The 57,671-nt window shown below is 49.6% G+C and carries 35 protein-coding genes and 2 pseudogenes (2 of these 37 running past the window's edge); 23 read left to right on the top strand and 14 right to left on the bottom strand.

Annotated elements, in window-relative coordinates; genetic code table 11:
• Nucleotides 1-950, bottom strand: the 5' portion of a protein-coding gene (locus tag BQ2633_RS08005; RefSeq protein ID WP_075566319.1) for a DUF2027 domain-containing protein. 241 nt of this gene lie to the left of the window's left edge; the window shows 950 of its 1,191 coding nt (coding positions 1-950); the start codon lies at nt 948-950; the stop codon falls past the left edge of the window.
• Between the two features lie 244 nt (nt 951-1,194).
• Here BQ2633_RS08005 and BQ2633_RS08000 point away from each other — a divergent pair, with 244 nt between their 5' ends.
• A complete protein-coding gene (locus BQ2633_RS08000) occupies nt 1,195-2,838 on the top strand; it encodes a fumarate hydratase (protein WP_075566316.1) in 1,644 nt (547 codons plus the stop codon).
• Nucleotides 2,839-3,771: 933 nt separating this feature from the next.
• On the opposite strand, the gene BQ2633_RS07995 is transcribed toward BQ2633_RS08000, so the two are convergent.
• A complete protein-coding gene (locus BQ2633_RS07995; RefSeq protein ID WP_075566314.1) occupies nt 3,772-5,382 on the bottom strand; it encodes a RagB/SusD family nutrient uptake outer membrane protein in 1,611 nt (536 codons plus the stop codon).
• Between the two features lie 19 nt (nt 5,383-5,401).
• Complete coding sequence (locus BQ2633_RS07990; RefSeq protein ID WP_428829842.1) at nt 5,402-8,536, bottom strand: SusC/RagA family TonB-linked outer membrane protein; 3,135 nt, start codon at nt 8,534-8,536, stop codon at nt 5,402-5,404.
• 1,308 nt (nt 8,537-9,844) lie between these two features.
• On the opposite strand from BQ2633_RS07990, the gene BQ2633_RS07980 reads away from it, so the two are divergent.
• From BQ2633_RS07980 to BQ2633_RS07950, 6 genes are all read left to right on the top strand, one after another.
• Nucleotides 9,845-13,216 carry a SusC/RagA family TonB-linked outer membrane protein gene (locus BQ2633_RS07980; RefSeq protein WP_075566309.1) on the top strand — a complete coding sequence of 1,124 codons (3,372 nt, stop codon included), beginning with the start codon at nt 9,845-9,847 and terminating at the stop codon, nt 13,214-13,216.
• A gap of 81 nt (nt 13,217-13,297) precedes the next feature.
• Nucleotides 13,298-14,926, top strand: a complete 1,629-nt coding sequence (locus BQ2633_RS07975) for a RagB/SusD family nutrient uptake outer membrane protein (RefSeq protein WP_075566308.1) — start codon at nt 13,298-13,300, stop codon at nt 14,924-14,926.
• 104 nt (nt 14,927-15,030) lie between these two features.
• On the top strand, nt 15,031-16,116 hold the full coding sequence (locus BQ2633_RS07970; RefSeq protein ID WP_075566307.1) for a hypothetical protein: 1,086 nt from the start codon (nt 15,031-15,033) through the stop codon (nt 16,114-16,116).
• A gap of 64 nt (nt 16,117-16,180) precedes the next feature.
• Complete coding sequence (locus tag BQ2633_RS07965; RefSeq protein ID WP_141700166.1) at nt 16,181-17,191, top strand: FISUMP domain-containing protein; 1,011 nt, start codon at nt 16,181-16,183, stop codon at nt 17,189-17,191.
• 259 nt (nt 17,192-17,450) lie between these two features.
• Nucleotides 17,451-18,926 carry a thioredoxin family protein gene (locus tag BQ2633_RS11195; protein ID WP_083234001.1) on the top strand — a complete coding sequence of 492 codons (1,476 nt, stop codon included), beginning with the start codon at nt 17,451-17,453 and terminating at the stop codon, nt 18,924-18,926.
• A gap of 25 nt (nt 18,927-18,951) precedes the next feature.
• Nucleotides 18,952-20,106 carry a retropepsin-like aspartic protease family protein gene (locus tag BQ2633_RS07950; RefSeq protein ID WP_083234000.1) on the top strand — a complete coding sequence of 385 codons (1,155 nt, stop codon included), beginning with the start codon at nt 18,952-18,954 and terminating at the stop codon, nt 20,104-20,106.
• A gap of 219 nt (nt 20,107-20,325) precedes the next feature.
• On the opposite strand, the gene BQ2633_RS07945 is transcribed toward BQ2633_RS07950, so the two are convergent.
• Both BQ2633_RS07945 and BQ2633_RS07940 read right to left on the bottom strand, forming a co-directional pair.
• On the bottom strand, nt 20,326-22,467 hold the full coding sequence (locus BQ2633_RS07945) for a GDSL-type esterase/lipase family protein (protein WP_075566301.1): 2,142 nt from the start codon (nt 22,465-22,467) through the stop codon (nt 20,326-20,328).
• A 72-nt stretch (nt 22,468-22,539) separates the two neighbouring features.
• Complete coding sequence (locus BQ2633_RS07940) at nt 22,540-23,043, bottom strand: hypothetical protein (protein WP_141700165.1); 504 nt, start codon at nt 23,041-23,043, stop codon at nt 22,540-22,542.
• A gap of 441 nt (nt 23,044-23,484) precedes the next feature.
• On the opposite strand from BQ2633_RS07940, the gene udk reads away from it, so the two are divergent.
• The 7 genes from udk to thiL all read left to right on the top strand — a co-directional run bounded on the left by udk (nt 23,485) and on the right by thiL (nt 31,933).
• Nucleotides 23,485-24,123: a uridine kinase gene (gene udk / locus BQ2633_RS07930; RefSeq protein ID WP_075567308.1), complete on the top strand. Its 639-nt coding sequence runs from the start codon at nt 23,485-23,487 to the stop codon at nt 24,121-24,123.
• A gap of 254 nt (nt 24,124-24,377) precedes the next feature.
• The gene (gene dxs / locus BQ2633_RS07925; RefSeq protein WP_075567306.1) at nt 24,378-26,291 is read left to right on the top strand and encodes a 1-deoxy-D-xylulose-5-phosphate synthase; all 1,914 of its coding nucleotides are present in this window, start codon (nt 24,378-24,380) and stop codon (nt 26,289-26,291) included.
• A gap of 153 nt (nt 26,292-26,444) precedes the next feature.
• The gene (gene trkA, locus BQ2633_RS07920) at nt 26,445-27,791 is read left to right on the top strand and encodes a Trk system potassium transporter TrkA (RefSeq protein ID WP_075566295.1); all 1,347 of its coding nucleotides are present in this window, start codon (nt 26,445-26,447) and stop codon (nt 27,789-27,791) included.
• Between the two features lie 9 nt (nt 27,792-27,800).
• Nucleotides 27,801-29,258 (top strand): TrkH family potassium uptake protein, encoded by a 1,458-nt coding sequence (locus BQ2633_RS07915; RefSeq protein WP_075566293.1) that lies wholly within the window; start codon nt 27,801-27,803, stop codon nt 29,256-29,258.
• 216 nt (nt 29,259-29,474) lie between these two features.
• Nucleotides 29,475-30,026, top strand: coding sequence for an NAD(P)H-dependent oxidoreductase (locus tag BQ2633_RS07910; protein WP_075566292.1), 552 nt, complete (start codon nt 29,475-29,477; stop codon nt 30,024-30,026).
• 41 nt (nt 30,027-30,067) lie between these two features.
• Entirely contained in the window at nt 30,068-30,550 is a 483-nt protein-coding gene (locus BQ2633_RS07905) for an outer membrane beta-barrel protein (protein ID WP_075566290.1), read from the top strand.
• 321 nt (nt 30,551-30,871) lie between these two features.
• Nucleotides 30,872-31,933: a thiamine-phosphate kinase gene (gene thiL, locus BQ2633_RS07900; RefSeq protein ID WP_075566289.1), complete on the top strand. Its 1,062-nt coding sequence runs from the start codon at nt 30,872-30,874 to the stop codon at nt 31,931-31,933.
• A 182-nt stretch (nt 31,934-32,115) separates the two neighbouring features.
• On the opposite strand, the gene BQ2633_RS07895 is transcribed toward thiL, so the two are convergent.
• Nucleotides 32,116-33,456, bottom strand: coding sequence for a hypothetical protein (locus tag BQ2633_RS07895; protein WP_075566287.1), 1,341 nt, complete (start codon nt 33,454-33,456; stop codon nt 32,116-32,118).
• Nucleotides 33,457-34,836: 1,380 nt separating this feature from the next.
• On the opposite strand from BQ2633_RS07895, the gene BQ2633_RS07885 reads away from it, so the two are divergent.
• From BQ2633_RS07885 to BQ2633_RS07870, 4 genes are read left to right on the top strand one after another with little or no spacing between them, the layout of a single operon-like run.
• Nucleotides 34,837-37,998 (top strand): type I restriction endonuclease subunit R, encoded by a 3,162-nt coding sequence (locus BQ2633_RS07885; protein ID WP_075566284.1) that lies wholly within the window; start codon nt 34,837-34,839, stop codon nt 37,996-37,998.
• Between the two features lie 3 nt (nt 37,999-38,001).
• The gene (locus BQ2633_RS07880) at nt 38,002-39,657 is read left to right on the top strand and encodes an HsdM family class I SAM-dependent methyltransferase (RefSeq protein ID WP_075566283.1); all 1,656 of its coding nucleotides are present in this window, start codon (nt 38,002-38,004) and stop codon (nt 39,655-39,657) included.
• Nucleotides 39,650-40,675, top strand: coding sequence for a virulence RhuM family protein (locus BQ2633_RS07875; RefSeq protein WP_075566282.1), 1,026 nt, complete (start codon nt 39,650-39,652; stop codon nt 40,673-40,675). Before BQ2633_RS07880 ends, BQ2633_RS07875 begins: the two co-directional genes overlap by 8 nt.
• Nucleotides 40,662-41,267: a restriction endonuclease subunit S gene (locus BQ2633_RS07870; protein ID WP_075566281.1), complete on the top strand. Its 606-nt coding sequence runs from the start codon at nt 40,662-40,664 to the stop codon at nt 41,265-41,267. The genes BQ2633_RS07875 and BQ2633_RS07870 overlap by 14 nt, the downstream gene beginning before the upstream one ends.
• On the opposite strand, the gene BQ2633_RS07865 is transcribed toward BQ2633_RS07870, so the two are convergent.
• The 7 genes and pseudogenes from BQ2633_RS07865 to BQ2633_RS07835 form a co-directional block, all read right to left on the bottom strand.
• Complete coding sequence (locus tag BQ2633_RS07865) at nt 41,170-42,429, bottom strand: restriction endonuclease subunit S (protein WP_075566279.1); 1,260 nt, start codon at nt 42,427-42,429, stop codon at nt 41,170-41,172. The two genes, BQ2633_RS07870 and BQ2633_RS07865, sit on opposite strands and share 98 nt — an antisense overlap.
• A 72-nt stretch (nt 42,430-42,501) precedes the next feature.
• On the bottom strand, nt 42,502-43,482 hold the full coding sequence (xerA, locus tag BQ2633_RS11485; protein WP_428829836.1) for a site-specific tyrosine recombinase/integron integrase: 981 nt from the start codon (nt 43,480-43,482) through the stop codon (nt 42,502-42,504).
• Nucleotides 43,483-43,716: 234 nt separating this feature from the next.
• A pseudogene (locus tag BQ2633_RS11480) lies at nt 43,717-44,076 on the bottom strand (restriction endonuclease subunit S); the annotation flags it as partial.
• Between the two features lie 278 nt (nt 44,077-44,354).
• Nucleotides 44,355-48,281 carry a glycoside hydrolase family 2 TIM barrel-domain containing protein gene (locus BQ2633_RS07850; protein WP_075566274.1) on the bottom strand — a complete coding sequence of 1,309 codons (3,927 nt, stop codon included), beginning with the start codon at nt 48,279-48,281 and terminating at the stop codon, nt 44,355-44,357.
• 114 nt (nt 48,282-48,395) lie between these two features.
• Nucleotides 48,396-49,109 carry a type IX secretion/gliding motility protein PorT/SprT gene (porT, locus tag BQ2633_RS07845; RefSeq protein ID WP_075566272.1) on the bottom strand — a complete coding sequence of 238 codons (714 nt, stop codon included), beginning with the start codon at nt 49,107-49,109 and terminating at the stop codon, nt 48,396-48,398.
• A gap of 172 nt (nt 49,110-49,281) precedes the next feature.
• A complete protein-coding gene (locus tag BQ2633_RS07840; RefSeq protein ID WP_075566271.1) occupies nt 49,282-49,797 on the bottom strand; it encodes a gliding motility lipoprotein GldH in 516 nt (171 codons plus the stop codon).
• 3 nt (nt 49,798-49,800) lie between these two features.
• Entirely contained in the window at nt 49,801-51,099 is a 1,299-nt protein-coding gene (locus tag BQ2633_RS07835) for a PSP1 domain-containing protein (protein ID WP_075567304.1), read from the bottom strand.
• Between the two features lie 677 nt (nt 51,100-51,776).
• Between BQ2633_RS07835 and recA the strand changes: the two genes are divergently transcribed.
• The 3 genes from recA to asnA all read left to right on the top strand — a co-directional run bounded on the left by recA (nt 51,777) and on the right by asnA (nt 54,820).
• Entirely contained in the window at nt 51,777-52,862 is a 1,086-nt protein-coding gene (gene recA, locus BQ2633_RS07830; RefSeq protein ID WP_075566269.1) for a recombinase RecA, read from the top strand.
• 253 nt (nt 52,863-53,115) lie between these two features.
• Nucleotides 53,116-53,571 carry a Fur family transcriptional regulator gene (locus BQ2633_RS07825; RefSeq protein WP_075566267.1) on the top strand — a complete coding sequence of 152 codons (456 nt, stop codon included), beginning with the start codon at nt 53,116-53,118 and terminating at the stop codon, nt 53,569-53,571.
• 211 nt (nt 53,572-53,782) lie between these two features.
• Nucleotides 53,783-54,820: an aspartate--ammonia ligase gene (asnA, locus tag BQ2633_RS07820; RefSeq protein ID WP_075566265.1), complete on the top strand. Its 1,038-nt coding sequence runs from the start codon at nt 53,783-53,785 to the stop codon at nt 54,818-54,820.
• A gap of 185 nt (nt 54,821-55,005) precedes the next feature.
• On the opposite strand, the gene epsC is transcribed toward asnA, so the two are convergent.
• Nucleotides 55,006-55,866 (bottom strand): serine O-acetyltransferase EpsC, encoded by an 861-nt coding sequence (gene epsC, locus BQ2633_RS07815; RefSeq protein ID WP_075566263.1) that lies wholly within the window; start codon nt 55,864-55,866, stop codon nt 55,006-55,008.
• 175 nt (nt 55,867-56,041) lie between these two features.
• Here epsC and cysK point away from each other — a divergent pair, with 175 nt between their 5' ends.
• A complete protein-coding gene (cysK, locus tag BQ2633_RS07810; protein WP_075566261.1) occupies nt 56,042-56,974 on the top strand; it encodes a cysteine synthase A in 933 nt (310 codons plus the stop codon).
• A 399-nt stretch (nt 56,975-57,373) separates the two neighbouring features.
• Nucleotides 57,374-57,671: pseudogene (locus BQ2633_RS11600) on the top strand (N-acetylmuramoyl-L-alanine amidase family protein); its annotated part runs 455 nt beyond the window's last position; the annotation flags it as partial.

The raw sequence follows: 57,671 nt of genomic DNA, 5'->3' as shown, positions 1-57,671 counted from the left end.
TCGAGCAAAGCAGTGGCGTGGAGATCCACCTCCACAATGGCATTCTTATCCATCACCGCCGAACGATCTGTTTGGCGGGCAGGTTGTTGTTTCGGACGTTCTACAGCCTGGCGCACCACTTCGGGAGTAATCAAAGCTTCCTCCACTGTTTCAGCAGCGATGCTCACCGACTGTGCAGGACGATCTTCCGACACGAGCGGACGAACTAAGGCAGGGTCGTTGAAGAAATCGGAGGGCGCAAAACTGTGTAACTTATAGAATTTCGTACCATCCACGCGCAACGTAATGTTCATCGGAGATTTCAGCGCGAAAGGTTTGTCCGTCTTGTAAGCCAACAGTTGGAAAGTGAGGCGCTCCCATTGGGGCAGGTCGCTATGTCCAATGGTGTCGAGCAAAAGTTTTTGATTGGGCAACACCAACCCCTCGTGACGCAGCGAATACTGCTCTCCCTCTTGCGTGAGCAGGAGGAAACGCACATAAAGGTTGGAATCATTGATAAGATACACCTCAAACTCGGTCTGACTTAGCGAACGACTGTCCACAGGAAGAAAACCGATGTAGAAATTCACTTGATCGGCACCACGGCGTTCCAAAGGACGAGGTTGGAAAGTGATGTCTTTGTCAGCAGGTTCAGAGTCGTCCCCCACCGAATCCTCGGTAGAAAATCCACTATCCGCAGTGTTGGCAGCCGCAGCATGAGCAGCAAGTGCCGCTTTGATGCTCGTTTGGCTCAGTCCATCGCTCTCACTGGTGCTGGCACGCTCTTTGGAAGGCACAGGTTTGCGCACCAAATTATAGTTATCCGTCTCAATCACCACGATTTCCGAACGGAGGGTCGGGATTTCAAATCCATCATCATCACACACCAGCACCAAGTCTTTGCCTTGGAAACCAGCAATTCTTCCGCCTCCCGTGGTGTTGAGGAAGCGCACTTTATCGCCTATATTCATATATCTGTCCGTTTGGTTTGGAGCAAAGATACAAAAAAGCCTCTAGACCTCAGACTTTAGACCTCAGAATTTTACCCCAAAATGGAAATAATTTACGAGAAATATCCCTATGTTTCTCCTTAAATGCTTACCTTTGTAAAATCAAATTGCACACACTTACCAAGTTGTGCACGACACACCTCCTTGCGACAAGGAGCCCCATAGACGATTATAACATTATACAAACGACATAACAATTTAATTCATGGCACAAACCCCTGAATTTCGCTACGCACCGATGTTTCAACTCGGTGCTGACAACACGGAGTATTATCTCCTCACCAAAGACCACGTTTCAGTGAGTGAATTTGAGGGACACCCCATTCTCAAAGTGGAAGCCGAAGGCATCACCAAGATGGTGAACCAAGCCTTCCGCGATGTGTCTTTCCTCCTCCGTCGCTCGCACAATGAGCAAGTGGCTAAAATCCTTCGCGACCCTGAGGCTTCCGACAACGACCGCTACGTGGCTCTCACTTTCCTCCGCAATGCAGAAGTAGCTGTGCGCGGCCAACTTCCCATCTGCCAAGACACCGGTACTGCCATCATTCACGCTGAGAAGGGTCAACAAGTGTGGACTGGTTTTTGCGACGAAGAAGCGATTGCCAAAGGTGTCTACAAAACTTACACTGAGGAAAACTTGCGCTATTCGCAAAACGCACCTCTCAACATGTACGACGAGGTGAACACACGTTGCAACCTCCCTGCGCAAATCGACATCGAAGCCACTCACGGCGACGAATATCACTTCCTCTGCGTCACCAAGGGTGGTGGTTCTGCCAACAAGAGTTATCTCTATCAAGAAACCAAGGCTATCCTCAACCCCGACACCCTCGTGCCTTTCCTCGTGGCTAAGATGAAGACCCTCGGCACCGCGGCTTGTCCTCCTTATCACATTGCTATCGTCATCGGCGGAACGAGCGCAGAAAAGACCATGCTCACCGTGAAATTGGCTTCTACTCACTTCTACGATTCTCTCCCCACTACAGGCGATGAAACCGGACGTGCTTTCCGCGATGTAGAACTCGAGAAACGCCTGCTCGAAGAAACTCACAAAATTGGTCTTGGTGCTCAGTTTGGTGGTAAATACTTTGCCCACGACATCCGCGTGGTTCGCCTTCCTCGCCACGGTGCTTCTTGCCCCGTAGGTCTCGGTGTGAGCTGCTCTGCCGACCGCAACATCAAGTGCAAAATCAACAAAGATGGTATTTGGATTGAAAAACTCGACGACAATCCCGGTAGCCTCATCCCCGAAGAATATCGCCAAGCTGGTGAGGGTGAAGCGGTGAAGATTGACCTCAATCGCCCCATGCCTGAAATTCTCGCAGAGCTCGACAAGTATCCCGTGTCTACGCGCCTTTCGCTCAACGGCACCATCATCGTGGGTCGCGACATTGCGCACGCTAAGATTAAGGAACGCCTGGATGCTGGTCAGCCTATGCCCGAATATCTAAAGAATCACCCCATCTACTACGCAGGACCTGCCAAGACCCCTGCCGGCATGGCTTGCGGTTCTATGGGACCCACCACTGCCGGACGTATGGACTCCTATGTGGATCTCTTCCAAAGCCAAGGTGGCGGTATGATTATGCTTGCTAAGGGTAACCGTTCACAACAAGTCACCGATGCTTGTCAGAAGTATGGTGGTTTCTACCTCGGTTCTATCGGTGGTCCTGCTGCAATCCTCGCGCAAAACAACATCAAGTCCATCGAGTGCGTGGAATATCCCGAACTCGGCATGGAGGCTATCTGGAAAATCGAAGTGGAAGACTTCCCTGCCTTCATCTTGGTAGACAACAAAGGCAATGATTTCTTCAAACAATTGCCTAACGCCACTGGTTGCGCGCACTAATACCGCTGCGCGCCTATAAGTTGGCACTTCGTTCTATGGCGTAAGCCCAACCTCCTCCCTCCCCATTGCAACTTTGCGTTGCGATGGGGATTTTTTTGTGACTTTCTCCTTTCCATCCTATCTCAGCAAATATTACGATTCCCTATGATGACTGCCACATCATAGAGCATGTCGAAAAAACGTCGGAGATTTTCCAAAAAATGTCGGAGAAAAAAGAAAAAACGTCGGACTTTTTCCGTAAAACGTTGGAGATTTTCTGAAAAACGTCGGAGATTTTTTTCACGCCCCCCTTCACTCCTTCCTCTCCCCTTGGAAATCATCCACCAACCCTCCAAGGATGTAGGCTAAATCTCATACCGCTTTATTAACATTTCAGCACTCTCACGCGCGCGCGTATGCGCGCACATCAGCGATTTTGTACTTTTTGCTTTCACAACCTTCACACTTTTCATCGTAATCTCCTATAAGAGTGATAGATACACTGATTTTTACGCACTTCTTGTGTCATTTTTCAGAAAGTCCTCGCAGGAACGCAACCGAGAATACGTTAAAAAATGTCCGAAAGACCACAATAACTCGCTATGCAACAATCCGTTACAAAGATTTCTGTGAAGGTTGTGAAAGCAAAAAGCACAAAACTCCTGTTACGCGCGCGAGGGAGAGGAAAAACAGCTGCGCTTAAGATATGTTCACACAGAAGTCTATAACGCCCTTGCAAGGGCGAGACGGCAACAAAAGGAAAGAGCTGCTGAGTCTCAGAAAAAGAGCAACAGACTATAGCTTCTGCCAACGCTAATCGCACCCTCACCTATCGTGCAACAAGAGACTCCAACGCGAAAACCACTTGCCACAGCTCTACAACTCAAAAGTAGACGAAAAGAAAGTCCCCTCTTCTCAGAGGGGACTTGGAGAAAATGAAACAGGGAGATGGATTTAGTATCCTGCGTTTTGCTTGAGTTTGGGGTTACGGTCTATTGCACTTTGTGGAATAGGCCAGTAGCGATATTCGGGCTTGAAGGCGCGGTCTTCAATCACATCGCGTTCGTCAGCGATAGTGGCACGAGTTTCGGGGTTAGTACCCTTCATGTCCACCGTACCAGTGATACGAGTGAGATTGCCGTTCAACACGGTTTCAGCTACCATCTTACCAGAAGCATCCTTCCAACGCACGATGTCGGCACGGCGGAAGCCTTCGCCAGCAAGTTCTACGGAGCGTTCACGACGAATCACCTCACGAAGTGCCTCCTTGGTGGAAGCTTTTGCGCGATCCACCGCAGGCATTCCTGCGCGTGTGCGGAGCTGATCAATCAAAGCGTAGACTTCTTCAGAAGGTCCACTGAGCTCGTTGAGTGCTTCAGCACGAGAGAGCAACACTTCTGCATAGCGGAAGATAACGATGGAAGCAGCAGTTGTCCACATGTCGTTATATTGGCTCTTGGGATAGAGATATTTCGCCCAAGTGAGCGCAGTCTTAGAAGAGTTGGCAGCCTTAGTGGGATAGTCTGGATTGTCTTTACCATCGAGTTGCTTGTCGAGGGTATTGTACACGCCTTTCCAATAGTCGCAACCAGGATAGAGAATAGTCTTTGCCATGCGTGGGTCACGGTTAGCAAAGGGGTGTTTCTTATCGTAGAGGGGAGACTCTTCTTTGGTCATACCATCCTTCATAAGATAGAGATCCACGAGGTTTTGTGTAGGCACGATAGATGACCAACCGCCATCACCATTGTTGTAGAGTTGACCAAAGATGCCCATATCGTTTTGCACCTCATCGTGCTCTTCAGCAACGATGATTTCTTTAGAACCATTGCCAGCGATGGTGAAGGGAGCAGCATAGTCCTTATCGAGAGCATAGAGATTCAAGTCCATGATAGACTTGGCTGCATCAGCCGCTTGTTGCCAGTTGCCACGATAGAGTGCGTAGCGCATCTTGATGGCAAGTGCACCACCTTTGGCGATTCTACCACTTTCAGTCGGAGCGTTAGGAAGGAGCGAGATGGCACGATCGATATCCTTGTCGAAGTGTTCCCAAACTTCCGCTTCGGTATTGCGAGGCACCTTTGCAGCTTCAGAGTTAGGGAAGAAATCATCCAAGATGGGCACACCACCATACCAGAAGTTCATGCGAGCATAAGCATAAGCACGGATGGCAAGGGCTTGTCCGAGGAGATTGTTGTAGACATCCTTGTCAGCAATTTTGGCACGGTCGATATTGTTGACCACGTTGTTGCAGCGGGAAATCAAGCTAAAGCCATAGAAAGATGCTCCAGTGCTACTGGCAGTCCATGTGCCATTACCAATGGGGCGCCATCCTTCCCAGGGGAAGTTGTTGTAGGCGATATCGGAAGCCGCATCGAGGTAGAAAATGGAGTAAGAATCAGCCCAGCCAGCATAAGTTCCTGTGAGAAACTTATTGACATCTTCAGCGCTCTTCCACGTAGTCGAAGGACTAATGGCATCGTGGGGCGTGGTGTCTAGGAAGTCAGAACATGAAGTGGCGAAGAGCGCAGCGAGCGCAACAACGGCATATTTAATACGTTTCATGATAGTGTCTATTTTGAGGTTAGAAGGTCACGGAGATACCCAAAGAGTTGGTCATCATGAGAGGATAGTTAGATCCACGTTCTACATAGGTTTCGGGATCGGTATTCACCTTCATGCCGTCGATAGTCAAGAGATTTTCGACAGAGTAGTAGCAACGCATCTTGGAGATGCCCAACACTCGAGTGACACTTTGAGGAAGCGTGTAGCCCAATTGGATATTCTTGAGACGGAGGTGGCTAGTGTTGTTGAGCCAGAAGGAGCTCATGACACGACGCCAGTGACTCATAGACTGTTCGCCTTCTACGACGCGAGGCATCTTAGGATTGCTCTTGTTGTAAGTCCAAGAGTCGCGCCAGATAGTAGAGGGGTGAGAGTTGTCACCTTGGAAGTCACCATAGATTTCAGAACCGAGCACACGTTGTGCTCCAGCATAACCTGCAAGGATAGCTTGGAAGTCGAAGTTGCGCCAACCGAGGTTGAGCACCAAACCGAAGTTCCACTTGGGTTGTGCAGTGCCGTGATAAGTGCGGTCGTCTTCAGTGATTTTGCCATCACCATTGGTGTCCTTATAAATCAAGTCACCAGCATGGAATTTATTACTACCGAAAGGATAGCCAGGTTTGCCACTATACTTCTTCATCCATTCCTGTGCAGCTTCTTCACTTGGGAAGAATCCATCAGCTTCATACATGTAGTAAGTGCCGAGAGCATGGCCTACAGCCTTGCGTTGGTTGCCATCGGGCAGATAGTCTACACCACCAAGGTTGAGGATTTCGTTCTTGTTGTAAGACACGTTGGCTTGTGCGCCAAATGACCATTCACCCCATTTCTTTTGGTAGCCAAGGGTCAATTCCACACCCGTGTTGCGCATAGCACCCACATTGTCCATGTAGTCACCGAGCATGAATTCGTAAGGCACGGGCACTTTCATGATAATACCTGTGGTCTTGCGGTCATAAACATCGAGGCTACCAGTGAGTTCATTCCACAATTGGAAGTCTACACCCACACCCCATGTGCGAGCTTCTTCCCAAGAGATGGTGGTTTGCTTGTAGCTACCTTGATAGTAACCCGTGTTGGGTTTGCCATTGAAGTTGCTGACTCCACCAATGTTATAAGTATTGACTGCTGGATAGTAGTCATTGAGTGCGTCTTGGTTACCGAGAAGACCCCAAGAACCACGAATTTTGAGATAGTTGAGCCAATCCTTCGTGTTTTCCATGAAGGATTCTTCAGAGATGCGCCATGCAGCAGAGAAAGAGGGGAAGTAGCCCCAACGATGTCCCTTGGCAAAACGTGAAGAAGCGTCTGCACGCAAGTTGGCTTCAAAGAGATAGCGACCCATCAAGTCGTAGTTGATACGACCGAAATAGCTCAGCATGTTCAAGTCGCGAGAATAACCGCCATTGGTTGCAGTGGCAGCTTCGCCCGCATTCATGTCGGTGAGTTCATTGCCTGGGAAGTTCTTTCTATAGGCAGAAAGTCCGTGATAGTGATAGCGTTCGGCATGATAACCTCCTAAGAATTTGAGGCCATGAACGCCAAACTGCTTGTCGTAATTGAGCGTAAGATCGAGGGTGGTGCGAGTGTCGTCGCCAAAACCTTCAGTTAAGTTGTTGGGAGACGTCTCCTTGTTAGGGTTGTAGCGGAAATACTTCAAGAAAGATTGTTCATAAGCATTACTTGCTACGTGGCCGAGTTTCGCACTCAGCATAAGGTTATTGAGAAGCTGATAATCCAAACCCAAATTAGCCGTGATGGTACGGTCTTCGTTCTTGACGGGTTGGTTAGCTTCAAGCCATGCTATTGGGTTACCATCACTAATAGTGCCATAAGTACCATTCTTAAAGTGTGCTGGAATCCAAGGAGCGATGATATTAAGTTGTCGGATGATTTGGTCAGAACCGCGACCTACATAATTATTATTAGGGTCGTTGTGGTTATCCTGAATGAAATTTAAGCCAACGTGTCCTGTAAGTTTGGGCGAGAAATTGAAGTCCAGGTTCGTGCGCATGGTGAAACGCTCACGACTGGATGATTGGAGGATACCTTCTTGGTTCATGTATCCTGCAGAAGCCATGTATTTCACCAAATCTGTACCACCAGACACATTGAGGTTGTGTGAGTGTTGCACACCTGTTTTATAAGCAAGTCCGTACCAATCAGTATTGGGGTGTCCATCGGGATCGGAACCGTCGGCAAATTTCTTGAGATCCTCATCAGACCAACGTGCCTTCTTGCCATTAGCCGCAAGAGCATCGTTATACATCTTGGCATATTCATAAGAACTCAAGCGTTCTACTAAGCGAGTCGCATTGAGAAAACCTACGTTACCATTGTAACTTACGACTGGCTTACCGGTCTTACCGCGTTTGGTGGTCACCAGGATGACACCATTGGAAGCCTTAGAACCATAGATGGCGGCAGAAGCTGCGTCTTTCAACACAGAGATGCTTTCAATGTCATTAGGGTCAAGGGAGTTGAGTGTACCCGCTTCGATACCATCAATGAGGATGTAGGGAGCTGCATTATTGAGAGTACCAATACCACGCACGCGGATAGTAGAACCATCGGCGCCAGGACGTCCTTGTCCTGCGGTAACGGTGACACCAGGCATCAAGCCTTGGAGAGCAGAAGAAACGTTTTGCACGGGACGACTCTGCAATTCTTCACTCTTGATTTGAGCAACAGATCCAGTGAGGTTTGCCTTGGTTTGGCGGCCATAACCCACTACTACAACTTCGGAAAGGTTGCTATTGCTTTCTTTCAAAGAGATGTTGAGGGGACTACCATCTCCCACTGCTACGTCTACTTTGTCGTAACCAATGTAACTAATATTGATGTGTCCGCTACGCACTCCGTTGAGGGTGAAAGCACCACGCTCATTGGTCAAAGTGCTGATGCGAGGATTTTGGGCATCACGCACAAGAGCACCGACAAGAACTTCGCCTTTTGCATCACGCACCACACCAGTGACACGTTTTGTATTGGCAGCTTTTTGATCCATCACGGCTGCACGATGGGTTGTAGCTTGCGCAGCCAGAGCTTGCGCAGGAGAAAAAGGCAGTGCGCCCAAAGCACACATCAAGCCGATAAAGGCCGACATCCGCGCAGCACCTCGGCTTGCGGAGGGTCTACGATTAGCATTGCTCATCATAGGGTTTGTTTTTAGGTAAAAGACAATGGAGAATCTACGAAGGATTCTAAGACGAACGAAGGGAGTTGGTCACAAGGAGAGGGACAATGACCCAAGGGGGAAAAGCACCCCTCAAACATGAGGTATTTTCGTTCGTGATTTCGGTTATAGAAGATTGGCGTATGTATCTCGCTTATTGTGCGAGTACGGTCAATTTGTTGTTTTCGTCTTGGTCTTAGGAAGCAGGTTCCTCGCGGCACTTCCATGGTATTGTTGGGTTTATGCCGAAAGCGGTGAATGAAATGTGAGAAAATCCAAAGTAAAAGTACTCAAAAAGGGTGCTCACAACCGCTATTTTGCAAACTACACTTGCTGTTTTCAATTGTTTTCAAGGGCGAATTTGAGATTTTATTTCGACTTCTCCAAATTTTTTCTGCATTTTTTCTCATTGCGCACTCTTTTTTCGAGAAAAACTCACCTAGCCTTTCCCTTAAAACTAAATTCTCCTCGAAAAATTGCGAGTATTCTCTACTTTTTTACTACACAAATATTCCCCTCCTGCACAAGTTACTCGCGGTTCCTCAGAAAACTACTTCACCCAACAAGCCGCACTCCTCATTTCTCTCTTTTTTAAGTAAAGAGAAGCCCCAAGGCTACTCGCACAGCGTGGAGTTTTTCTACGATCTCTCCTAGCGAGGATCCCTCTCTGCCCTATCTCATACTGACAGTTCCAAGCACCGTTCAGCATTCTGGCATTCTGCTGCAAACTATTGCACAACTCTCTCAAAACTATCCCATTCCCTTACAGTTCAGACTTGGCGCTTCCAGTTTTTCTCCTACCACCTTCATTTTTCATGCACTATAAAAGAAAATCACCCGTCACCCGAGATTAGCATTTTCCTACAATTTGTGCATCTTTTCTTTTTTCCTAGCCATCTTTTCGGCACACCACAAGAAACAGAAAACACGTTTTTCTCGAGAATTTCTTGACAAAACAAATCAAATCCACCCATTTTCGCTAACTAAATTCGCAAATTTCCCATCAATCTTCTCCATTCGATATATATACCAACGCTATCTATCGCGCTAAAATCAGAGAAATTTGCAATTTTGTGCCCTGCAAATTATCAAAATGATTACTTGTGCGCGATATTTACGCAGAAAAATAAACAAATTCTTGTTATAATCACCAACAACTAGTATATTTGCATTTGTAACCCTGCATATAAGTACATAATTAAATTATATGTATGCAGACTTTGACCGCACATTTCATCATCCCATCTCTCCATGCCTATGAGGACATATCCCCCACTTCGTAGTTTTATGGCCGCGATTATCGCGGCAGGAGCCTTGACGGCCGCCACGCCTCTTGCAGCACAAACCACAGCCACCACCCAAAACACCGCACAAGACAACGTGGTGTCTGGTATGGTATTTGACAAAACTGGTGACCCCCTTGTTGGTGCCAACATTCGCGTCACATTGGGTCGCAAAGTTTTGACGGCACAGACCGACAGCAAAGGTGCTTATCGTGTGAAACTGCCTGCAGGCACCAGCACGGCTGGACTTTCTATCTCGGCTTCCTACCTTGGCATGAAGCGACAAACGAAGAGTGGACGCAGCAATGTGGCGCACTACGACTTTATGCTCGAAGATCACAGCCAAAGCCTCGGAGAGGCAGTGGTAACTGGTTATGGCACGATTTCGACTCGCGAGAAGACGAGTGCCATCACTTCGTTGAAGATGGAAGAAATCCTCATGCCTGGTATGACGAGCTTGGAGCAAGCGCTCGAAGGTCGCGTGCCCGACATGGTGTTCATGCAAAACTCTGGTGAAGTGGGCGCAACAGCTCGTATGCGCATCCGTGGTACTTCCACGCTCATCGGCAATCGTGAACCACTGTGGGTGCTCGATGGCATTCCTCTCTCCGATCCAGTCGATGTGACCAACGACCAACTCAACGACCCTGACTACATCAACTACATCGGTAACGCGATTTCGGGCATCAACCCCCAAGACATTGAGCGTGTCGACGTACTTAAAGACGCGGCTGCTACAGCACTCTATGGCACACGCGCAGCGAATGGCGTAATCGTGGTGACTACCAAGAAGGGTGAACCCGGTCCTCCTCGCATCACCTACAATAGCCAGTTGAAATACACGGCGCGTCCTCGCTATTCCGACCGCGACATCTACTTGATGAACTCACAAGAACGCGTGCAGTTTGGACAAGAATTGATGAACCTCCACTACACCTTCCCCAACCACATGACCATGGTGGGCTATGAAGGTGCATACCATCGTTTTGTTACTGGACAGACGGACTACAACGGTTTCTTGGCTGAAGTGCAGCGCGCAGAAACCGTGAATACCGACTGGTTTAAGTTGCTCACCCACGATACTTTCAACCATAACCACACCGTGGCACTCTCGGGGGGTAGCGAAACTGCAAGATACTACGCATCTTTGGGATACAACCGCGAAGAAGGTGTGCAACTGCACCACAACAACGACCGCTACACGGCTTCGCTCAACATGCAAACACGCATTGCGAAGGTGATTCAAGCGAATATCCGCCTCAATGCCAACGTGCAGAAGAAAACGCAACTCCCTGGCGAAATCGATCTCTTGGGCTATGCTTATGGCACCACGCGCGCGCTTCCAGCCTTCAACAACGATGGTTCTTATTTCTTCTACCAACGCCACGCCTACAACGTGGGAACGGACAAGAACGAGCAATATAAATATGCTTACAACATTCTGAACGAAATTGAGAATGCTGAGAAGCTCTACAGCTCAAATGGTATCATGGCAGCACTCGATTTGACTTATCGTTTCAAATCTATGCTCGACCTCACGCTCACCACCTCTTATCAGCGCACACACTCCGACAACTCTACCTGGTTTGGCGAGAAATCCAACTATGCTGCGCAGCTCCGCAATGCGGAATACGGACAAGCTCCCATCCCTGGCGACTATGGTCTCTCGGATATGCCTTATGGCGGTGTGTACAACACTGGCACGAACGTCAACGAGAACTTTACGCTCCGTGCACAAGCCAATTTCCGCCACGCTCTCGGAGAGAAGAAACAGCATCTCCTCAGCACTTCGTTGGGTTATGAAATGAACGTGTCGAACACCGATGGTTTCAGCGAAAACACTCGTGGATTCTTCAAGAGTCGTGGTTTGAAATATGTGAACATGACAGCAGAGGAAATGAATCGTTTCCCCAAATATGCTTCATGGGTGGCACACAATCATCCTACACTCCGTGCCGACAAGACACACCGCCTCAGCGGCTACGCCATCTTCTCTTACTCTTATGGTAGCTTCTTCTCATTGAGTGCCAACACGCGCTTTGATGCTTCCAACAAATTTGGCTCACGCAGCAACGAAAAGTTCCTTCCTGTGTGGTCCGCCTCTGGTATGCTCAATCTGAAGTCTCTCTTCTTGCGCCAATACGATGCCGTGAGCGATTTGCGCCTGCGCACCTCCTTTGGTAAGACCGGTAACATGGTGGACAACCAAACGCCCAACCTCTTGTTGCGCCAAGAGAGTCTCGACACTTACTATGGAGAAAATGTGTCGCGAGTGGATGCTTTGCCCAATCCCTACCTGCGCTGGGAACAGACCGACCAGTGGAACGTGGGTGTAGATGCATCACTCTTCGACTATCGCCTCACAGTGGGCGTCGATGCTTACTACAAGCACACTAAAGATGCCTTTGACAACACGTTGGTTTCGCCCTTCAATGGTGTGGAAAACTACACAATGAACGGCAGTGACATCACGAATAGCGGTTTTAGTATCAATGTTTCAGCCTATCCCATCAAGACACGCGACTGGTCGTGGTTGGTTTCAGCCAACTACTCTGTAGTCTACAACAGCATCAACACGAAGACCGCCAACAAATATAAGATTGAAAAGTATCTCAATGGTACTGCCATCATCGACGGTAAGCCCATTGGCACTTTCTATAGCTACAACTTCATCGGACTCGACCCACAAAATGGTCTTCCCCTCTTCGATGACTACCGCGACCGCCAGCACTTGCTCGAAGGACAACCCCTCGATCAAATCATGCAACGCGTAGGTTCTCAAAGCGGAAGCCGCGAGCCCAACTTCGCTGGTTCGTTCTACAGCACCTTGCGCTACAAGCAATGGTCGCTCTCTGCCAGCTTCAACTATGCACTGGGCAATAAGATTCGCAAATTTGCCTTGTATAAAGACGTGCTCGATGGTGTTTCTTCGGAAAACAACGTCCGCAAGGAGTTCACCAAGCGTTGGCGCAAGCCCGGTGATGAGCAGCACACCCAGCTTCCCTCATTGATTAGTCCGAGCGATCCCGCTTTTGGCGACAACCGCTACCACTGGAGTGCTGCAACTCCAGCAGCTACCCAAGGTTTTGAGGCTTTCGCCGACAACTACTGGATGATGTATGACAACTCCAATGCACGTGTGGTGTCTGGTAGCTACTTGCGTTTGAGCAACCTTGCCTTGCGCTACCAGTTCTCTCGCAAGCAACTCAAAGGATTGCCCTTCTCTAACCTCGCATTCGATGCTGCGATGTCCAATGTCTTCACGCTCAAATCGTCTGCCCTCGAAGGACAAGATCCCACACAGTCAGGTTTCTCCCTGCAAACCTCACTCTCTCTCCGCCCATCGTTCACCTTTGGCTTGAGAGTTTCGTTCTAATCATCACCCACCTTGAGGCAGTCGGCGCACTACTTCCCACAGTGAGCCACGTCACAGCCTCAACCAATGCATAGATTACTCATGAATCACAAGTTTTCTACCCTCGCACTTGCCCTTTCGCTCCTAGGCACTGCAAGCTGCAACGACTTTCTCGATCAGTATTCTCAAGATCGCGTAGTCGCAAAGACCGTGCAAGATCTCAACGAACTGCTGGTGGGCGATGTTTACCTCAAAAGCTATGTCGTGAACAAGGGTGTTTCTGCCGGCACTTACGGATTTGTCAACATCCTCGACGATGATATCAACACCACTGGCACGTCACAACAGGGCAACGTGGGCAACACGGCGTGGACGCACACCGTAGCTCCCATGTATGGCTTCTTCACTTGGCAACAAGATGTGCGCTATAATTATGGTCGCACCAACAAGCTCAACGATGATGCTACGCTCAAAACACTCTACACACGCATCAACCATGTGAACAACATCGTAGACCTCATCGACGATATGCCACATGCCACTGAGGAAGACGCAGCGCTCTACCACCGCGTCAAAGGTGAGGCGCTCTTTGCACGCTCACAGTTCTATTTTGCTTTGGCCAACCTCTACGGACGTCCCTATCGACTCGATTCGGCTGCGGTAGATCTCTGCGTTCCTTTGAAGCTCACCTCTTATGTGGAGCACAACAAAGACCAAGAGACGCAATTCTCTCGCGCCACTAATGCCGAAGTTTATGCACAAGTGGCAAAGGATTTGGAGACAGCTGCCAGCGAACTGACGGTTTCTCCACAGCCCGACCGCTTCCGTCTGCACCGCGCATCGGCAGAGGCAGCGAACCTCCTTTTAAGCCGCGTGTATCTCTATATGCAACGATGGAGCGATGCCGAAAAAGCTGCTCGCCGCGTGGTGGAAAGTCCACGTGCTAAGCTCGCTACTATCGCTTCGTTGCAGGGTGGTCAACCTTTCTTGACCCGCAACAACGCAGAAATCCTCTTCACACAAGGAGCTAACCACCTTGCTGCCTCAGACCGCAACACTTCGCTCACTGGTGCACCAGCGGACTACTGCGTTTCACGTGAACTCTACGAATTGTATTCGTCGTTCGATGCGCGTCGCAATGCCTTCTTCAGCACCAATTCCCTCTCCGACAGCTTGGGATTGGCCAATAAGTATGAGCGCACCACCGAAGCCAACCACATCTCCGATGGTTTCACCCTCCGCACTGCCGAAGCCTACCTGAATCTGGCAGAAGCCTTGGCCATGCAGGGCAAAGATGCCGAAGCCAACACCGTGCTTCACAAGTTGCAAAGCCAGCGCATCGATGAAGACTTGATGATCTTCACCGGAGAAGAATTGGTCAATGAGATTCGCAACGAACGCCGCCGCGAACTTTGCTTCGAGGGTCACCGTTGGTTTGACCTGCGTCGCTATAGTGTAATGGAAAAATATCCTTTGCACAAGACTATCGTGCACGCTTTCAATGCCTACACGGAGCAAAACTCCTTCCTCACCACGCATTTGTTTGTGCTCCCCTCAGGCGATGCGGCTTACACCTTCTCACTTCCCGAGAGCGTCATCTCATTTGACAAGGTGCCCATGCCCAATCACGTGCGTCCCGAACGTGTCGAAGTGAAGAAACCTCGTGAATTGCCCGAACTTCCCAAAGACGAAGAAGGCGACAACACCGAGACTCCAACTCCAGCTCCCTAAGCATTGTCGCACCACACTGCGAGGAGGCACGCTAACGGTTTGTGTTTCCTCCGCGGCAAAGCTACAAAGCCTCACGTTTCTCAACCTCTCAAGCCTCACCCCCTATGAAACATATATTTTTGTTCCTCTGTTCGCTCCTTGCTCTCGTGGGCTGCAGCAGCGAAGATCCCATCACCCCTGGGCTCACCTATGGTAACGACTTTGTCATCACCGACCAACCCAACGACTCTGTGCAACATGAGCGCTATTTGCTCTACAAAGATTTCGGAGTTCCGGTATATTTCAACGACACCATCGCTAAACACAACGAAGGTCTTGGCATAGATGGTAAGCCCCGTATAACTTACGAGACTGTAGATCTCAACTGGACCTTCTCGGGCTACAATCGTGGTGTGAAATACTCCTACGTCTATCTCACTTCTCCCGAAGATCAGATGCGCGCGCTTCGCTTCATCCGCAGTTATCTCGGTCAGATTTCCAAGCCCATGCGCCCCTTCAGCATCATGGTGGCAGATACCCTCACCGCCACTTCGACGCACCGCACACAACAGCCCACCTTCCACGTGGGATTCCGCACCCTCGTGCTGGCGCAAGTGCGTTCGCTCACCGACTCTGCCAAGGTAGCCACCCAAATCAACACCATCGTGCAAAGCATGGTGAGTGACCGCGTCAAAGCTCAAACCGCTCTCTGTGGCCGTTTCGCAGAGGTGAGCAAGACCAACGGCTGGTATGGACAAGAATGGAAGAAGCTCAACAACATCTCCCCCATGCCTACGGTGGTGGATTTGGGCAAGAAGAGCTTCATCTACTCCGTCAATGCACTTTACGATGAGCCACCTTTCACCCCCTACAACCACGAAGATATCGTCACCTTGCTATTGCGCAGTGGTGGAGGTCTAACAGCCGTGGCACAAGATGAGGAAGAAGCCCAAAACTTGCGCCGTGCCATGATGGGAGAAATCGCACAATTCGGTTTCCTCACAGGTTGGAAGCAATCGGGAGCGTACGCACCTAGCGACGACAGCGAAGACCGCGAGCAATATCTTCAAGCGCTGCTCTATCTGGGCGACGGTGGTTTCCGCCAACGCTATGGAGATTTCCCCCTCGTGATGCAGAAATATGAGTTGCTCTACAACTTTATCAGCCAAACGCTAGGCTTGAACCTCAACTACAACCGCATTGAAGAATAGAGTCCTTCAAGAGTCTCTCCACATTTCTCTGCAAATGTTTCACCGACAACGTCAAAGCTCTCACATGAAGTCCATACTATATACCCTCCTCCTACTAGCCACAGGCTCACTCATCGGATGCCATGACACCGAAACTCCAGATTTCAGCTATCAAGCATCGGCAGTTACGGCTGGTCCTGACTTCACCGACCCTCGCGACAGCAATGTTTACCACACCATCCGTGTGGGCAACCAACTCTGGTTGGCTGAAAATCTGCGCTACGCTCCCAATGGTTACAGTCTAGATGGTGCTTTTACCTGGGACGAAACTCCTGTGGATCAAAAGAAAATGGTGCCCGACGACGAAATTCTGGGGCAAATGATTCAAGACCTCTTCCTTGATCCAAAGTTTGATGGCTGGAAAGTAGATGGCACCCCCATCGACAATTTCATCCTCCCCTACTTCAAGCACTATAAACGTGGTCGCATGACTGCAGCGCAGCTCCGCGAAAATATAGCTTATCTCAACCCTGATTTCGACGACACCCTCACCACACGCCTTGCCAGCTTTGCACTCCAACCTGCTGCTCGCGCCAAATATGGCCGTGCCAACTTTGAAAAAGCAGAGAAGGCCAACGGAGGTTATGTCAAGAAATATGGTTTCCTCTATTCCTACGCTGCTGCAAAAGCCGCTGTACCCGAAGGATGGCGCCTCCCCTCCGACCAAGATTGGCAGCAACTTGAGCAAGCGCTTGGTCTCACTGCCGAAGAAGCACAGCGCAACAATGCCTGGCGCGGTACTGGTCTTGGCAAGGTGCTGAGCGAAGGTGGGGCATCTGGTTTCAATGCTCCCTTGGCAGGTGGCAATGTCTACCAGAAGTCGCGCGGACAACTTTATCTCAACCGCGGCAAATCGTGGTATTATTGGACCTCTACTCCTGTAACCCTCAATGACTCTCTAGCAGGAGCCATCGTGCGCATGTCTTCTCACTTCAACGACAAAGTGTGGCGCGGCACTTCTCGCGTAGACAACATGGCACGCTCCGTGCTCTACAGCGTGCGCTGTGTGAAAGACGTGACTGCAACAGACAAATAAATAGCCTTACTGTAGGAGAATTCACATCGGTTCTCCGACCTATCATTTAGAACTCTCGGACCTTCTCGAAAAAGCTCCGAGAGTTTTTCCAAAATGTCCGAGATAATTTAGAAAAAGTCCAACGTTTTTGAGAAAATCTCCGAGTTTTTTTGATAAACATCGGAGATTTTCTGAGTTTCGTCTACTTTTTCCAGAAAGATTCCGTACCTTTGACGAGATATTTCTCAAGATTACGTCTAACGTCTAAGTATTTTCTCTTATGACTATCAAATCTCTACTCCTGGCTTGTGCCACTGCTTTGAGCTGTCTTGCCCCTCTTTCTGCCGCGGCTCAAGTAGAACCCAGCATGTATGGCGACAAAGTGAAAGCCGACATCAAAGTAAATTATGTACGCTCTCTCGACGAAGCCTTAGCACGTGCCAAAGCAGAGAAGAAACCCATCTTCTTCAACTGCTATGCTGACTGGGCGATTCCCTGCCACGGCATGGATCTTTACGTCTTCTCCAACCAAGAATTTGCGGACTATCTCCACAAGAACTTTGTGCCTTTCTATATGGACGTGAGCAAACGTCAGAATGCCGCTATCGCTAAGCGCTACAACATTCACCGCTTTGCCCACTTCCTCGTCCTCGATGCTGAAGGTAATGTCATCCAACGCATCATCGGTGGCAAACAGCTCCCCGATTTCCAAAAGGATCTTGCACTATCGCTCTCTCCCAAGACCTCTCTCGCTGGCCTCTCTGCGGCTTATCAAAAAGGGAAGCGCGACAAAAAGACCCTCCGCAACTATCTCTATGCGCTGAGTCTTGCAGACGACTCCACCTTCAACCAAGTGGCACAAGAATATTGGGCACAACTTCCGGAGAAGGAATACGCAAAGGAAGACAACTGGTTCATCCTTTCGCGCCTGGTCACTGACCGTCAAGCTCCCCTCTACCACTATTTGGTGGATCATCGCGATGCTTTCGTCAAAAACATAGGTGAAAACAAGGTGAACAGCTTCTTGGAACGTATGTTTTATTCGGAAGCTGCCGCTTATGCTTCTGGCACCGCTCCCTACGATGCCGATGCGCTCTTAGATCTATCCTTGGGCGCACGAAAAGCTGGCTTGGCAGACACCTCTGCTGTCTATCCTACGCTCAAACTCGCTGAACTTCGTGGCACCAAACAATATGAGGCTCTCGTGGACTTCATGGAAAAGGAAGGCGCGAAGTTCCACAGTTCTCGTGCGAGCTACGAACTCACCTTCGATTTTCCCGACCTCAACGCCCAACAAATCAAGCGTCTTTGCGCTTACCTCCGTCAGCGTTCTACCGTCGAAACAGGAAGCGCAGCCAAACAATTGAGTTTCTTGGCAGACCGTTTGGAGAAAAACGATGGTATCATCTTCGACCACCTTACTCTCAAAGAAGCTCTAGCAAAAGCCAAAGAGAGCGGCAAACAAGTCTTTGTAGACTGCTTCACCGAATGGTGCGGCCCCTGCAAGATGTTGGCTCGCGACGTCTTCCCTCGTCCAGAAGTAGGCAAGGTGTTCAATGCACGCTTCGTGAATCTCAAGTTGGATATGGAAAAAGGCGAAGGTCCTGAGGTGGCAAAGCGCTACAGCATCTCTGCCTATCCCACGCTCCTCGTGCTCAACCCCGATGGCACAGTAGCCGGAAAAGTGGTGGGTTCACTCCCCATGGAGAAAATCCTCGAGGAGATGGAGAAAATCCCCACAGCTCCTCAACAGTAGTTCTACCATTCACCTAGTTTAACCTATGACATCTACCTTTCTTCGGTCGTTGGTTCTCGGCTGCTTGTTGATTTCCACCTCACTCTTCGCAGCGGCACAGCGTTTTCGCGCCATTGTGCCCTATGTCAATGAGGGGGGCAAACTCATCGTATCCTTGAAAGTCAATGGACAACAAGGCCGTTTTCTGCTCGACACAGGTGCTCCCTGCTGCGTGAGCTATGAATTTGCCACACGCATCGGACTCAAGGCAGGAGAAATGCGCACTGGCGAAGACTCCAACGGCAGAGCGGTGCAAGCCTCTCTCGTGAGTTTGGACAGTCTGCAATTAGGTGCGGTGACCTTTCGCAACATCCAAGCCATGCAATGGGAGAAGGGCAACCCCACTGCCCAACTCATTGACGGCATCTTGGGCTATAACCTCTTGCGCATGGGCATCGTCAAGTGGGACACTCGCCAACGTCAGTTCATCTTCACTACCCTCACCGAAGGACTTGGCTTAGACCCCTCACGTGCACTCCCGTTGCTCCCCAACGACTATGTGCCTATGGTGGCAGTGCGTTTGGGCAAAACAGACCTCGACACGGTGATGTTCGACAGTGGTGCGGAAGGTTTTTATGAAATGTCAAACCGACAGCGCGAACGCCTCACTCAGAATCGTTCCACTGCGCGCATCCTTGCCACTGCCGACGGCACTTTGTCCATGGGAGCTAGCGGCATTGAAGGAGTAACAACCAAGCACCGCATCCTCATTCCCCAAATGGAGATTGCGCACTTCCGATTTGCCGACGTTGCCACCACCACCACCGACGGCACGGCATCGCGACTTGGCTCACAACTCTTCAATTATGGGGATGTCGCCATAGATTTTCCTCGACGCACCTTCTATTTCCTCCCACATCCTGCGCAGAAGGAACCCCTCAAGGTCTATCAACCCGAATGGGAAGTCGTGCCCACCGTCACCGCCGATGGCACCATCGTAGCCGGCATCGTGTGGAATGCGAAACTTCCCATCGATCAAGGCGACCGCATTGTGGAAATCAACGGCAAACGTTGCGAGCGCATCGACTTTGCCAAGGCAGTTTCGACACCTCCCTTCGTGCTTTCAGGCAAGAAGACTGAGATTGTCTTCATCCCCCAAGGGAGCACAGAAGAGCAACGGTTCACCATTCATTGCAAATAGTGACCAGGAGGCGAATAGGCACTAGGATTCCTCACTCTCCTCTCTAGACGAGAGAAAGGACCACTTCCTTATCTTGTAGCTCTATTCCCCCACGAGGGAGCACCGCTCCTCACACAAGCCGCAAAGATTCGGTATATAAAAGAACGCAACCAGCGAGATCTCAATGAGCATCTCGCTGGTCGTTGTTTTTATTAAGATAGAGAATAAAGTGCACGCTCTTTATTTCACCTCCAAACGGAAGGTGGAGAGCGGAAGCCCTTGGGAAGAAACGACATTGCCCTCGCTGAAAGGTTGCCAACCATAGCGCACATAGCGTGGTGTAGGTACGGCAGAAGAAGACAAAACGATTTGTCCGCCAGCGGTGACTTCGGCAACGGCAGGATAGAAACGCTCATCTACACCAGCCACTTCAAAGGTGCGCATGGGTTGTTGGTCACTCGTGGTTAAGCGCATGGGAGCTGCCAAGGTGAGCCACACACTGCTACCAGCGCGGAGGGCGGAGATGACTTCAGGACTCAGTGGACTTTGTGCGAAACCATAGTCATTGTGGAGCACCGCACGCGCAAGTCGCTCACCCACCTCAGCTTTATAGGGAGGATGCACATCATGGCGCAGCCCTTTGTCGGAGGTGACGATGAGGGGAAGATGAAGTTCCTGCGCAAGACTACGCTGTGTTTCGCGAAACCACGCCCATGAGGGACGCTCGATGCTGGAGAGTTGCACCAGATAGAAGGGACGCTGACGAGCAAAGGCCAACTGCTGCACGCGCAAGGATGGGGTGAGCGAATCAAGACCTTCGGACACACGCGCTGTGGCTTGCGCAGTTTGGGTGAAACGCTGCGTCCAACTCTCTTCCAAGAGGCGCAACAATCGCGCATAAGTCGTAGCATTGTGCGCATTTGACTCCCCTTGATACCACGTCACGCCCTTAAAGGTGTAGCCTTCTAGGGGGCGCATCCCAGCTTCATAGCAATAGGCAGGATGATAGGGATGACGAGCCTCGGGACGAAGTGCCACATTCTTGGCTGCACGTCCGCGCACCCAGTCCATCACAAAGTCATTTCCGCGCCAGTTGCGGAAGATTTGTGAGAAATGTTGCTCCAACACAGGGCGATCCACCCATGCTTCTGTGGGCGTACCTCCCACGGCATTACAAACGATGCCCACAGGCACTTTGAGACTATCGCGAAGCATCTTCCCCATATAATAGGCTACAGCGGAGAAATCACCCACACTTTCGGGAGAAGCTACCTTCCAAGGGCGTGCCTCAAAGAGACGGAGCTGATCCACCTCGGCAAGGGCTGTGCTGTCCCAACTCACATTGTCGGTTTCCCATCGAGGGCTCATGTTATAGAGGCGCAAACCGTTGTCGTTACACTGCGCAAGAGTTTGTTGTGCAGTCGCAGCTTGTTTCACCTTGAAAGCCATGTTCGACTGTCCACTGCACAACCACACTTCGCCCACTGCCACATCTTTGAAGCGTTTCACGTCGCGACCAGCAGCAATGGTCAGTGTTCCACGCTCCACAGGCTGCGAAAGCACCGCCCAAATGCGCCATTCACCACGATTGTTGGCAACTGCCTTGCCCAGTTCTTTGCCATCATAGCTCACCACGACGTTGGCACCAGCATTCGCAAGACCTTGGATGTAACAACCGCCGCGTTGAAGCACCATGCCATCAGAGAAAAGTGGCGACAGTTGCAGCCCGCCATAATTGCCCGTGATACCTTTATACACAGTTTCAGCGAGAGCCTTCGCCCCACGTGGATCAGGATGGATGCCATCGCTCAACCAGTCGGGATGCGCAATGAGGGGTTGGTAGAAATCGATGAGTTCCACGCCCTGCGATGCTGCGATGCGGTCTATGGTCTCGGAGATTTCTCTGCGCCAAAGTTCAGTGCCAGAGTCGAAACGTGGATGATCGTATCGAATCGGCGTAAGGCGCGAGAGGATGATCCGCACTTTGGGATTGGCTTGTCGCAGAGAGTCCATGAGTGCCACATAGTCGCCCACAAACTCATCGCGGAAGTTGGGCCAATTTCGCGGATCGGTGTCGTTGATACCGAGGTGAATCACGGCAATATCTCCCTTAAACTGCATCGCATCTCGAAACTCCGTCTGTTGGAAATAGGGGCGATGCCCATGTCGCAGGAGAGTGGCACCAGGTTTGCCGAAGTTGCCCACGATATAATCCTTACCGAGCATACGTTGCAACTGTGCAGGATAGGCATCTTGCTCACGATTGGCGATGCCCGTGCCGTAGGTGATGCTATTGCCCACGCATGCCACGCGCACCACTTTGCGAGCAGTGGCAGAGAGAGTGCTCAACAGCAGGAAAAGAGAAAGGAGAAATTTATACATGATAAGGCTTGATGTTATACTTTGAAAGGCAAAATCCCTGTGCCACAAGGAAAAAAAACGACACTTGATGGTTTACATCACTTCTTCTTGTGCCAAAAATAGGTTGTAGAGTGCTTTCCCGATGCGATCGCGGTCGAAGCGCACATCGTAAGTCATGGGAATGGTTGAGAGACGAAGTTGCTTCACTCCACGATTCAACTGCGCCAACTGTTCACGCGTGATGGGGAAAACAGCAGTCGCGACCACGCGGCGTTTAGGATAGCCTCCCACCCCTTCGTCTTTGACGGTAAGTTGCACCTCGTTGTCGATGAGTTTTCCAGGAAGCTGAATCAACTGATCCTCAAAAGTGCGCAACCACAGGGTGCTCTCAGGGAGAAATCTGCGCTCATTGGCCTTAAGTTGTAGCGTAAGCAAGTAGCCTTCGCCTTGTCGCGAGAGACTCATGGAGAGATTGTCGGCAGTCCAAAACGAGAGTTCCACGGGATCATAGCGCACCACCTCTTGTGCCTTCCCCAAACTGGGAAAGAAAGGTAGAACGAGCAGACTAAAGCATAAAAAAGAAAAACTTAGTTTCATAGGAAATATAGGATTAGGGGATTTACTCACGAGATGCTTTGCACTTCCTGTGCGCCATCTCTGAAATACTCTGCCAAAGTTATCTATTCTTTTTGGGGCGAACAAATGGAAGGTCTCTTTTTAATAGCTTTTCAAATTCAGACGGCAATTCTAGACGCTCCTTCAGCTTTCGAAGTCAAGGGCCACGACCTAAGGAGGATGGCGCAAGCTACAGCGCTCGCACACGGCTTTGCTAGATAAAATGCAAAGTTGAGGTGCGCGATTCGTGGGTATGAGTGGGTGAGGTGCGGTCTTATTTATAGTCACTACTTGCTAGATTTCATTTTTTCTTCGTACATTTGCCTTTACAAACTGCACGGATTGTGCCGCTGCGTGAAGCCTTTAGGGCAAGAACTCGGCAAACCTGCAGCACTCCAACCATTGAACATACACTCTTCTCCCATGCTCATCATCGGAATTGCAGGCGGCACAGGGTCGGGCAAGACTACTGTGGTGCGAAAAATCGTGGAAAGTTTGCCCCCCGACGCGGTGGCAGTCATCCCACAAGACTCTTACTACAAGCACCAATGGGATGTGCCCGAAGATCAGCGCAAGCTCACCAACTTCGACCACCCCAATGCGTTTGACTGGCCACTGTTGGCACACCAAATCGAACAACTCAAACGTGGAGAAGCTATCGAGCAACCCACCTATTCTTACATCACTTGCACGCGATGTGAGGAGACTATCCACGTGGAGCCCCACGATGTGATTATCGTAGAAGGCATCATGGCACTCTACGACAAGGAACTGCGCGACCAAATGGATTTGAAAATCTTTGTAGATACGTGTAGCGACGAGCGTTTGCTCCGTGTCATCGAGCGCGACATCGCAGAGCGCGGACACCCTCTCGAGATGCTCATCGGCAAATATCGCAATGTGCTCAAACCCATGCACGACGAATTTATCGAGCCCTCCAAAGAGCATGCCGACATCATCCTTCCTAATGGAGGTGACAACAAGCGCGCCATTGCCATGATGCAGCAATATATTCGTTCGGCTTTCAGAAGACAACAAATTTCTGAGGCTCTGGGACAATAATCCCTAGGCACTAGACCACCGTTCATTCACACGAAGCGGATCCGCTGTAAACCATGGGCATCAACACTTTGGCTGCTTTCGTCAAAACATCAGACATTGTACACTAGAAAAATGCGGTGCGCACCTGCGTGACTGCAATTTTTGCGTGCCATCACTTGGAAGACTCGCCATTGCCTGGTGCTTTTCCGCATCACACCACCACTAGTTGCTACGACAACAATGGCAAACCTCTGGTTTCTCAACATATTTCTGACATGACCACTCCCGAAAAATATCCTCTCTTATCGCGCATAAATTCGCCTGCCGACCTGCGACGCTTGTCGCTCGAAGAGCTGCCCCAACTTTGTCGGGAGTTACGCCAAGATATTTTTGAAGAATTGGCGCAAAATCCAGGACACCTGGCATCAAGTCTCGGAGCCATCGAACTCACCGTAGCGTTGCACTATGTGTTTGCCACGCCCGACGACCGCATCGTGTGGGACGTTGGACACCAAGCCTACGGACATAAAATTCTCACCGGTCGTCGCGACCGCTTTCACACCAATCGTCAGTTGGGAGGCATCAAACCTTTCCCTTCACCCTCTGAGAGCGAATATGACACCTTTGCTTGTGGTCACGCTTCTAACTCCATCTCCGCTGCCCTCGGCATGAATGTTGCCGCTTTGCAACAAGGACATCCCGAACGCAAAGTCGTGGCAGTCATCGGCGATGGTGCCATGAGTGGAGGACTAGCCTTTGAAGGTCTCAACAATGCTTCGGAAGTGCCTAATGATTTGCTCATCATCCTCAACGACAACAACATGAGCATCTCCAACTCTGTCGGAGGCATGAAGCAATATCTCCTCAAACTCCACGCTTCGGCAGGATATAATCGCTGGCGCAATCGCATCGCCCGCCGATTTGAACACTGGGGACTACTCAACACCTCGCGCCGCAAGAGCCTGATTCGCCTCAACAATGCCGTAAAATCATTCCTCTCCGAAGAGCAAAACATCTTCGAAGGCATGAACATCCGCTATTTCGGTCCCTACGACGGACACAACGTCCTCGAACTCGTGGAGATTCTCCAAGGCATCAAAGAGATGAAGGGTCCTAAACTCCTCCACATCAAGACGGTGAAGGGCAAGGGCTACGGATGCGCGGAAGCTGACCCCTTGGGCTGGCATGCTCCAGGCAAATTTGACCCTGAAGCGGAGGTGAAAATCGCGACTCCCGAACGTCCTGACGCGGCTCCGAAATTTCAAGATGTGTTTGGACACACTTTGGTGGAACTGGCGGAACAAAATCCGCGCATCATCGGGGTCACGCCAGCCATGCTCACAGGCTGCTCCATGCACATCATGCAGCAACAAATGCCTGAACGCACCTTCGATGTCGGCATCGCTGAAGGACACGCCACCACTTTCTCTGCTGGAATGGCAAAGGAAGGCATGATTCCCTTCTGCAACATCTACAGTTCGTTTGCACAGCGCGCCTACGACAACATCATCCACGACACGGCACTCTTAGATTTGCCCGTGGTGTTCTGTCTCGATCGTGCCGGACTCGTGGGCGAGGATGGTCCCACCCACCATGGGGTGTTCGACATTGCCGCCTTGCGCCCCATTCCTCATCTCATCATTGCTTCGCCCTACGACGAGTGCCAACTGCGCCACCTCATGTTCACCGCGCAGCAACAAGCGAAACATCCCTTCGTCATCCGCTATCCTCGTGGCGGCGGTCGCAGAAGCGACTGGCGCTGCCCCATGGAAGCCATCGAAATCGGCCGTGGTCGCCTGCTCCAACAGGGCACGGGCGAAGTGGCACTCCTCTCTTTCGGACCGATTGGGGTGACTGCCACCGATGCCATTGCGGCTGTGGAACAACAACATCCTGGTGTGAAAATCACTCATGTGGATTTGCGCTTCGCCAAACCCTTGGACGAAGATTTGATACTCCAAGTGGCACGCACCCACCACACCCTCATCACCCTCGAAGATGGTGCACGCCAAGGAGGCATCGGCAGTGCCGTGCTAGAACTCTTGGCAGATCAGGGTATTGCCACTCGTGTGGTACGCCTCGGACTCCCCGACCATTTTGTAGAACATGGGTCTGTGTCTGAATTGCACCACCTTTGTGGCATCGACCAAGCGAATATTGAACAGGTGATTTCGGAGCATCTCCAGTAACCTACGGAGAAATCCTTCCTTCTTCTCGGAAATTGCTCTCCGAAGCTGACTCAGGTCTTCCCAGAAGTTGCCCTTCCTAGGAATCCCCTTTGCAGCTCGACTCTCTCCCATTAGAACCCTTCAACTGGCGCACTGCGCCCTTCCATTTCCATCATGCGTATCGTCATAGCTGGAGCAGGAGAAGTGGGTAGCCACTTAGCCACACTCCTCAACCAAGACAAACACAACATCGTACTCATCTCCGACAACGAGCAGTCTTTGAAAACGGCTTGCATCCACGAAGACTTGCTCAAAATGTCTGGCGCTCCCACCTCCATCAGCTTTCTCCGCGAAGCTGGTGTGGAAGATTGTGACCTCTTCGTAGGGGTCACGCCCGATGAGAGCCGCAACATGACGAGCTGCATGCTGGCGAAGCAGTTAGGAGCAAAGAAGTGCGTGGCACGCGTAGACAGCATCGAGTATATGGAAGCCGAAAATCAAGAGTTTTTCCGCAAACTCGGCATCGACTCTCTGATTTATCCCGAATTGCTCGTAGCCAACGAAATCAACCACCTCATCTCTCGTCCATGGGCACGCCAATGGTGGGAAATGCAGTGTGGCAAACTCCTTCTCTTTGCCGTGGTGATGCGTGAAGACTGCGAACTCATCGACAAACCCATCTCGGAAATCTCAAGTCCTGAAGACCCCTTCCACATCACTGCCATCAAACGCAACGGGGTGACCATCATTCCTCATGGCGAAACCACCATTCGCTTGGGTGACTTGGTGTTTGTCATGACGCGTCCCGAACACATCCAGTTTGTACGCCATATTTTCGACAAAGAAAACATTCCCGAAGCCAAACGCGTGGTCTATATGGGCGGCAGCGACATCACCATCCACAGTCTCAATTCACTCCCCAAAAACATCAGTACGTGGGTCGTGGAGCGAAATCCCGATAAAGAGAAAGCCGTACATCGTGCCATCACCCATGCCAAAAACCAAGTGTATAGTGGCGATGCCCGCGATTTGAGTTTCCTCAACGACGAAGGCATCCGCAAAGCTGATGTCTTTGTGGCTGCCACCAAAAACACAGAGTCCAACATCATCGCATCGCTCTCCGCCAAACGATTGCTCAATATCACCAAGACCATTGCCATGGTCGAACAGAGCGGCTACATCGAACTGGCTGAGAAAGTGGATGTCGGTTCTATCATCAACAAGAAAACCTTTGCGGCTGCCCACATCTATCGCATGCTGCTCAGAGCCGACGTCGCCTCCATCAAAAACTTCACCGTAGCTGATGCCGATGTACTCGAATATCGTGTCAAAGCCGACTCCATCTTCACTCGCAAAGCCGTCAAAGACCTCCATTTCCCCTCACAAGCCAGCATCGGTGGTTATGTGCGTGGCGACAAAGGCTATCTTGCCAACGGCAACACCATCTTCCAAGCGGGCGACACCCTCCTCATCTTCTGTCTTCACAGCGAAACCCGCAAGCTGGAAAAGTTTCTCCAATAATCCTATTTCATGCTCAACTATCGCATCATTGCACGTGCCTTTTCAGGACTCATCGGTCTCGAAGCCTTGTTGTTCCTCATTTGTTGGCTCGTTGGCATCAGCTATGGCGAATCTCACCACAGCACATGGTTTGTCCCCATCTGCATCTGCACCACACTGAGCTTGCTTTTGGGACTCTTGGGGGGAAAAGGTCCCACACACTTTGAGCGTAGAGATGGTTTTTTCATCGTCGCCATCGTGTGGATCATCTACGGCATCTTGGGCATGCTCCCCTTTCTCTTTGGCGGACACATGCACCGCCCCGCAGAGGCCTTCTTTGAAGCTATGTCGGGATTCACCACCACAGGCTCCACAGCTTTCATCAACATCGATGTCCTGCCCCACTCCATCTTGCTCTGGCGCAGCATCACCCACTGGGTGGGAGGTATGGGAATCATCTTCTTCACCCTCGCCCTCTTGCCGGCACTCGGCATCGGCGAACAAGAACTCTTTTCTGCCGAAGCCACAGGACTGAAACTCAGCAAACTCCACTCGCGCGTGAGCACCACTGCCCACTATCTTTGGAGCACCTATTTTCTCATCACCATCTTGTGTGGCATCGCCTATCGACTCTGTGGTATGAACACCTTTGATGCCATCTGCCACAGTTTTTCCACCATCGCCACTGGAGGATTTTCCACCCATACGGCAAGCATTGCCCACTTCCACTCTCCTGCCATCGAATATGTTTCGGTGATTTTCATGTTCCTCAGTTCTGTCAACTTCACGCTGCTCTACTTCATGATTTTCAAGCGTCGTTTTAGACTCCTATGGAAAGACGAGGAACTGCGACTGTTCATCACCTTCATTCTCCTTTTCACCACCACCTGCACCCTGAGTCAGTGGTGGCATTCGGGAAATCCTTCCGAACATGGCTTCCGCGAATCGCTCTTCTATGTCACATCCATGATGAGCACCACGGGATTCACCACAGAAAACTTCATGCTCTGGCCACACCTCACCTGGATTAGCCTCATCTTGGTGAGCATCATGGGCGCTTGTGCCGGTAGCACTGCTGGTGGGGTAAAAATCGTGCGCATCCTCACCGCCCTCAAGGTGATGCGCACCGAGGTGCGCCGCATCCTCCACCCCCGCGCTGTCCTCCCTCTGCGCATCAACAACGACTATCTCACTGCCGACGTCCTTCAAAGCATCTTTGCCTACATCTGTTGCTATCTCTTTCTCATGATTGTGGGCATCAGCATCTTCGTCATGTTGGGATATCCTGTGTTTGATAGTTTCGGACTGAGCATCTCCACTTTCTGCAACGTCGGTCCTGGCATCGGCTACTCACTCGGACCGCTCGATTCTTGGAGTGAACTCCCCGACCTCGGACTTTGGCTCAGCTCCTTCCTTATGCTCGCTGGACGTCTCGAGATCTTCGGCCTACTCCTCCCCTTCACTCCCTCCTTCTGGAGAGATAATTAAATTAGAAGTTAGAGGTTAGAGGTTAGACGTTAGAGATTAGAGATTAGTTTCTCTAGTTCGTCTAGATGCTCTAACGTCTAACATCTAACGTCTAACGTCTAACATCTAATGTCTAATTGCTAACGTCTAAGCCCCCGAGCCGCGCTTGACGCGGCGAGCATAAAGGGGTCCGCGACCCTCTAACGTCTAACGTCTAATGTCTAACATCTAAACTCAATGTCTAAAGTTCTTATCATTAGCGGTCATACCGACCCCAAAGATTCCGTAGTTAATAATGAGATTCTCGACCGTCTTTCTGTCGCACTTCCCGAAGCAGAAATTGTTCGTCTTGCAGATCTCTACACCCACAAGCCCATCGATGTGGCACGTGAGCAACAACGCCTTGTCGAAGCCGACATCGTAGTCTTCCAATTCCCACTTTTCTGGTTCAGCATCCCCAGTTTGCTCCAACGATGGATAGAAGAAGTATGGCTTCGCGGCTTCTCTCACGGTTCCACTGGCACTGCCCTCAAAGGCAAGAAGCTCATTCTCTCCTTCACGGTGGGCGCCCCCGAAGAAGTCTACATCAACGATAATGGTAATGCCTTCGACAAACTCATGTTTGCCCAGATGTTTGCAGCAGGTTTCACCGGCATGGAGTTCGCAGGCATGATATACACCTGCAGTGTTTCCTACGCCATGCGCAACGAAGCAGGACAAGCTGAAGTCTTCAAGGCAAAAGCCGATGACCACGTACAACGCCTCACAGCACTTATCGCCAATCTCTAGTAAATTCACAAGCGGTTATCGCTTATCACAACCCGTTTTTCATGAAAAAAATCCTCACTCTCCTGCTCCTCCTCGTGAGCTTCTCCATCGGTGCACGCGCACAGTTTGAGCAAGACACCCACTATGTCAATGCCTCTCTCTCCAACTTCGGCATCAACTACAACGACCGCGGTGGCTTCCGCCTTGGCATGAACGCTGAAGGTGGTTATTTCTTCGAAGACAACTGGATGCTACACGGCACTGTAGGATTCAACCACTATGGCTATCGTAGCAACGAGGTCAACCTTGGTGCTGGGGTGCGCTACTATTTCTCGTCCAACGGCATCTCTCTCGGCACTGGACTCGAATACATCCACCGCAGCCCCAACCAAAACGACCTCCGTCTTCCCTTCACCGTGGGCTACACCTTCTACCTCAATCACTACATTGCCATTGAACCCCAAGTATTCTACAAACTTTCGGTCAACGACTTCTCCCAAGGTAGCGAAGTGGGTACACGCATCGGATTGGGATTCTATTTCTAATTTAGAAATTAGAGGTTAGATATTAGACGTTAGACATTAGACGTTAGAGAGGGCAAAACCTTTACCTCGAAAACTTCTAAGAAGCGACGAAAGTCTACCCTCTAACGTCTAACGTCTACCCTCTAACGTCTATCCCCCCGAGCCGCGCTTGTCGCGGCGAGCATAAAAGGGTCCGCGACTCTCTAACGTCTACCCTCTAACGTCTAACGTCTAATTGCTAACGTCTATCCCCTCATAAGCCCCCGAGCCGCGCTTGACGCGGTGAGCATAAAGGGGTCCGCGACCCTCTAACGTCTAATTGCTAACGTCTAACAACGTCTAATGTCCACCATATCCTCTCTTGGCGAATTTGGTCTCATTCGCCACCTCACCGAAGGCATCACGCCCACCCAGCCCAGCACTTTGCAGGGAGTCGGCGACGACTGCGCCATCATCGGAACCACCGAAGGCGAACAAACCCTCGTCACCACCGATATGCTCATGGAGGGCATCCACTTCGACCTTGTCTACACCCCATTGCGCCATTTGGGCTACAAAGCCGCCATGGTCAATCTCTCCGACATCTACGCCATGAACGGCACCCCCCGCCAACTCCTCGTTTCGCTGGCGGTGAGCAATCGTTTTCAAGTGGAAGATCTCGATGAGTTCTATGCCGGACTTCGTCTTGCCTGCGAGCGCCACGGCGTAGACCTCGTGGGAGGCGACACCTCGGCTTCCCTCACCGGCATCGCCATCAGCATCACCGCCATTGGCACCGCTGCTCCCTCCAACATCGTCAAGCGTTCGGGCGCAAAACCCACCGACCTCGTTTGTGTTTCAGGCAATTTTGGAGCGGCTTATATGGGACTTCAACTCATGGAGCGCGAAAAAGCCATTTATCTCTCGCAGGTGAAGGCTGCCAAATCGCAAGAAGCCCGCGATGCGCTCAATTTCCAACCCGACTTCTCTGGACAGGAATACCTCCTTGAGCGCTTGCTCAAACCCGAGGCACGTCGCGATGTGGTCGAAAGTCTGCGCCAAGCAGGCATCCGCCCCACTGCCATGATCGATGTGAGCGATGGCATCAGCAGCGAACTTCTCCACATCTGCCACGAAAGCCAAGTGGGTTGCCGCATCTTTGAGGAACGCTTACCCATCGACTACCAAACGGCAGTCGCAGCCGAGCAATTCAACCTCAATGTCTCCACCTGTGCCCTCAATGGTGGTGAGGACTACGAACTCCTCTTCACCGTGCCCCTCACCGACCACGAGCGTGTGGAAGCCCTGCCCGATGTCAAAATCATCGGTCACATCACCACCGCTGCCGAAGGCACACAACTCATCACGCGCGATGGCAACGAATTTGCCCTCAAAGCCCAAGGTTGGGACGCTGCAAAAGCCTAGTCCCTCCTTCCGCACAACTCCACAAAAAAGGCTGGACTCTGAATGTAGAGTCCAGCCTTTTTGCTAATCATTCGGATGCACATGTATCATCGAGGAAGTCTCCTCATCGATTCACCTCGATTTTGGCGCCTCATTCGCTCTAAAACGCATGAACACACATCACCCAAAGATTGACACCATCCTTAATTAAAAAGGTCGTTAGAGTCGCTCTTTTTCACACGTGGCGAAATTTTAGAGTTCACCTTCGTGGATTGGTGAGCGCCCTTAGCCTTGGGAGCAGCGGTACGAGGTCTGCTCATTTCGGTCTCTTCATATTCATACTCCTCGCCATTTACGGGCACACCGGGGAGCACTTCTGCATCGCTATTGCTAAAAATGTCTGCAGGAGAGAGCGACACCACCTCGTTGTTGGTATAACGAATCGACACCTTGCTCAATCTAAACTGAGCAACCTCTTCAGGTACTTCCACCGAAGTGTGGCTCCATTTTGCCGCTCTCCAAGTGTTTGGTTTGATCTGCACCCCAGTCATTTTGAGAGAACCAGTTTTCACGGGTTCACTGTGCGCATTGAGTAGTTCCCAATACAACACCATTTCTTTGACCGTGCGGCTGTCGAGATTAAAGAAGTTGCAACGAAACATCAGATTTGGATTGCTCTCCCAGCCCCAGTTGAGGAAATAGCCGTGAGGTGCTTTTTGCCTCACCTTTTCCACGCCAATCTCATATTGGAGTTGGTTCATCCGCTTCACAAATTCGTCCGTCACTTCTTCATGCATGATGCTATCTTTGAAGACTTCGCAGTGGAGTTTGAATCCACTACCGCTGCTCATCTTTGCAGGCACCGTGCTCACGTGCACTTTGTGGATGGTCTCTCCGATTTGGAAGGGCTCATCGGTGATGTAATAGAGGAATTTACCATCCATATTCACCATATACACCGAGTCCGCCTCCGTCACCTTGTCGCAGTCGTCCATGATGCACGTCAAACTCGCCCCGTGTGTTGGCACCACATTCCAGAGGTGGGTGCGGCGATATTCTTCTTTAAGGGCAGCCTCACGGGCTGCTGCTCGGCGCGCTTCCTCGAGTTTCCGTTGTTCTTCACGAAAACGCTCCGCCTCAGCTTGTTTTGCACGTTCTTCCTCATCGCGGCGTTTCAGCTGTTGCAGTTCGTTGGTGCGCATATCATTGTGTTGCTTGACCAACTTACGCACTTGGGTGGTGACTTGTCGGGTGAGGATTGCCAAATCGTCTCCACGCAGATGGGGCACATCTTTGTTGCGTTTCATCAGGCGGATTTGTTCGCGGGTGAGGGTCACGGCATAGTTTCCAGTCTCATTCACCACATAGAGCACACCATCGTGCTTGTCGTAGGCATACATGCGGTAAGGGGCATTGACCATCGTCACCTTGCTCACATCATTCTCGCGATAAAATCCTTGTTGATCCAGTGCATAACTCACGAAGGCTTGGACCTTCTTGGAATTGATGACATTCAAATCTTCTGTACCCAAAGTTTGTGCCATCGCCAGACAGGAACAAAGGCTCATCAAACACAAACCTACAAAAAGCAATATTCTATTTTTTATTTTCACCATCTCTTGATGTTTAAGGATATATCTGCAAAGATAGCAAAAATTCCGCAAACTTATCCTAGCTCCCTCCCGAATTTTGTTCAATGAGTGCCCCCCACCTTCCTGCCCAGTCTAAAACTCATCCTTAACAAGCCTTAATTCTCCTTCTCTCGCGCGCACGCGTGCGCGCACCCTACAGGAGTTTTGTGCTTTTTGCTTTCACAACCTTCACAGATTTCTTTGTAACACCCTAGTTGCCAACAATTTGCGGCTGCCCTTCGGACAACTTTTAACAATTCAAGCACGCATCGCCCTTTTTTGTCCCTCAAAAGACTGGAAAATGCCCATAGTCGCCTCTGCGCGTTCCCCCCTATTTCTGCCCAAGGCTTCAAGAAATCCGTCGCTTCCCCCTGCATCTACCCACTTTTTCGAGAAATGCCACAACGCAAGGGAAGCTCGACTAAAAACAATGGACGTTCCCCAAAAAACGTGGGACATTTTCTCAGTAACGTTGGACTTTTTCCAAAAAATGTCGGACATTTTCTCAGAAACGTCGGACTTTTTACTGAGATGCTCCGAGATTTCACTAAAAGGGACGCACTGACCCATTTTCTTTGCAGAAATGATGAACCCATACCACCCTATTCATCCACCAAAAAGTTCATTAAAACGCCATAGTGAGACAAGTCACCGAACAGGCAATTTCCTATCAGTTTTCTTTTTTCGGCTCATTTTGCAGCTCTCGAAATCCCTTTTGCGAGCTCCAAAGTGCGGTTCCACACGAACACCGTTCCTATTACCCTCCTAACGCACTATCTCCCATCGAGATACGCGCAATTTTGTGAAGGTTGTGAAAGCAAAAACTATTGTTTTGCTGTAATGCGCGCGCGTATGCGCACGCGAGAAGCCCCAAATGAGGGCTGCCCTCCCCCGAGAAAGAAGGCAGCCCCAACACATTTGTTCCGTCATGAGTTTTCTTAGTAATATGCTATTTCTACATTAAAAGTGATGGATATTACATTTGCTTCACAATGTATGTCTTGCCCTTTGAAAGATCCTTTCATACAGCTAAAAATCAAAGAATAACAACTCCACTCAAATTGTAGTTTAGAAATCACAGTACTTAAGTGCGCAGATTATCATTGCCTAACACAAAGAAATCGACATTTTCTCTTTATAAAATCCTTTAATGTTGTATCTTTGTAGGGAAGTCTGACTATTAAGTCAACAAACCAAGGTAACTACTAGGACCATGGTCATTTATCCGTCTATCCATTTTTGAAAGCGTTTTCGCTACATTCGCCTATCTCTAGCCCTTCTAATTGAAAATATATGGGTACATTTAACGAAGCTACACGCGTACAAATGCCAGCAATGGTGCATCTCACCCGACTAGGCTACCAATATATTGGTAAAATCCATGAGGAAGATGCGCACAATGGCGTGTATGACCCACACACGAATATTCTCCTTAAGGTATTTAAGGAGCAATTTTGCCGACTTAATCCAGAACAAGCTGGAAACTTCGAGCAAATACTATCGGACATACGCAAAGAACTCAACGATGATGACTTAGGTAGAGGTTTTTACAAAAGACTCAAAGCCATTTCTCCCATCAAGTTGATAGACTTCGACCACCCTGCCAACAATGTCTTTCACTTTACGGCGGAGTTTACGTGCAAAAATGGTCAGGACGAGTTCCGTCCTGACATCACACTCTTTGTCAATGGGTTGCCTTTATGCTTCGTGGAGGTGAAGAAACCCAACAACGCAGGGGGCATGGTGGCAGAAAGCACGCGGATGAACCATGAACGATTTCCGAACAAGAAGTTCCGATGCTTCCTCAACATGACACAGTTGATGATTTTCTCCAACAACATGGAATATGACACCATGGGAGGCGTTGTGCCAGTGGAAGGAGCGTTCTATTGCACAGGCGCTAGAGTTTCTGCGCCCTTCAACTGTTTCCGAGAAGAGAATCCCCAGGGCAACAAAGTGGCTCCTTTTCATAAGGATTATCCCTATGCACCCATCGATGATGCAACAGAAAAACAGATTCTAAAGGATTATAACTGCCAAGTCATCCACACCAGTCCGGAATATCAGACGAACCTTTCCGCCTTTACACCCACCAACCGCATATTGACCTCCATGTGCAGTCCGGAACGATTGCTCTATATATTGCGCTATGGCATTGCCTATGTGAGAATGGAACGAGAGGTGGATGGAAAAATTGAGTCGACCGACCAAAAGCATATCATGCGCTATCAGCAACTCTTTGCAGCGATGGCGATAGAACGCAAACTCTCTGAGGGGGTGCGTTCAGGATTGGTGTGGCACACGCAAGGGAGTGGCAAAACGGCTTTATCCTACCACTTGACGCATGTGCTCAACGACTACTTTGCTCGGCAAAACAAAGTGGCGAAGTTTTATTTTATCGTAGACCGCCTTGATCTCCTAGAACAAGCCACCCAAGAGTTTGAAGCCAGAGGATTGGTGGTGAACACCGCCAACACGCGCAAAGAACTGATGGAACAATTCCGAAAGAACCAGGCTCAACATGGTGCTGAAGGAAAGGCAGAAATCACTGTGGTCAACATCCAACGATTTGCAGAAGACACCGAGCGTGTGGAACTCAATGCCTATGCCACCAACCTGCAACGCGTGTTTATCCTCGACGAAGCGCATCGGGGCTACCGTCCTGGAGGCTGCTTCTTGGCCAACCTTTTTGATGCAGACCAAAATGCTATCAAAATTGCACTCACGGGCACTCCCCTCCTCAAGGAGGAACAAGCCTCGTGCAAAGTGTTTGGCAACTATCTTCACACCTACTACTACGACCGCTCCATCGCCGACGGCTATACGCTCAAAATCCTCCGAGAGGAAATTGAAACGTCCTATAAGGAAAAACTTACGGAGGTGCAAGACAAACTAGAAACCCTCGTAGAGAAAAAGGATGTGCGCAAGAGCCAGATCATAGAGCATGACAACTACGTGGATGAACTCTTGCGATATATCATCACCGATTTGGTCAAATTTCGCAAGATCCAAGGTGACCATAGCCTAGGTGGCATGATTATCTGTGAAACCAGTGCGCAGGCTGAGAAACTCTACGAACACTTCGAACAAATTCGTCAAAGTGTGTGTCCTGACACCTCCCTCAAAGCTGGACTCATCTTGCATGACCACGAGGACAAAGAAACACGACGACAAATCGTCAAGGACTTCAAGAAAAACATGACCATAGATGTGCTCATCGTTTTCAACATGCTCCTCACCGGATTTGATGCACCACGACTCAAACGCTTGTATTTCGGTCGTAAACTCAAAGACCACAATCTGCTGCAGGCCATCACGCGCGTCAATCGCCCTTACAAGCAGATGCGCTATGGATTTCTCATTGACTTTGCAGACATCAAACGCAATTTCGATGAAACCAATGAGGCGTACCTACAAGAGTTGAATCGATTTAATGAGGTATCCAACGACGAGGCACCAACCAATGTGAACACTTTCGCTCAAGTGCTGGAGAGCAAGGAGGAAATCATCGAACAGATGAAAAACATCCGCCAAACTCTCTTCAACTACTCGTGCGACAATGCGGAGGATTTTTCTACTGAAATCTCCACTGAAGAAGACAAGGCCACGCTCCTTGAGCTCAAACATGCTCTCACCGCTGCCAAAAACATGGCCAACGTGGTGCGCACCTTTGGAGATGACCAAATGCGCAACGACTTTGCCAAGGTGGAAATCACCAAACTCCCTGAGCTCCTCAGCGAAGTGCAGCACCGCATCAACATCATCAATCAGAAAGCAGCCTTCGAAGTAAACGCTGAAACAAAGCTACTCATCAACGAAGCAATGCTAGACATTGAGTTCAACTTCTCAAAGATTGGAGAAGAGGAATTGCGGCTCATTGCTGGAGGCATGGAATTGAAAGAGAAATGGCAACGCACCATCACAGCTTTCACGCAAAACTTCGACCAAGACGACCCTGAGTTTATCACTCTGCGCGATGCCTTCACCGAACGCTTCAAACAACGTGGCTTCGTGATTGACACCGTGGCGAAGTTTAACGAAGAAACCAAGGCTCTAGACGATGTGATGAAACGCCTACAAGTAATCCTCGTGCGCAACAATGCTTTAGTGAAGAAATATGACGGAGATGTGAAATTCGCTCGCGTACACAAACGCATCCGAGAGGTGAATCACCAAAGAGAAGCAGAAAACAAACCTCCCATGTTCTCCTTCAGAGACGAAGAAATCATGGCCATTCTGCACATGATTAAAGAAGACATCGACAAGAAAGTCTACGACAGGAATGACATTCTCAAAAAAGATGCTTTTTTCACAAAGACGGTGCTTTCACTCATCCAAGGATGTCTTTATCATTTACCCCAAATCAAGCCTGACACTGCGGACTATCATTTCATCAAAGATCGCATTGCGCAGCAATATCTCAACCAATATCACGCCACCTACGCTAACGCCTAGAATATGCCTATCAAAGAACAAACCCTCAAACTCATTGACGAACTCAAAGCCACCTGCACCAGTTATGGTATGGGCAACGATGGCAACGAATATAAAATCATCACGCAGGTATTTCTCTACAAATTTCTCAACGACAAATTTGGCTTTGAAATCAAAAGGGCGTTTAGCGACATAGCCCCACGCATCAAAGAGGCTCCCAAATGGGAAGAGGCTTATGCCCAGCTCACAGATGAGGAAAGACTACTCTTGCAAGGGGCACTCCCTGCTGAGGTGCCCACCTTAGAGCCTTATCACCTCATCGCTCATCTGTGGAACCAACAAGGAAAAGGCGATTTTGACACGATTTTCGACAACACAATGACGGACATCGCAGAACAAAATGCCGACATTTTCTCTACACAAACCACAGAGAACACCAAGATTCCACTCTTCGAACCGCTGACCCACTATGTCACCGATGCTGCACAGCGCGCACCTTTTGCTCGTGCACTAGTCGATAAGCTTGTCAACTTTTCTTTCGAATCTGCCTTCGAGCAGCACTACGACTTCTTTGCCTCGATCTTTGAATATCTCATCAAAGATTACAACACCGCAGGCGGAGGAAAATATGCCGAATACTACACTCCACACGCCATAGCCACCATCATGGCGCGCTTGTTGGTGGGCGACAACCCTGAGTTGCACAGCCAGGAATGCTACGACCCCTCAGCAGGCACAGGCACACTCCTCATGGCGCTGAGCCACCAAATCGGTGAGGAACGCTGCACCATCTTCTCACAAGACATTTCGCAGCGTTCCAACAAGATGCTCAAACTCAATCTTCTGCTCAATGGTTTGGTATCTTCGCTCGACTATGCCATCCAAGGTGACACCCTCACCTCGCCTTACCACAAAAGCGACGACAAACAAAGTCTTCGCCAATTTGATTTTGTGGTCAGCAACCCACCGTTTAAGTTCGACTTTTCAGGCACGCGTGAAAAGATAGCCGCACAACCTGCGCGCTTCTGGGCGGGAGTGCCCAATGTGCCAGCCAAGAAAAAAGAAGGCATGGCCATCTACACCTGTTTCATTCAGCACGTGCTCAATTCATTGAAACCAACAGGCAAGGGTGCCATCGTAGTGCCTACGGGATTCATCACCTCCAAGAGTGGCATCGAAAAGAAAATACTTTCCAAAATAGTGGACGAACGCTGGATTTATGGCTGTATCTCTATGCCTAGCAATGTATTTGCCACCACGGGTACTAACGTCTCTGTGCTCTTCTTCGACAAATCAGCCTCAGCCGACAAGGTAATCCTAATCGATGCGAGCAAAATGGGCGAGGAATACAAAGACGGAAACAATCAAAAGAAGCGACTCCGAGACTTCGAGGTGGAACAAATCGTGTCTACATTCCGCGAGCGCAAAGCTGTCGACGACTTCTCCGTATGTGTAAGCTACGATGAGATAAAAGAAAAAGGCAATTCCCTCTCTGCCGGACAATATTTCGACATCAAAATCGAATATGTGGACATCACCGAGGAGGAATTCAATGCTCGTATGGCCAACTTCAAACAAACGCTATCTGAACAGTTTGCAGAGAGTCATCGACTCGAAGAGGAAATCACGAAACAATTGGATGCTTTAGTCTTCAACAGCAATGTAGGCAACAATGAATAACGAAATTCAATTTAGACTATATAATCTTCCCAATGAGGAGGGAAAGGTGCAGGTAGTTATAAAAGAGGAAACCATTTGGTGCACACAGAAGGCAATGGCGCAACTCTTTGATGTAAATCTACCGGCAATAAGCAAGCACCTAAAAAACATTTTTGAAGAGGGCGAGTTAGAAGTAAATTCAACTATTTCCAAAATGGAAATAGTTCAGACCGAAGGTGACCGAAACATCAAAAGGAGCATCGACTTTTATAATCTCGATGCCATTATCGCTGTTGGCTATCGTGTTTCTTCTCCCAAAGCAACCAAGTTTCGTCAGTGGGCAACCAAAATCCTAAATGAATATATCAGGAAAGGCTTCGTGATGGACGATGAACGTCTCAAGCAGGGAGAGATAATCTTTGGAAAGGACTATTTCCGCGAACTACTCGAGCGAGTACGTTCTATCCGAGCCAGTGAACGACGCATTTGGCAACAGATCACCGACATATATGCAGAGTGTAGCACTGACTACAATCGCAACGCCCCTACCACCAAGGAATTCTATGCGATGATACAAAACCGCTTTCATTATGCAATCACAGGACATACAGCAGCGGAAATCATCTACACAAAGGCCGATCACACCAAAGAACACATGGGGTTGACCACTTGGAAAGATGCTCCGGAAGGGCGCATTCTTAAGTCAGACGTGAGTGTGGCAAAAAATTACCTATCCGAAGAGGAGATACGCCGATTGGAACGTGCCGTAACCGGTTTCTTTGACTATATTGAGGATTTAGTAGAGCGTGAAACTACATTTACGATGGCAGATTTCTCAGAGAGTGTCGATGCTTTCCTAAATTTTAGACGTTATCAAATTCTCCAAGGCAAAGGCAACATCTCAAGCGAGCAGGCAAAAGTGAAAGCACATACCGAGTACCAACTCTTCAATCCTACGCAACGCATAGACTCGGATTTCGACAAAGAGCTGCGTAAACTCAACCAGAAACGCAAAAACTATCAGCATGAAGAAATATAAACTTGGGGATATTGCAGAAATCATTGGAGGGGTCACCTACGATAAAGCAGATTTATCTGCTAGTGGTATACGAATACTCCGTGGTGGAAATATTCAAAATGGAGAGGTCTGCTTGAAAGAGGATGATGTGTTCCTTCCATACTGTTACAAGGATGACAAAAACACCGTACAAGTAGGTGATACCATCCTTGTTGCTTCTACTGGCAGCGTAGAAGTGCTCGGAAAGGCTGCCACAACTTTCTCTTCATTAGGAGACGTTCAAATTGGTGCTTTTCTTCGTATTATACGTCCTAAAGAGCCAAAGTATGCTGCTATTATATCTGCATACCTTCAAAGCACCTTATTTCGGAAGTATATACAGAAACAAGCCAAAGGGACCAGTATTAACAACATCAGGAATGAACACTTAGCAAATTTCACCTTATATATTCCATTTGACAATAATCTGGTGCTATTCTCTTCATTCTATTGTAACCTTGACCGAAAAATCGCCCTCAATCGTTCGATAAATCATAATTTAGTCGAGAACGCTCGACACCGATTTCTACCTGTCCATTCATCAGGAGAGGGAGAAGAGAGTCGCGTTGCTTAGTGAGTGATAGAATTTCTTTATTGTTGCGATGTATTTGCTTATATAATGCGGAAACCTTCGCTGAAAACGACTGCATTGTTGTTTCTGGAATCTTGATGTATTGCAATGAACACAAAGATGCCATAACCAAACACCTTAAAGTACTGCCCATAGCCGCCTTATCTGCTTTTATTTGTATTTCTTCAGAACATAACATTCCATAGAAGAAATCATTAGGTATGTTTTCTTTAGCCCTAAGGGTAAAAGAGGTTTCGCTAATACTCCAGTTACTTGGTTCTTCAATAATATAATATGTACGCCCAATAGTTCCTATGGCACTAAAGATAATGTCACCAACTTGTAATTGTGAACGTGAATTTATTTTAGCCAAAGCTTCATCATCACATCTATCACAATTGTCCCAATCAATAGTTGTCCCAATCAAACTTCGGATTGTAACATAATAGTTCCTTCCATTTCCCAATACAAAGTTGTTTCGTGGATTTAAGCCGTTAGTGATGCGTCCAATATAATCACCCAACACGCAATCATTCCACCCCTCTGGTATTTCTCTCTTCAGCTTCTCATTCCACACCATCTTGCCACCGCTACTTTTGTAGGGCTTGCCATTTTCGTCTGGAAAGTCGAACTGCAAGAACCAATAGTCGTAGAGTTGCTTTGCCATCGCCTCTAAATTATGATTTATCGACCGATTGAGCTGCATCTTTTTCGTGATGCCAATAATGATATTACCGATATTCTCTTGCTCTTGAGGGGAGAATGTCGGTAATTCATATCTCATTATCTGCTCTTTATCACCACGTGGCATTTTGCTCCCTTTTGCACCTTTCATCGCATATTCAAAAAATCTATCTTGTAGCAAGACGGCATATAAGAAAGAACTCTTGTTACTTTCTTTCACTCTGAAGACAAGAACATCAGTCGAAGCTCCTCCTTCTTTATTCGCAAGCCATACTTTCTTCAAATAGGGACGTATGTTAGCCACCAATACATCACCTTCTCGATAATGTGTTAGCGAACATACTACGGGGGGAAGGTTTGTTGCGAAGTTTTTTCCTTCTTTATTAGGCAAAAGAGAGTCTGTAGTAACATAATCTGCTAATGAAATGCTGTTACTACTAATCTTATCTTCTACGAATGTTGCTATATCTGATAACTTCATTTTTTCTATTTTACGTGCAAAGATACGCCCCCCCAAGCATTATCCCAAAAGGAGAGGAAAAAAATAGACCTATCAACTAATATATTTGCGGTGCGCCATCTTCACATTCGTCTGATTCACCATGGCGTAGTGCAATGTTGTGTCAATCTTTACATGCCCCAACAGACGTTGCACCTGCTCTATGGGCATACCCTTGTCGATGGCCATGGTGGCCAACGTGCGACGAAACTTGTGAGGATGCACTTTATTCAGTCCCACACGTTTACCGAGTTTACGTAATCGCGCTTCGATTCCACCGATTGTCAGTCTGTTATAAGGAGAAGACAAAGCCACAAAGAGTGCCGGATTCTGATCTCTACGACTCTCTAGATAACGTTGCAGATGTATCTTCGTGCGAGCATTAAAATAGACTTCTCGCTCTTTGTTCCCCTTCCCCAAAACAACACATTGCCGTTCGTGAAAATCGATGTCTGCACAGTTCATCTGCACTAACTCTCCTACACGCACACCTGTGGAAGCCAACAAATCGATTATCGCCAAATCACGGAGTTCCGTGCAAGAGTCGCGCAACACCTCCATATGCTCATCGCTCAACACCTCCTTGACCAAACTCTCTGTGCGCACCTTGTGAATGCGGCGCACTGGACTCTTCGCGATATAGTCTTCATCTTCCAACCAAGCAAAGAAACTTGAAAAGATGCGTCTAAGATTGTCTATCGTCACTCTACTCGAACCTCTTTCTTCTTGATAATGGGACAAATAGGTGCGAATATCGTTTGTGTCATATTCATCAATTCGCTTCTGTACCATATTCAATAAGGCTTCAATGGTCGATGTATAGTAATGCAATGTTTTTTCTGAACATCCTTCTATTTTCTTTGCTGCAATAAACGCCTGCAACAACTCTTCATTGGCTTGCTGTCGCTGACGCTTTTCGCTTTCTGCCGGTGACATCACTACCTGTGCAAACGATTCTTGCAAAACAGCTCTCAGTCTCATTTGCTGCGCCACTTCCAATACCTCAGACATCGCAGCAACTATATTATCTATCATTTTTTTGTTCATCAGATGCATTCTTGATTGTTCTATTCTATTATAAGAAAAAATACTGAGAATGCAAGAGGATAAATCATAATTTAGCGACACTTGTCCGTTCATTAAAAGGGGGAGAAGTGAGTCGCGTAGCTCTGTAAGTTTTTCATTCTGCTCATTACAAAATCTAATCTTTTCTACTATTGGATATACTTTTGATGCAAACAAGGCTAACTGGATTGAATCTGGATATGGTATTTCTATACATGACAGAGCAGGTACAGTTAACTGTTGTTGAATTGAACCATCTTTTTTGAATGTGATACGATTCAGAATTTGATGTAAGTATATTTCACCGCCCTTGTCATGAGGAGTAACAGCTAATAGCCTTATGATAGGGACATAGTTTGCTTCACGTAAAGCACAAAAGCCAATAGTTCCTCGTGCTGCAACAGTTACACTTGGTTTGGAAATTGTAGCTTGTTTTGCATATCCATATAGTCCGTCATTTTCAATTCCGTTCGAAAAAATAGGTATATTGAACTCTTCTGTCCTTTCTTTAGACCATTCTAAAGGACAATCACCACCAGCTTTAATAGATGCGATATCCCCTATTTTCCGTTTAGGCAGGCTATTTATATTTGATAGATACTCATAGTCTACTATATCGGTTATGAGTGCCTCTAAATTATGATTTAGCGGTAAGTATTATCCGAAAAAGTGCGTAAGTACCCGAACTGTGGGTACGGAACGAAAAAAGCAGTGAGATAGTGCTTCAAACGAAGACTATCTCACTGCTGAAATGATTTATATCTTAGACGTCAGACTTTTATCGTACGTAAGTTCCTAGGGAAACCTAGGCAGAGCGTTGTTTCTTCTGACGTCGGACAAGATTAACGGAAGAACTTGAGCGTGGTGCTCGTGCCGTCTGTTTGCTGCAGTTGGAGAAGGTAGGTGCCTTTGTCTAAATCTGCAGTGGAAAAACGGAGCTGTTGTGCAGCAGTGAGGGGAAGTTGCTGCAACACCATGCCTTGAAGGTTCAAAATCTCTGCTTGGTAGTAGGGGGCGAGATTGCCTTTCACCACCACAGTGCTGCTGTCGGGCTGAGAGAGTTGGAGCTCAGCAGTGGCAGATTGCAAAGTAGGAACGGAAAGACTCGTGATGAGACCGCCCAGAGGTGTGAAACGAAGGGTGTACTTCATCTTACCAGTTTTCTTGGTAGCCTTATACGCATCGAGGGTCTCAGCAGGTCCGCAACTTCCGCTACCGAGGCCTTGCTGGAAGGCGTCGAAGTGAGCTGTATTGTAGACGGGCTTCTTGAGTTCCCACCAGTGTTCTACAGCCACAAGGTCGTGGTCGTCGTAGGGAAGGATGGAGAAGTCTACCTGACCTTGGGTTTCGACACGGAAACCATTGCCATCGTTGTCGGTGAGATCGAGGCGACGGAGACTCATGCGGTTACCACAAGACTGGGTGCGTGCATAGTTGACGATGTTGCTATCTACTACCGTTTGGTAGCGACCAAAGAAGGAACCTTCCTGACGATCGACATAGTTCTCTTGAGGACCCTTAGCGGTGTAGTCGAGGTTGTTGAACTTGCGATCGAAGCCCATGGACACACCATAACGGCGCACCTTACCGCCATTGAGGATGAAGTCAGCATCGAGCAACACTGTGCCATCGGCATGGATGGTGTAGACGAGGTTGTTGGTCACATTGCCATCATACATGGTGGTGACTACTACCTTTTGACCATTTTGCTCGCTAGACACTTGGGGTGCACTGCCAAAGTTGAAGAGGTCGGGGATTTGGTAATTGCCGTTGAGCGTGTTGTAAGGCTTACTGGTGTAGGGAGCTTCATTTTCGATCCAACGGAAGTTGTCGTATTTTGCGCCCTTGCCCGGATAGAGGATGGGCTGACCATTGTAGCTCCATGCGATGACCTGACCAGACTGGTTGTCGAAGGTCATCGACACGCGGTCGTTGCTCACGGTCACTTGGTTGTTTTTGCGTTCCACCTTGAGGGGGTTCACAGTGCCCTTAACGGCAGGGAGCTTGGGAAGTGCGCTGCGCTGTGAGAGCACGAACTGCTCGGCAGCTTGCACATAACCCGCCTTTGCCCAGTCTTGATCGACAGTGCTACGCATTTCCACGTTGAGGTGATAGTCGGCTTTGTCGTCGATGGCAGTCTTCAAAGCAAGTTTGTTGTGCTTGATGCCTTGGGGCTTGAGTGCAGGAAGGTCGAGATCACCAGTTTCTACCACTTCTCCATCGCGCAACACGCTATAGTGGAGCGTGAAGCCTTCGAGGGTGCGGAAGGCATATTGGTTGGTCACCGTAACTTGCTTAGTGTTCTTGTTGTAAGCAAATTTCACGTATTGATATACCTTCTTGAGTTCGGTGAGCTTGGGCGTCCATTCGCGCTCAGAGGTGATGACACCGTTGTTGACGAAGTTACCTTGGTGAGGACCTGGATAGTCGTAACCGGTGGTGAGACGACGTACGCCGTTCTTAAGGAGTTGGGGGTTGTAGATGCCTTGGTCTACCCAGTCCCAGATACATCCACCGATACCTACAGAGGATTTTTCGAGAACATCCCAGTATTCGCGGAGATAGCCCATGCTATTACCCATGGCGTGATTGTATTCGCACATGAAGTAGGGCTGACCGGCAGCGTTGGTACCTTGTCTGTTGGCAGCTTGCGCTACTTCCCACACGGGAGGATACATCTTACTGTTGAGGTCGGTGATGCCAGCCGTGTGACGACCAGCGTTGGTGGCTCCTTCGTAGTGGATGGGACGTGCGTCAAGGGCACGCACAGCGTTGTGAGTGGCGATGAAGTTGTCGCCTGCGCCGCTTTCGTTACCCAACGACCAGAAGACGATGCTGGGGTGGTTGCGGTCGCGCAGCACCATGCGTTCGGTGCGGTCGATCATCATAGGTTTCCAACTTTCACGACCAGAGATGACTTGGTTGTTGTAACCTTGGCGAGCTCCGTTGTCGTTCCAGTTTTTGTGGCACTCGATGTCAGCTTCGTCCATGATGTAGAGTCCGTAGTAGTCGAACATGGCATACATCTTGGGCTGACGAGGATAGTGTGAGGTGCGCACGGTGTTCACATTGGCTTGCTTCATCATGAAGATGTCGCGAAGCATGGTGGGAACGTCCATGGTGCGTCCCTTTTCGGGGTGGGTGTCTTGGGTGTTGACGCCCTTGAAGAAGACGCGCTTGCCGTTGACGAGGACAAGACCGTCTTTGATTTCGATGTTGCGGAAACCATATTTGGTGTTGAACACCATCTCTTCCTTGCCCTTGTCGTCTTGTTGTGACACAACGACATTGTAGAGATAGGGAGTTTCTGCGGTCCAAGCCTTGAGATTGGTCAATCCTTCGAGGCTCACCTTTGCACTGGTCTTCTCTGCATCGGCAGTGAAGGGGACAGTGGTGGTGGCAGACTTCACGAGCTGATTGTCGGCATCGAACAAGCTCACCTTGATTTGCTTCGTGCCGCTGAGCTTGTGACGGTTGTCGAGCTCGAGGCTCACTTCCATCTTGCCAGCTGCGTAGGACTTCTTAGGATCGAGCTCGGCAGTGATGACGTGGTCGCGCACGAAAGTTTGGGGAGTGGCAACGAGATAAACATCACGGTGGAGACCACTCATGTGGAAAGCGTCTTGTCCTTCGAGATAAGAGGCATCTGTCCAACGGATGACTTGCACGGCTACTTGGTTTTCACCAGCTTTCACCGCCTTGGTGATATCGAATTCAGCGTCGTTGTTGCCGCCTTCGGTGTAGCCGATGTACTTGCCATTGACCCAAACGTAGGCACCACTATAGATGCCATCGAAGTGGAGGAAGACATTCTTCTTGTCCCAGTCGGTAGGGAGGTTGAAGGTGCGGCGATAGCTGCCCACAGGGTTGGGGTCTACCAGTCCTTTATACTCATTGCGGAGCTTGATGAAGGGTGGTTTGTCGTAGAAGATGTAGTCCACATTGACATAAACGGGCTTGTCGTAGCCTTTCATTTCCCAGCAAGAGGGCACTTCGATGTTGTCCCACTGAGACACGTCAAATGTGGTCTTCACAAACGCTGTGTCGCGCTTGGCAGCATCTGGAGCATACTTGAACTTCCACTGTCCATTGAGTGTGAGGAATTGCGCTTGCTCAGGATCCAACCAGGCTTTTTTGTAGCGTGCATCGGCTTGGAGCTGAGCGGTGGTGGCGTAGGGGATGAAGGTGGCGCGGCCGCGCTCCTTGTTGATGCCAAAAACCATTTCATCTTCCCACTCTGCACGGTTAGGACGTTGGATGTCCTTGAGAGTAGTTTCGGTGAATTTGAAGAGGGTGTTGTTGCTTTTCTCCGAATCGAGCATCACCTTACCATCTGTGGTGATGGCAAGATATTTCGTTTCACGTTGGAGAGAGGCTGCACGAAGGCGGAAGTTGGTGCCTTCTTCTTCGAGAATGAGCTGCTGGTTGGGGTTGCTCACATCGAGCGACCACAAGAGAGGTCCTTTAGAGGACTGAATGGCAAGGTCTACAGCGAGATTGGACTCTGGATTGTAGAGTGCAAAAGCGTCTGACCCAACAGCTTTGAGCTGCCAGAGTTGTTCGGGACTGCCTTTCTTGTAGGCTTCTCCCACAAGTGGACTGTCTTTTGCAGCAGTACCTCCCGTAGAAAGCGTCATTCCATGATGGACATTGGTGAGGACGTAGTAGCGCTCCCCTTCTACCTTGGCAGAAGCGGAAAGAGCACTACAACACCACAACACCCCTATCGCAACCAGGGTAAGCAGGGATGAAAGGGTTTTGGTTTTCATGTAAACTATTATTGAAATTGATGAGTATTTGTAGGAAGAAGTGCCCTAAAACTAGACTGCAAGTGGCTGCTCTCAGCAGGAGACGATGCAGCAGTTCGGAGGAACAGGAGAGAATTATTCAAAATAAAAGGTGAGCACCACCATGCCTGGTGTGGCTTTTGAGATGCCTTGCGTGAAAATCTGCTGTGAGGGTTCGGTGAGGTCGGGACGATTGTGACGCAACACGTCGCTCAATCCGAAATAGAACTTGAGTTCGGGGTTCAGTTTGAAGAAGGGGAGGTAGAAATCGCAGCCGAGTCCGATTTGCACGAAGGTTTGCAGGGGTTGGGTGCGGAGCATCTCGCCTTTTCCGCTGGTCATGTCGTACATGGCGGAGAAACCACCCACGAGATAGGGGCGATAATTATTGAAGCGCGGTGCTGCCACTTTGAGATCGAGGGGCAGGGCTACAAAGGTGCTCTTAAGATTTTGCGAGAGTCGCGAACCGTCTACTTGATTGCGGAAGGCGATGTGCTTAGATCCAAAATGCAATCCAGGACTCACTCTCAGCGAAATTTGTCGAGTGATGCGCCAGTCGCCGAGCACGCCCACGGAGAACCCGAAGTTTTGACGGTCGTTTTCTGCCATCCACTGTGCTCCCGTCGCAGGATCTACGAAACCATTGTTGATGAGCTTGAGACTTTGATCGTGAAATCCGATGTGGAATCCATAGTGCCAGGGGCGCTCGTCGATGAAGGGTTTGTTTTGCACCACACGTTGCTGCGCCATCGTCGCTAAAGCTAGAACGAAGGTCGTCATCAAAAGTAAATATCTACGTACGTGGGGCATATTTTGGGGAACAAAGTAGTACTCAGAGAGGATAGCACCAGCTATACTCTTCTTTGCTATGGTTTACTATTATATCCTTCTATCTTACCTATCCTTTGCCAAGACACAACAATTTGCACCTCGTTTCACCCCCAACTTTTGTTGGATATAATTGAGAAAAGCAGATAGTCCCTCACTCCATTCTCAATCCGATGGAGTCGAAGCCAGGAAGGCTCTGCTGACTCATCAGATGGCGGATGACCACACGCCCTGTGGCGTGAGCAGGCAGTGCGACAGTGCCGAGAGGAAATTCGTAAGGATAGAGCGACACTCCCTTAGTGCGCACCATTCCGTCGGGATGGTGGAAGGTGCAGTCGAGCGTGTCGGTGCGATTGAGCACCGTGCTGTCGCCCAACTTCCAGGTTTGGTGCACGGCAATCGTCAAACAGGTGTAGGGATAGACGTGCGCTGACGATTTGCGCAGGGCGATGGTCAAATGGCGCGTGCCAGAGGTGGGGAGGGAATCTACGACGAATGCCGCAGAATCACGGTATTCCCAACCAGAAACGCGCAACGACTGGTAGTGGAGATAACCATCGTGGGTGGTGCAACTTGCGAGCTGCACGAGCACCATGAGCAACACTGCGAGCGGCATCACCCATAAGCCATGGCGCGCAGACGCCGTTTTGTGAAATTGTGCCCAGTTCATAAACTATTCCTTTGCTGGCTGGTTCGCACTTTTGGGAGCATTATCTGATTTTCTAGGCTCGCGCTGGCGATATTCACGTGGTCTACGTGCCTCATCACGACCATTTCCTTGCCCCTCGCGCTGGTTGCCTTGCGCTTCGCGAGGTCTTCTGCCTTCCTCACGATTGTTTCGTCCTTGTTCCTCACGGTTGCGTGGGGCGCGGTCACGATCTTTCGATTGAGGTTTGCGTTTTTTGTTTTTGCGGAGCTTGTCAAAGCGGGTCAAATCGTCTTGTTCTGCCAAATCCACGGGCTTTTTAGGCACCGCGCGTTCCTCATTATCGAGAGCTTCAGGCTTGTCTCCCGCTTTGTTTTGCGCAATGATTTCCCAAGCTCTCTCAGCACTAATGGTCACCAGATTGACTGCCATGCGCTTATCCATGGAGTAGGTGATGCGACCGCTCAAGATGTCCGTTTTGAAGTGGAAATAGGTGGCATCGAGCGTTTCGAGTGTTACATTGCGATCGGGGAGTGTTTGGTGCGCCTCTTGGTAAACATCGAGTTCGTAGTTCAAGCAGCACTTGAGTTTACCGCATTGTCCTGCCAATTTCTGCGGATTGGGCGAAAGATCTTGCTGACGTGCAGCCCCCGTAGAGACGGTTTGAAAATCTTTACGCCAAGTGGAGCAACACAATTCTCTGCCGCAGGGTCCGATACCTCCGATGCGTGCCGCTTCTTGTCGGGCACCAATCTGGCGCATCTCGATGCGTACGTGGAAGGTGTCTGCCAAAACGCGAATCAACTTGCGAAAGTCGATGCGTTGATCGGCGATGTAATAGAAAATCGCTTTGTTGCAATCGCCCTGATATTCCACGTCTCCAATCTTCATGTCCAACTGGAGTTCTTTGGCTATCTGACGGCTCTGAATCATGGTGGCATTTTCGCGACCGCGAGCCTCTTCCCATTTGTCAATGTCTGCAGGGCGCGCTTTGCGGTAGATGCGTTTCAAGTCTGTACCTGGCTTAAGTTGCGCTTTTTTCATTTGCAGTGGCACCAGACTTCCAGTAAGGGTCACTGTGCCAATGTCATGCCCTGGCGAGGCTTCCACAGCTACGATGTCGCCTTTGGCAAGGTCGAGCTGATTATCATTGAGGAAATATCCTTTTCTTGTATTCTTAAACTGCACTTCTACGAGGTTCGACACTTGGTTGTTGCCCGGAACGTCGCTGTAATAGTCGAACGTATTGAGCTGATGCTTGGAGCATCCACAACCGCAAGCCGCAAATCCTCGGAGAGCAGGGTCGGAGATGGTGGTATCGTGCATGTCTATATGTTGGAGAGTGGCTGTGCGCCACATGAAAAAGGAGAGGTGAGGAGAAACGTGCGAAAAATGAGGGCTAAATTGGGGACTCGAGGGAGCACCTTGGAGGCTGTGACGAGCAACTTTGCTGTCGTTTGGACGAATCTATCCAGACAAATTGCGAGTATCGTTGCATCTAGCCACGCACATTGCCTTTCTCCTGCTACCGCAAAGGTAACTTTTTTTGAGCAATCTGCCAAGGAAGTGGGTGGAATTTAGACATATGCAAGCATACATTGCCCACATACATCAATTTATCGCCTTGACACTCCCTTTGCCGTCCGTTTTTCCACCTCCACTTTCACCCGTTTGGTGGGGGAAGCGAGGGTGATTTATCTCTAAACTTTAACGCTTACAATCTAACATTGTCGCACATCGTCAACAACTACGCATAACTTTGCACCATCGTTCGCAGCAATCTTCGAGAAAAGTCGGATTTCAAGGAGGTTTTCCCGAAGTTTCAAGAACAGAACCACCTGGTTGCAAAGCAAAAACCACGCCATTCCGAAGAGGTATTCCAACCATATCAAAGCGATTTTCACACTATCTCAAAGCGAATTTGCTACCCTATCGAAGAAGATTTGCCTTAATTCGATGAGAATACACCCCGTTTCAACAAGAACTTTACAAACTTTCTTACCATGACTAAACACGACCATTCCACCCCCATCGCAGAGAGCAGCGTACGCATCAAAGCCCTGCAAGCAGCCATGCAACAAATCGAAAAAGATTTCGGACGCGGCTCTGTGATGTTTCTCGGACAGCAACCCACCGAACCAATAGAAGTGATACCCACAGGCTCCATGGCGCTCAATGCTGCCCTAGGCATCGGTGGTTATCCTCGGGGCCGCATCGTAGAAATCTATGGTGGCGAGGCTTCGGGCAAGACTACGCTCGCCCTCCATGCCATAGCCGAGGTGCAACGCACGGGCGGCACGGCACTGTTTGTCGATGCAGAACACGCCTTTGACCCACATTATGCCGCGCGACTAGGCGTCGACGTCAAAGCACTCCTCGTGGCACAGCCCGACAGTGGAGAAGACGCGCTCGAAATAACCGATACTCTCATCCGCTCTGCCGCTATCGACCTCGTGGTGGTGGACTCTGTGGCAGCGCTCACCCCGAAAGCCGAACTGGAAGGGGAGATGGGGGACAACAAACTCGGACTGCAAGCGCGACTCATGAGTCAAGCGCTGCGAAAAATCACGGCTTCGCTCGCCAAAACGCGCACCACTTGCATCTTCATCAACCAACTGCGCGAAAAAATCAACGTCCCCTTTGGCAATCCAGAAGTGACCACAGGAGGAAACGCCCTCAAATTTTACGCTTCTCTCCGACTCGATGTGCGCCGATTCAGCAATATCAAGAAAGACGGCTGCGACATCGGTGCAATGACGCGCGTGAAAGTGGTGAAAAATAAGATGGCGCCACCTTTCCGCTCCTGCGAATTTGAACTGATCTTCGGGCGCGGCATCTCACACTTGGGCGAATTGCTCCACCTCGGGCTTGCCCTCAAGGTGCTCCACAAGACTGGTGCGTGGTACAGCCTTGGCGACCGCCACATCGCCATGGGGCGCGAGGCTTTCTTGCAAACACTAGCAGAAAATCACGAACTGCGCAACGACATTGAGGCACGTATCACCGAACAACTTGCACAACCCGACACGGTGGAGGAATTTGATTGGGCATTTCTCGACCAACCGAGCAATAACTCCTCACCTTTTTAGACAACAACTTGCACAAGAACACACCTGCCTTAGCACTTCATACCAACCTCGTGTTGGCCTTTTATCTATATTAAACACAATCTTTTTTTTTGAGAACCCCGATAGACGCTAGACGTTATCGGGGTTTATTTTGCCCTTGCGCGGACAGATTTCCTCGTCACTCCGAGACATTATCCCCTACTCTCCTAGATTCCCCACAGCAAACACAAGATTTGCACCCGAAAAGAGAAGAAAAAATGCTACCTTTGCAGTTATGAATGACCCAATGCTCACCCAAGCTGTCGAAGCCAAGCTCGCTCATCGTGACATCCGTGCCACTTCGAGTCGCATACTCGTGCTTCGCACACTCATGACTCAAGAAAGCGCACTGGCACTCTCCGACCTCGAAGCGATACTTCCGACACTCGACAAAAGCACCCTCTTTCGCACGCTCACCACCTTTGCGGCGCATCACCTTGTACACATCGTGGAAGATGGTAGCGGTTTGGCGAAATATGCCCTCTGTGCCGATGATTGCCACTGTGGCGAGGACGAAAATGATGAATTGGCAGACCTCCACACTCACTTTTACTGCGAGCGTTGCCAGCGCACCTTCTGTCTTCGTGGGGTTCCTGTGCCCATGCCCGAACTGCCAGAAGGATTTTCAGTCCGCACTGTCGGATTTGTGGTCAAAGGCATCTGCGATAAATGTAGTGGCGCACAACCATAAACTAAAGCACTTTTTCGCACAAAATGCTATTTTTCTACACCTCACAAAAGAAAAACGCAATTAAAACTACCAGAAAAACGCATTTTCGCTTTTAAGACTCCAAATAAAAATGTATTTTTGTGGGCGTTAAAATGAAAAAGAGTCATCTGTTTGGCTTTATTTCTAGTGATTTGTAAAACATCTCTCTCATTTTCTTGAGAAAACCTTCCTTATGAGTTATCTTCTCCCCCTCAACCATTATCGTCCGCTCCTAGACATGAGCGAAACAGAACAAGGCATTAAGGTCATTAAAGAGTTTTTTGCCGACAATCTCTCCACCGCGCTGCGCTTGCGTCGCGTCACAGCTCCACTGTTTGTGTTGCGCGGTTTGGGTATCAACGACGATTTGAGCGGAACAGAGCGTGCGGTGAACTTCCCCATCAAAGATTTGGGCGATGCTCGCGCAGAAGTGGTGCATTCGCTGGCTAAATGGAAGCGCCTGACACTGGCAGAATATCAGATAGCTGAGGGATATGGCATCTACACTGACATGAACGCCATCCGCGCAGACGAGGAATTGGGCAATCTCCACAGCCTTTATGTCGATCAATGGGACTGGGAACGCGTGATTTCCCCAGAAAATCGCACGGTAGACTTCTTGAAGCAGATTGTTCGTTCGATTTATGCTGCTATGCAGCGCACAGAATATCTGGTGTGTGAGCGTTTTCCACAACTCACTTCGCAATTACCTGAGGAAATTACCTTCGTTCATGCCGAAACCTTGCGCCAACGCTATCCCAACTTGAGTGCGAAGGAGCGCGAAGACGCCATTACTCGCGAACTTGGGGCTGTGTTTATCATTGGCATCGGAGGAAAGCTCGGAGATGGTGAGCCCCACGACATGCGCGCTCCCGACTATGATGACTACTCTACACTCTCCGATGAGGGACTTCCCGGACTCAATGGTGACCTCTTGGTGTGGAATGAAGTGTTAGGCCGTTCGCTGGAACTTTCGTCCATGGGTATCCGTGTGGACAAGGAGGCATTGGAACGTCAACTCAAAGAGAGCGGGCACGAAGACCGTCGTTCTCTCTATTTCCACCAACGACTGCTCGATGGCACACTTCCTTTGAGTGTGGGAGGTGGCATAGGACAGAGCCGTTTGTGCATGTATTATCTGCAAAAGGCGCACATCGGCGAAATCCAAGCCTCCATTTGGCCCGAAGATATGCGACAATCTTGCAAGGAAATGGGCATTCCCTTGATCTAAATGTCAAGAATTCACAGAAGATTTATCAATATTAGATGTTAGAAAAAGGGCTGGCGCAATGAAATTCTCGAAAGAATCTCATTGCGCCAGCCTATTTTTGTATCGTACTATTCGATGTTGCTATTGAGCACGCTTAGCATGAGCAAGAATATGCCCCACTCTGTCCTGCAAGACAGAGCAAGTGGCTAAATGCCGCCTCCGTCTTCAAAGGTGGCGCCGAGGGTGGTTTTGCTCTGCAACATGCGACTGTGTGGAGGCATAGCCTGCGTGCACCACACGTTACCTCCAATGATGCTGTCGTGACCGATGGTGATGCGCCCCAACACCGTAGCGTTACTATAGATGACCACATTGTCTTCGATGATGGGATGACGCGGCACATTCATCAACGACCCGTCTTCTGCCTTGCGGAAACTGCGTGCCCCAAGGGTGACGCCTTGATAGAGACGCACATTGCGCCCGATGATGCAGGTTTCCCCTATCACCACACCCGTGCCATGATCGATGGCAAAGGCTTCGCCAATCTGCGCACCGGGGTGGATGTCGATACCCGTTTGAGCATGTGCCAACTCGCTGATGATGCGTGGCAAAATGGGCACTTTGGCACGGAGCAAAGCATTTGCCATGCGATAGTGTAGGATGGCTTTCACCGAAGGATAGCATAAGATAACCTCCGAAAACGTGGTGGACGAAGGGTCACCATCGTAAATCGCTGCAACATCTAAGCCTATGAGGCGGCGCAACTCGGGGAGACACTCCATAAAAGCCGTGGTGATCTGGCGCGAACAACAGTCTTCTCCCGCCACCAAAAGGGCTTGGCGCACCTGCTCGAGGAGGATGCGCGAGAGTTTCGACAAGCATTCCACCGTGGGGCGCGAAGTGAAATAACCAGGGAACACCAAGTCGCGCAACAACGTCACGGCTTCTTCGAGGTGAGCCGGCACTATGCCATCAGCTTCTCCCAATGGGATGTGAGGATCGGGCTGAGCAAGCGCCACAGTGAGTTGAGCGATTTGGTCGGGATTAAGGAGGGGTTGGAGCGTCATAAGAAGAAAATGCAAAAACACACCTATTTTATAAGGTGGGCATCCTAGATGTTTGCTTATAAACTTGTAAATTTGCGGTAGAGAATCACCACATCACTGCAAAGTTACACATAAATTCGCAGATGCCTCGGTTTTCCTCGCTAAAACTCTCTATAATAAACTCAACACAATTCCTATGTCTAAAATAGCTTCTTCTGCCCTTGCTCTCGTGGGACACACTCCCCTTGTCGAAACTGCGCGCGTGGCTGCCGAACTTCAACTCAAAGCTCGCGTACTTGTCAAATTAGAATCCTTTAATCCTGCAGGTTCGGTGAAAGATCGCACCGCACTTGCTATGGTCGAAGCCGCAGAGCTCGACGGCACTCTCTCACCCGGTGCCACCATCGTCGAAGCTACGAGCGGAAACACAGGTGTAGGGCTCGCCTTTGTCGCTGCCATTAAGGGCTACAAAGCCATCATCGTGATGCCCGAAACCATGAGTATCGAACGCCGTCGCTTGGTGGCTGCCTATGGTGCCGAGGTGGTGCTCACTCCTGGTGCCGAAGGTATGAAAGGAGCCTTGGCAAAAGCCGAAGAGATTCGTCTGAACACCCCAGGCGCAGTCACATTAGGACAATTTGTCAATCCAGCTAATCCACAGGTTCACTTCAACACCACTGGTGTGGAAATCGCCCATGACACTGATGGCAAAGTGGACGTATTGGTGGCTGGTGTAGGCACAGGTGGCACCGTAAGTGGCGCTGGTTTCTACTTGAAAACACAAAATTCTTCCATTCGCATCGTGGCAGTAGAACCCACAGATTCGCCCGTGCTCAGTGGTGGTCAAGCAGGTGCACACAAGATTCAAGGCATTGGCGCAGGCTTCATCCCCGACACCTACAACCCAGCTGTGGTGGACGAAGTGATGCAAGTCACCAACGAAGAGGCCTACGAAGCGGCTCGTTTGCTTGGACGAAAAGAAGGCATCCTCTGCGGAGTGTCGTCGGGGGCTGCTTTCCATGCCGCAATCTCCTTGGCACAAAAGCCAGAAAACGAAGGAAAAACTATCGTTGCCGTCCTTCCCGACACAGGAGAACGCTATCTTTCTACCCCTTTGTTTGGAGAATAAACCCTACACTTTTCTGTCAGCGCGAGTACCTTGGTGCAACCCTACTCAATGAGGAAGTTATCATATCCTTTTTAGCCTCTGCACCTTCCATCCTCAAGGGATGCACACCCCAAAATGCCGTCTGCAGGTCGGTCATTTAGGCACAGCTCACGCACAAAAGGCTCAAATTCGCCTTACTTCCCCCAAAAGAAGTGAGGCGAATTTGTTGTTACTAAGTGAAGATTTCACCTATACTACGGGTGGAATATGCAAAATATCCGATACAGGCAAGACTATTCCATCAGAAATGAGGGCTATTCCCCCGAAAATGATTAACTTTGCCAGGCAACATCATTTCAAACGATGCGACATACCACTATGATTTTTCGAAACCATTGGGCACGACTCGTCTGGATACTCATGCTACTCTTCGCAGTGGTATGGGGCAGTGGTGCGTGCTTATCGGTCAACGCTGCAACAAAACGTCCCTTCGTGCTGGTCATTGACGCTGGACACGGCGGAAAAGACGCCGGAGCAGTGGGACAGCTCACCAAAGAAAAGGACATCAACCTCAATGTGGCTCTGGCACTCGGCAGATTAGTCGAACAGAATTGCCCTGACGTTAAGGTGATTTACACCCGAAAGACCGACGTTTTTGTCACCCTTCAAGGACGTGCAGACATTGCCAACCGCAACAAAGCGGATCTCTTCATCTCTG

The sequence above is a fragment of the Ihuprevotella massiliensis genome, assembly GCA_900095835.1.
GTDB lineage: Bacteria > Bacteroidota > Bacteroidia > Bacteroidales > Bacteroidaceae > Alloprevotella > Alloprevotella massiliensis.
Note: the sequence above shows the minus strand (reverse complement) of the source record. Positions and strands in the feature narration are given on the sequence as shown.

What these genes read in the sequence shown, in the direction of transcription:
- udk (WP_075567308.1), top strand. Translation starts at nt 23,485, where the DNA reads ATGCTCATCATCGGAATTGCAGGCGGCACAGGGTCGGGCAAGACTACT.
- BQ2633_RS07880 (WP_075566283.1), top strand. Translation starts at nt 38,002, where the DNA reads ATGCCTATCAAAGAACAAACCCTCAAACTCATTGACGAACTCAAAGCC.
- BQ2633_RS07875 (WP_075566282.1), top strand. Translation starts at nt 39,650, where the DNA reads ATGAATAACGAAATTCAATTTAGACTATATAATCTTCCCAATGAGGAG.
- recA (WP_075566269.1), top strand. Translation starts at nt 51,777, where the DNA reads ATGACTAAACACGACCATTCCACCCCCATCGCAGAGAGCAGCGTACGC.
- BQ2633_RS07975 (WP_075566308.1), top strand. Translation starts at nt 13,298, where the DNA reads ATGAATCACAAGTTTTCTACCCTCGCACTTGCCCTTTCGCTCCTAGGC.
- dxs (WP_075567306.1), top strand. Translation starts at nt 24,378, where the DNA reads ATGACCACTCCCGAAAAATATCCTCTCTTATCGCGCATAAATTCGCCT.
- BQ2633_RS07905 (WP_075566290.1), top strand. Translation starts at nt 30,068, where the DNA reads ATGAAAAAAATCCTCACTCTCCTGCTCCTCCTCGTGAGCTTCTCCATC.
- BQ2633_RS07840 (WP_075566271.1), bottom strand. Translation starts at nt 49,797, where the DNA reads ATGAACTGGGCACAATTTCACAAAACGGCGTCTGCGCGCCATGGCTTA.
- BQ2633_RS07950 (WP_083234000.1), top strand. Translation starts at nt 18,952, where the DNA reads ATGACATCTACCTTTCTTCGGTCGTTGGTTCTCGGCTGCTTGTTGATT.
- xerA (WP_428829836.1), bottom strand. Translation starts at nt 43,482, where the DNA reads ATGATAGATAATATAGTTGCTGCGATGTCTGAGGTATTGGAAGTGGCG.
- BQ2633_RS07865 (WP_075566279.1), bottom strand. Translation starts at nt 42,429, where the DNA reads ATGAAGTTATCAGATATAGCAACATTCGTAGAAGATAAGATTAGTAGT.
- BQ2633_RS07965 (WP_141700166.1), top strand. Translation starts at nt 16,181, where the DNA reads ATGAAGTCCATACTATATACCCTCCTCCTACTAGCCACAGGCTCACTC.
- cysK (WP_075566261.1), top strand. Translation starts at nt 56,042, where the DNA reads ATGTCTAAAATAGCTTCTTCTGCCCTTGCTCTCGTGGGACACACTCCC.
- BQ2633_RS07940 (WP_141700165.1), bottom strand. Translation starts at nt 23,043, where the DNA reads ATGAAACTAAGTTTTTCTTTTTTATGCTTTAGTCTGCTCGTTCTACCT.
- BQ2633_RS07910 (WP_075566292.1), top strand. Translation starts at nt 29,475, where the DNA reads ATGTCTAAAGTTCTTATCATTAGCGGTCATACCGACCCCAAAGATTCC.
- BQ2633_RS08000 (WP_075566316.1), top strand. Translation starts at nt 1,195, where the DNA reads ATGGCACAAACCCCTGAATTTCGCTACGCACCGATGTTTCAACTCGGT.
- thiL (WP_075566289.1), top strand. Translation starts at nt 30,872, where the DNA reads ATGTCCACCATATCCTCTCTTGGCGAATTTGGTCTCATTCGCCACCTC.
- BQ2633_RS07915 (WP_075566293.1), top strand. Translation starts at nt 27,801, where the DNA reads ATGCTCAACTATCGCATCATTGCACGTGCCTTTTCAGGACTCATCGGT.
- asnA (WP_075566265.1), top strand. Translation starts at nt 53,783, where the DNA reads ATGAGTTATCTTCTCCCCCTCAACCATTATCGTCCGCTCCTAGACATG.
- BQ2633_RS07990 (WP_428829842.1), bottom strand. Translation starts at nt 8,536, where the DNA reads ATGAGCAATGCTAATCGTAGACCCTCCGCAAGCCGAGGTGCTGCGCGG.
- porT (WP_075566272.1), bottom strand. Translation starts at nt 49,109, where the DNA reads ATGCCCCACGTACGTAGATATTTACTTTTGATGACGACCTTCGTTCTA.
- trkA (WP_075566295.1), top strand. Translation starts at nt 26,445, where the DNA reads ATGCGTATCGTCATAGCTGGAGCAGGAGAAGTGGGTAGCCACTTAGCC.
- BQ2633_RS07995 (WP_075566314.1), bottom strand. Translation starts at nt 5,382, where the DNA reads ATGAAACGTATTAAATATGCCGTTGTTGCGCTCGCTGCGCTCTTCGCC.
- BQ2633_RS07945 (WP_075566301.1), bottom strand. Translation starts at nt 22,467, where the DNA reads ATGTATAAATTTCTCCTTTCTCTTTTCCTGCTGTTGAGCACTCTCTCT.
- BQ2633_RS07885 (WP_075566284.1), top strand. Translation starts at nt 34,837, where the DNA reads ATGGGTACATTTAACGAAGCTACACGCGTACAAATGCCAGCAATGGTG.
- BQ2633_RS07850 (WP_075566274.1), bottom strand. Translation starts at nt 48,281, where the DNA reads ATGAAAACCAAAACCCTTTCATCCCTGCTTACCCTGGTTGCGATAGGG.
- BQ2633_RS07870 (WP_075566281.1), top strand. Translation starts at nt 40,662, where the DNA reads ATGAAGAAATATAAACTTGGGGATATTGCAGAAATCATTGGAGGGGTC.
- BQ2633_RS07970 (WP_075566307.1), top strand. Translation starts at nt 15,031, where the DNA reads ATGAAACATATATTTTTGTTCCTCTGTTCGCTCCTTGCTCTCGTGGGC.
- BQ2633_RS07835 (WP_075567304.1), bottom strand. Translation starts at nt 51,099, where the DNA reads ATGCACGATACCACCATCTCCGACCCTGCTCTCCGAGGATTTGCGGCT.
- BQ2633_RS11195 (WP_083234001.1), top strand. Translation starts at nt 17,451, where the DNA reads ATGACTATCAAATCTCTACTCCTGGCTTGTGCCACTGCTTTGAGCTGT.
- BQ2633_RS07825 (WP_075566267.1), top strand. Translation starts at nt 53,116, where the DNA reads ATGAATGACCCAATGCTCACCCAAGCTGTCGAAGCCAAGCTCGCTCAT.
- BQ2633_RS07895 (WP_075566287.1), bottom strand. Translation starts at nt 33,456, where the DNA reads ATGGCACAAACTTTGGGTACAGAAGATTTGAATGTCATCAATTCCAAG.
- epsC (WP_075566263.1), bottom strand. Translation starts at nt 55,866, where the DNA reads ATGACGCTCCAACCCCTCCTTAATCCCGACCAAATCGCTCAACTCACT.
- BQ2633_RS07980 (WP_075566309.1), top strand. Translation starts at nt 9,845, where the DNA reads ATGGCCGCGATTATCGCGGCAGGAGCCTTGACGGCCGCCACGCCTCTT.